General features: G+C 66.5%; 49 protein-coding genes, 2 tRNA genes and 1 other RNA gene (1 of these 52 running past the window's edge). 26 read left to right on the top strand and 26 right to left on the bottom strand.

Annotated features, from left to right (window positions below; all coding sequences use genetic code 11):
- The 5 genes from dxs to dut all read right to left on the bottom strand — a co-directional run.
- Positions 1-1609: the 5' portion of a 1-deoxy-D-xylulose-5-phosphate synthase gene (gene dxs, locus PQI23_RS12245; protein ID WP_339974926.1), read on the bottom strand. 332 nt of this gene lie to the left of the window's left edge; only the first 1609 of its 1941 coding nucleotides appear in the window; the start codon lies at positions 1607-1609; the stop codon falls past the left edge of the window.
- Between the two features lie 169 nt (positions 1610-1778).
- Entirely contained in the window at positions 1779-4466 is a 2688-nt protein-coding gene (acnA, locus tag PQI23_RS12240; protein ID WP_339974924.1) for an aconitate hydratase AcnA, read from the bottom strand.
- A gap of 63 nt (positions 4467-4529) precedes the next feature.
- A complete protein-coding gene (locus PQI23_RS12235) occupies positions 4530-5372 on the bottom strand; it encodes a DUF3159 domain-containing protein (RefSeq protein WP_339974922.1) in 843 nt (280 codons plus the stop codon).
- Positions 5369-6043 (bottom strand): DUF3710 domain-containing protein, encoded by a 675-nt coding sequence (locus tag PQI23_RS12230; protein ID WP_339974920.1) that lies wholly within the window; start codon positions 6041-6043, stop codon positions 5369-5371. Before PQI23_RS12230 ends, PQI23_RS12235 begins: the two co-directional genes overlap by 4 nt.
- A gap of 69 nt (positions 6044-6112) precedes the next feature.
- Entirely contained in the window at positions 6113-6550 is a 438-nt protein-coding gene (gene dut / locus PQI23_RS12225; protein ID WP_339974918.1) for a dUTP diphosphatase, read from the bottom strand.
- An 88-nt stretch (positions 6551-6638) separates the two neighbouring features.
- Here dut and PQI23_RS12220 point away from each other — a divergent pair, with 88 nt between their 5' ends.
- Positions 6639-7112 (top strand): DUF3093 domain-containing protein, encoded by a 474-nt coding sequence (locus tag PQI23_RS12220; protein ID WP_339974916.1) that lies wholly within the window; start codon positions 6639-6641, stop codon positions 7110-7112.
- A 229-nt stretch (positions 7113-7341) separates the two neighbouring features.
- Here PQI23_RS12220 and PQI23_RS12215 read toward each other — a convergent pair whose 3' ends face one another.
- Entirely contained in the window at positions 7342-7632 is a 291-nt protein-coding gene (locus PQI23_RS12215; protein WP_339974914.1) for a DUF4193 domain-containing protein, read from the bottom strand.
- A gap of 213 nt (positions 7633-7845) precedes the next feature.
- On the opposite strand from PQI23_RS12215, the gene sepH reads away from it, so the two are divergent.
- Positions 7846-9081, top strand: coding sequence for a septation protein SepH (gene sepH / locus PQI23_RS12210; protein WP_339974912.1), 1236 nt, complete (start codon positions 7846-7848; stop codon positions 9079-9081).
- Between the two features lie 48 nt (positions 9082-9129).
- On the opposite strand, the gene PQI23_RS12205 is transcribed toward sepH, so the two are convergent.
- Positions 9130-10320 carry an alkaline phosphatase family protein gene (locus tag PQI23_RS12205; RefSeq protein WP_339974910.1) on the bottom strand — a complete coding sequence of 397 codons (1191 nt, stop codon included), beginning with the start codon at positions 10318-10320 and terminating at the stop codon, positions 9130-9132.
- 10 nt (positions 10321-10330) lie between these two features.
- On the opposite strand from PQI23_RS12205, the gene PQI23_RS12200 reads away from it, so the two are divergent.
- Positions 10331-12802, top strand: a complete 2472-nt coding sequence (locus PQI23_RS12200; protein WP_339974908.1) for a DNA gyrase/topoisomerase IV subunit A — start codon at positions 10331-10333, stop codon at positions 12800-12802.
- A 59-nt stretch (positions 12803-12861) separates the two neighbouring features.
- Here PQI23_RS12200 and PQI23_RS12195 read toward each other — a convergent pair whose 3' ends face one another.
- Complete coding sequence (locus PQI23_RS12195) at positions 12862-14955, bottom strand: DNA gyrase/topoisomerase IV subunit B (RefSeq protein WP_339974906.1); 2094 nt, start codon at positions 14953-14955, stop codon at positions 12862-12864.
- A 195-nt stretch (positions 14956-15150) separates the two neighbouring features.
- Between PQI23_RS12195 and PQI23_RS12190 the strand changes: the two genes are divergently transcribed.
- The gene (locus tag PQI23_RS12190; protein ID WP_339974904.1) at positions 15151-15372 is read left to right on the top strand and encodes a DUF7455 domain-containing protein; all 222 of its coding nucleotides are present in this window, start codon (positions 15151-15153) and stop codon (positions 15370-15372) included.
- A 67-nt stretch (positions 15373-15439) separates the two neighbouring features.
- Here the strand turns inward: PQI23_RS12190 and PQI23_RS12185 are convergent, their stop codons facing one another.
- Both PQI23_RS12185 and PQI23_RS12180 read right to left on the bottom strand, forming a co-directional pair.
- Positions 15440-16726, bottom strand: coding sequence for an RNA polymerase sigma factor (locus PQI23_RS12185; RefSeq protein ID WP_339974902.1), 1287 nt, complete (start codon positions 16724-16726; stop codon positions 15440-15442).
- A gap of 210 nt (positions 16727-16936) precedes the next feature.
- Positions 16937-17869: a proteasome assembly chaperone family protein gene (locus PQI23_RS12180; RefSeq protein ID WP_339974900.1), complete on the bottom strand. Its 933-nt coding sequence runs from the start codon at positions 17867-17869 to the stop codon at positions 16937-16939.
- Between the two features lie 163 nt (positions 17870-18032).
- Between PQI23_RS12180 and lpdA the strand changes: the two genes are divergently transcribed.
- The 5 genes from lpdA to glnA (PQI23_RS12155) all read left to right on the top strand — a co-directional run bounded on the left by lpdA (position 18033) and on the right by glnA (PQI23_RS12155) (position 24707).
- On the top strand, positions 18033-19406 hold the full coding sequence (gene lpdA, locus PQI23_RS12175; protein ID WP_339974898.1) for a dihydrolipoyl dehydrogenase: 1374 nt from the start codon (positions 18033-18035) through the stop codon (positions 19404-19406).
- A gap of 40 nt (positions 19407-19446) precedes the next feature.
- Positions 19447-21306, top strand: a complete 1860-nt coding sequence (sucB, locus tag PQI23_RS12170; protein WP_339974896.1) for a 2-oxoglutarate dehydrogenase, E2 component, dihydrolipoamide succinyltransferase — start codon at positions 19447-19449, stop codon at positions 21304-21306.
- Positions 21307-22005: 699 nt separating this feature from the next.
- Positions 22006-22695, top strand: a complete 690-nt coding sequence (locus PQI23_RS12165; protein WP_339974894.1) for a DUF4191 domain-containing protein — start codon at positions 22006-22008, stop codon at positions 22693-22695.
- A 3-nt stretch (positions 22696-22698) separates the two neighbouring features.
- Positions 22699-23127 (top strand): RDD family protein, encoded by a 429-nt coding sequence (locus PQI23_RS12160; protein ID WP_339974892.1) that lies wholly within the window; start codon positions 22699-22701, stop codon positions 23125-23127.
- 155 nt (positions 23128-23282) lie between these two features.
- Positions 23283-24707 carry a type I glutamate--ammonia ligase gene (gene glnA / locus PQI23_RS12155; protein ID WP_339974890.1) on the top strand — a complete coding sequence of 475 codons (1425 nt, stop codon included), beginning with the start codon at positions 23283-23285 and terminating at the stop codon, positions 24705-24707.
- Between the two features lie 1708 nt (positions 24708-26415).
- On the opposite strand, the gene PQI23_RS12150 is transcribed toward glnA (PQI23_RS12155), so the two are convergent.
- From PQI23_RS12150 to PQI23_RS12140, 3 genes are all read right to left on the bottom strand, one after another.
- Positions 26416-29481: a bifunctional [glutamine synthetase] adenylyltransferase/[glutamine synthetase]-adenylyl-L-tyrosine phosphorylase gene (locus PQI23_RS12150; protein WP_339974888.1), complete on the bottom strand. Its 3066-nt coding sequence runs from the start codon at positions 29479-29481 to the stop codon at positions 26416-26418.
- 18 nt (positions 29482-29499) lie between these two features.
- Positions 29500-30837, bottom strand: coding sequence for a type I glutamate--ammonia ligase (glnA, locus tag PQI23_RS12145; RefSeq protein WP_339974886.1), 1338 nt, complete (start codon positions 30835-30837; stop codon positions 29500-29502).
- A gap of 114 nt (positions 30838-30951) precedes the next feature.
- Positions 30952-31155: a methionine aminopeptidase gene (locus PQI23_RS12140; protein ID WP_339974884.1), complete on the bottom strand. Its 204-nt coding sequence runs from the start codon at positions 31153-31155 to the stop codon at positions 30952-30954.
- A gap of 79 nt (positions 31156-31234) precedes the next feature.
- Here PQI23_RS12140 and map point away from each other — a divergent pair, with 79 nt between their 5' ends.
- Positions 31235-32110: a type I methionyl aminopeptidase gene (gene map / locus PQI23_RS12135; RefSeq protein WP_339974882.1), complete on the top strand. Its 876-nt coding sequence runs from the start codon at positions 31235-31237 to the stop codon at positions 32108-32110.
- A 69-nt stretch (positions 32111-32179) separates the two neighbouring features.
- On the opposite strand, the gene rnpB is transcribed toward map, so the two are convergent.
- The 6 genes from rnpB to PQI23_RS12105 form a co-directional block, all read right to left on the bottom strand.
- An RNA gene (gene rnpB, locus PQI23_RS12130) (RNase P RNA component class A) lies at positions 32180-32563 on the bottom strand.
- A 28-nt stretch (positions 32564-32591) separates the two neighbouring features.
- Positions 32592-33320, bottom strand: coding sequence for a zinc ribbon domain-containing protein (locus PQI23_RS12125; protein WP_339974880.1), 729 nt, complete (start codon positions 33318-33320; stop codon positions 32592-32594).
- 35 nt (positions 33321-33355) lie between these two features.
- A complete protein-coding gene (locus tag PQI23_RS12120) occupies positions 33356-34201 on the bottom strand; it encodes a Nif3-like dinuclear metal center hexameric protein (RefSeq protein ID WP_339974878.1) in 846 nt (281 codons plus the stop codon).
- A gap of 3 nt (positions 34202-34204) precedes the next feature.
- Positions 34205-34870, bottom strand: a complete 666-nt coding sequence (locus PQI23_RS12115; protein ID WP_339974876.1) for a methionine ABC transporter permease — start codon at positions 34868-34870, stop codon at positions 34205-34207.
- Positions 34870-35898: a methionine ABC transporter ATP-binding protein gene (locus tag PQI23_RS12110; protein WP_339974874.1), complete on the bottom strand. Its 1029-nt coding sequence runs from the start codon at positions 35896-35898 to the stop codon at positions 34870-34872. Before PQI23_RS12110 ends, PQI23_RS12115 begins: the two co-directional genes overlap by 1 nt.
- An 81-nt stretch (positions 35899-35979) precedes the next feature.
- Positions 35980-36897, bottom strand: coding sequence for a MetQ/NlpA family ABC transporter substrate-binding protein (locus PQI23_RS12105; protein ID WP_339974872.1), 918 nt, complete (start codon positions 36895-36897; stop codon positions 35980-35982).
- Between the two features lie 226 nt (positions 36898-37123).
- On the opposite strand from PQI23_RS12105, the gene PQI23_RS12100 reads away from it, so the two are divergent.
- From PQI23_RS12100 to PQI23_RS12085, 4 genes are read left to right on the top strand one after another with little or no spacing between them, the layout of a single operon-like run.
- Positions 37124-38563, top strand: a complete 1440-nt coding sequence (locus PQI23_RS12100; protein ID WP_339974870.1) for a glyceraldehyde-3-phosphate dehydrogenase — start codon at positions 37124-37126, stop codon at positions 38561-38563.
- A 51-nt stretch (positions 38564-38614) separates the two neighbouring features.
- The gene (locus PQI23_RS12095) at positions 38615-39460 is read left to right on the top strand and encodes a universal stress protein (protein ID WP_339974868.1); all 846 of its coding nucleotides are present in this window, start codon (positions 38615-38617) and stop codon (positions 39458-39460) included.
- 28 nt (positions 39461-39488) lie between these two features.
- Entirely contained in the window at positions 39489-40136 is a 648-nt protein-coding gene (locus tag PQI23_RS12090; protein WP_339974866.1) for an MBL fold metallo-hydrolase, read from the top strand.
- Positions 40133-41371, top strand: coding sequence for an MFS transporter (locus PQI23_RS12085; RefSeq protein ID WP_339974864.1), 1239 nt, complete (start codon positions 40133-40135; stop codon positions 41369-41371). The genes PQI23_RS12090 and PQI23_RS12085 overlap by 4 nt, the downstream gene beginning before the upstream one ends.
- On the opposite strand, the gene PQI23_RS12080 is transcribed toward PQI23_RS12085, so the two are convergent.
- Both PQI23_RS12080 and PQI23_RS12075 read right to left on the bottom strand, forming a co-directional pair.
- On the bottom strand, positions 41368-42432 hold the full coding sequence (locus PQI23_RS12080; protein ID WP_339974862.1) for a glutathione S-transferase family protein: 1065 nt from the start codon (positions 42430-42432) through the stop codon (positions 41368-41370). The genes PQI23_RS12085 and PQI23_RS12080 overlap by 4 nt on opposite strands.
- A gap of 60 nt (positions 42433-42492) precedes the next feature.
- Positions 42493-43029 (bottom strand): flavin reductase family protein, encoded by a 537-nt coding sequence (locus tag PQI23_RS12075; protein ID WP_339974861.1) that lies wholly within the window; start codon positions 43027-43029, stop codon positions 42493-42495.
- A gap of 110 nt (positions 43030-43139) precedes the next feature.
- On the opposite strand from PQI23_RS12075, the gene PQI23_RS12070 reads away from it, so the two are divergent.
- The gene (locus PQI23_RS12070; protein ID WP_339974859.1) at positions 43140-43625 is read left to right on the top strand and encodes a glutathione peroxidase; all 486 of its coding nucleotides are present in this window, start codon (positions 43140-43142) and stop codon (positions 43623-43625) included.
- A gap of 10 nt (positions 43626-43635) precedes the next feature.
- Here PQI23_RS12070 and PQI23_RS12065 read toward each other — a convergent pair.
- A tRNA-Val gene (locus PQI23_RS12065) sits at positions 43636-43709 on the bottom strand.
- 63 nt (positions 43710-43772) lie between these two features.
- Entirely contained in the window at positions 43773-44240 is a 468-nt protein-coding gene (locus tag PQI23_RS12060) for a peroxiredoxin (protein WP_339974858.1), read from the bottom strand.
- A gap of 246 nt (positions 44241-44486) precedes the next feature.
- Between PQI23_RS12060 and aceE the strand changes: the two genes are divergently transcribed.
- The 7 genes from aceE to PQI23_RS12025 all read left to right on the top strand — a co-directional run bounded on the left by aceE (position 44487) and on the right by PQI23_RS12025 (position 53100).
- Entirely contained in the window at positions 44487-47213 is a 2727-nt protein-coding gene (gene aceE, locus PQI23_RS12055) for a pyruvate dehydrogenase (acetyl-transferring), homodimeric type (RefSeq protein WP_339974856.1), read from the top strand.
- A 32-nt stretch (positions 47214-47245) separates the two neighbouring features.
- Entirely contained in the window at positions 47246-48457 is a 1212-nt protein-coding gene (locus PQI23_RS12050) for a PucR family transcriptional regulator (protein ID WP_339974942.1), read from the top strand.
- Between the two features lie 115 nt (positions 48458-48572).
- Positions 48573-49493 (top strand): ACP S-malonyltransferase, encoded by a 921-nt coding sequence (locus PQI23_RS12045; RefSeq protein WP_339974854.1) that lies wholly within the window; start codon positions 48573-48575, stop codon positions 49491-49493.
- Between the two features lie 19 nt (positions 49494-49512).
- A complete protein-coding gene (locus PQI23_RS12040; protein ID WP_339974852.1) occupies positions 49513-50517 on the top strand; it encodes a beta-ketoacyl-ACP synthase III in 1005 nt (334 codons plus the stop codon).
- 94 nt (positions 50518-50611) lie between these two features.
- Positions 50612-50860: an acyl carrier protein gene (locus PQI23_RS12035; RefSeq protein ID WP_010157098.1), complete on the top strand. Its 249-nt coding sequence runs from the start codon at positions 50612-50614 to the stop codon at positions 50858-50860.
- A 127-nt stretch (positions 50861-50987) separates the two neighbouring features.
- Positions 50988-52226, top strand: a complete 1239-nt coding sequence (locus tag PQI23_RS12030) for a beta-ketoacyl-[acyl-carrier-protein] synthase family protein (protein ID WP_339974843.1) — start codon at positions 50988-50990, stop codon at positions 52224-52226.
- 85 nt (positions 52227-52311) lie between these two features.
- A complete protein-coding gene (locus PQI23_RS12025) occupies positions 52312-53100 on the top strand; it encodes a glutamine amidotransferase (protein WP_339974841.1) in 789 nt (262 codons plus the stop codon).
- 73 nt (positions 53101-53173) lie between these two features.
- Here PQI23_RS12025 and PQI23_RS12020 read toward each other — a convergent pair whose 3' ends face one another.
- Together PQI23_RS12020 and hemQ are read right to left on the bottom strand one after the other, a co-directional pair.
- Entirely contained in the window at positions 53174-53662 is a 489-nt protein-coding gene (locus PQI23_RS12020; RefSeq protein WP_339974839.1) for a Dps family protein, read from the bottom strand.
- 120 nt (positions 53663-53782) lie between these two features.
- Complete coding sequence (gene hemQ / locus PQI23_RS12015) at positions 53783-54532, bottom strand: hydrogen peroxide-dependent heme synthase (protein ID WP_339974837.1); 750 nt, start codon at positions 54530-54532, stop codon at positions 53783-53785.
- Between the two features lie 238 nt (positions 54533-54770).
- On the opposite strand from hemQ, the gene PQI23_RS12010 reads away from it, so the two are divergent.
- The gene (locus PQI23_RS12010) at positions 54771-55613 is read left to right on the top strand and encodes a FadR/GntR family transcriptional regulator (RefSeq protein ID WP_339974835.1); all 843 of its coding nucleotides are present in this window, start codon (positions 54771-54773) and stop codon (positions 55611-55613) included.
- 18 nt (positions 55614-55631) lie between these two features.
- A tRNA-Ile gene (locus tag PQI23_RS12005) sits at positions 55632-55705 on the top strand.
- On the opposite strand, the gene PQI23_RS13985 is transcribed toward PQI23_RS12005, so the two are convergent.
- Positions 55665-55970, bottom strand: coding sequence for a helix-turn-helix domain-containing protein (locus PQI23_RS13985; protein WP_445238432.1), 306 nt, complete (start codon positions 55968-55970; stop codon positions 55665-55667). The genes PQI23_RS12005 and PQI23_RS13985 overlap by 41 nt on opposite strands.
- A 136-nt stretch (positions 55971-56106) precedes the next feature.
- Between PQI23_RS13985 and PQI23_RS12000 the strand changes: the two genes are divergently transcribed.
- On the top strand, positions 56107-56319 hold the full coding sequence (locus tag PQI23_RS12000; RefSeq protein WP_339974833.1) for a helix-turn-helix domain-containing protein: 213 nt from the start codon (positions 56107-56109) through the stop codon (positions 56317-56319).
- A 503-nt stretch (positions 56320-56822) separates the two neighbouring features.
- Positions 56823-57182 carry a hypothetical protein gene (locus PQI23_RS11995; RefSeq protein WP_339974831.1) on the top strand — a complete coding sequence of 120 codons (360 nt, stop codon included), beginning with the start codon at positions 56823-56825 and terminating at the stop codon, positions 57180-57182.
- Positions 57183-57236: the final 54 nt, after the last annotated feature.

The raw sequence follows: 57236 nt of genomic DNA, 5'->3' as shown, positions 1-57236 counted from the left end.
CGGACTCGAGCTGCCGCGCGGCTTCGAGTGCGACCACGGCCATCGGTCCCACTGCGACGAAGAGCACATCGCGCTGTCCCTGTCCGTCGTCCTCTGATTCCCGGAGCACGTCGACTCCATCGTCGAGACGTCGCAACGCCGGAACGTCATCGCCGACTGCGCCCTTCGGGTAGCGCAGCACCGTGGGTCCGTCGTCGATCGCGACTGCTTCGGCGAGGGCCTCCGATAGAGTCTGAGCGTCCCTCGGCGCGGAGATACGGATTCCGGGGACCACCTGCAGTGTCGCGAGATCCCACACGCCATTATGACTCGCGCCGTCCGGCCCGGTGATCCCGGCTCGATCGAGCACGAAGGTGACACCCGCGCGATGCAGCGCGACATCCATGAGCAGCTGATCGAACGCCCGGTTCATGAACGTCGCGTACACGGCGACGATGGGGTGGAGTCCGCCGTATGCGAGGCCCGCAGCGCTGGTCACCGCATGCTGCTCGGCGATCCCCACGTCGATGACCCGGCCGGGGTGCCGAGCCGCGAGGGCGTCGAGACCGGTCGGTACGAGCATCGCGGCCGTGATGCCGATGATGCGTTCGTCCGCGTCGGCCAATTCCACGATCCGGTCCCGGAACACCGATGTCCAGCTCCGCCCATCGACGGTCTCGACGGGTTCGCCGCTCCCCGGGTCGATCTGCCCGATCGCGTGGAACTGATCGGCAATATCGTTCTCGGCCGGAGCGTAGCCGCGGCCCTTCTCGGTGATGACGTGCACCAGCGTCGGGCGCCCGTACCCCTTCGCTTGCCGCAGGACCTCCTCGACGGCGAGGAGATCGTGACCGTCGACGGGCCCGAGATACTTGATGTCGAGGTTCGAGTAGAGATCCTGATTATCCGACGCTCGACTCGCCAGACCGCGCATGGCGCCGCGTGCCGCGCGATAGACCGTGCGGCCGGGCGTGCCGAGGCGAGAGAACAGCTTCTCGCTGCCCTCCTGCAGATCCCGGTAGGCGTCCTTCGAACGCACCGAGTTCAAGAAGCGGGCCATTCCGCCGATCGTAGGAGCGTACGATCGGCCGTTATCATTGACGACCAAGACGAGGTTGCGATCGTTGTCGTCGGTGATGTTGTTGAGCGCCTCCCACGTCATGCCGCCCGTGAGAGCGCCGTCACCGACGACGGCGACGACGTGCCGGTGCTGCTGGGACGGGTCGCTCTGAGCCCGTCGGGCGAACGCTCGCGAGATGCCGTCCGCCCAGCTCAGGGAGCTCGAGGCGTGAGAGCTCTCGACGATGTCGTGCTCCGATTCCGAGCGTTGCGGGTACCCGGCGAGTCCGCCCCGACTGCGCAGTGCGGAGAAGTCACGACGACCGGTGAGGAGCTTGTGCACGTAGCTCTGGTGGCCGGTGTCGAACACGATCGGATCCCGCGGTGACTGGAACACCCGGTGCAGGGCGATCGTCAGCTCCACCACACCGAGGTTCGGGCCGAGGTGCCCGCCGGTGCGGGACACGGCCGCGATCAAGAACTCGCGGATCTCGGCCGCAAGCTGCTCGCACTGTTCGATCGTGAGCGAATCGAGATCACGTGGTTCTCGGATTCGATCCAGGATCCCCATCCGCGACCTCCGTTCCGCCCGACCGGGAGGGTACGAGCATCCCCACAGTCTAGTGGGCGGCGCCGATCCGACCTCCCGACGGAAGGTGCGTCTGCCGCGAGATTCGGTGCCGAACATAATGCTGGGTCCAAGCGCTTTGCGCGCTCAGACCCAGCAATACACCTCAGAATTACACGAGCGAACGCAGCACGTACTGCAGAATGCCGCCGTTGCGGTAGTAGTCCGCCTCACCCGGGGTGTCGATGCGCACGACCGCGTCGAACTCGACCGTGGAGCCGTCGCTGCGGGTCGCCGTCACCGACACCGTGCGCGGGGTCACGCCGTCGTTGAGCGCCGTGATGCCCGAGATGTCGAAGGTCTCCGTGCCGTCCAGCCCCAGGCTCTCAGCATTCTCGCCCTCGGGGAACTGCAGCGGCAGTACGCCCATGCCGATGAGGTTCGAGCGGTGGATGCGCTCGAAGCTCTCGGTGATGACCGCCTTCACGCCCAGCAGGCTCGTGCCCTTCGCCGCCCAGTCGCGCGAGGATCCCGATCCGTACTCCTTGCCGCCCAGCACGACGAGCGGAATGCCCGCTGCCTGGTAGTTCTGCGAGGCATCGTAGATGTAGGACTTCGGGGCGCCCTCCTGCGTGAAGTCGCGGGTGAATCCGCCCTCCACGCCGGCTCCGTTGTTCTCGTTCGCGAGCAGCTGGTTGCGGAGTCGGATGTTCGCGAACGTGCCGCGAATCATCACCTCGTGGTTGCCGCGACGCGATCCGTACGTATTGAAGTCCTTCGGCGAGATGCCGTTCTCGACGAGGTACTGGCCCGCCGGCGTCTCGGCGCGGAAGCTGCCCGCAGGGCTGATGTGGTCGGTGGTGACCGAGTCGCCGAGCTTCGCGAGCACGCGCGCGCCCGAGATGTCGGTGACCGGAGTGGGCTCGAGCTGCATGCCGTCGAAGTAGGGCGCCTTGCGCACGTACGTCGACTTGTCGTCCCAGGCGAACGTGTCGCCGTCCGGAGTCGGCAGCGAGGTCCAGTGCTCATCGCCGTCGAACACCGTCGCGTACTTCTGGGTGAACATGCCCGAATCGATCGACGCGTCGGCGATCTTCTGCACCTCGACCGGATCGGGCCAGATGTCGCGCAGGTACACGTCGTTGCCCGACTCGTCCTGACCGAGTGCGTCGGTGTCGAAGTCGAAGTCCATCGTGCCGGCGAGCGAGTAGGCGATGACGAGCGGCGGGCTCGCGAGGTAGTTCATCTTGATATCGGGGTTGATGCGACCCTCGAAGTTGCGGTTGCCCGAGAGCACCGCCGTCACAGCGAGATCGTGATCATTCACGGCGTCCGAGATCTCCTGGTTGAGAGGACCCGAGTTGCCGATGCAGGTTACGCAACCGTAGCCGACGGTGTAGAAGCCGAGCTTCTCGAGATCACGGTTCAGGCCCGACTTCTCGTAGTAGTCGGTGACGACCTTCGAGCCCGGGGCCAGAGTGGTCTTCACCCAGGGCTTCGCCCGCAGACCTCGTGCGGCTGCGTTCCGGGCGAGAACTCCCGCCGCGAGCATCACCGAGGGGTTCGAGGTGTTGGTGCACGAGGTGATCGACGCGAGCGTGACGGCTCCGTGATCGATCTCGAACTCGCGGCCCTGCTCGTCCTTGACCTTCGCGGGGTTGGACGCCTGAGCGTAGTTCTTCAGGTCGGTCTCGAACTGCGACTTCGAGTTCGACAGCTCGATGCGGTCCTGCGGCCGCTTGGGCCCGGCGATCGACGACACCACCGTGCCGAGGTCGAGTTCGAGGTACTCGCTGAACTCGGGCTCGCGCGAGGGATCGTGCCACATGCCCTGCGCCTGGGTGTACGCCTTGACGAGTTCGATCTGCTCGTCCGACCGCCCCGTGAGACGCATGTAGTCGAGAGTGACATCGTCGACCGGGAACATCGCCGCTGTCGAGCCGAACTCAGGGCTCATGTTGCCGATTGTCGCCCGGTTCGCGAGCGGGACCGAGCCGACGCCCTCACCGTAGAACTCGACGAACTTGCCGACGACGCCGTGCTTGCGCAGCATCTGCGTGATCGTGAGCACGACGTCGGTCGCCGTCACGCCGGCGGGGATCTCACCCGAGAGCTTGAAACCGACGACGCGCGGGATGAGCATCGAGATGGGCTGCCCGAGCATCGCCGCCTCGGCCTCGATGCCGCCGACGCCCCAGCCGAGCACACCGAGACCGTTCTCCATCGTGGTGTGCGAGTCGGTGCCGACGCAGGTGTCGGGGTACGCGAACATCTCGCCGTCGATCTCACGAGTGAAGGTGACGCGTGCGAGGTACTCGATGTTGACCTGGTGCACGATGCCGGTGCCCGGCGGCACGACCTTGAATTCGTCGAATGCGCCCTGGCCCCAGCGCAGGAACTGGTACCGCTCGCCGTTGCGCTGGTACTCGATCTCGACGTTGCGCGCCGCTGCATCCGCAGAGCCGTATACATCGGAGATCACCGAGTGGTCGATGACCATCTCAGCGGGAGCGAGCGGGTTGATCTTGTCGGGCGTGCCGCCGAGCTCGACCACGGCCTCGCGCATCGTGGCGAGGTCGACGACGCAGGGCACTCCCGTGAAGTCCTGCATGATGACGCGCGCCGGCGAGAACTGGATCTCGGTATCGGGCTGAGCGGAGGGATCCCAGTTGCCGAGCGCCTCGATGTGCGCGCGGGTCACATTCGCCCCGTCCTCGGTGCGGAGGAGGTTCTCCAGCAGTACCTTCAGGCTGTACGGCAGCCGCTCGTGTCCGGGAACCCGATCGATTCGGTAGATTCCGTATTCCTTCTCGCCGACGGCGAGGGTGCTCTTCGCTTCGAAGCTGTTGACGGCTCCCATTGAGCTCCTCCAATGTCTCTCGATGTCGAGATAATTCTACACCCGAGGACGCCGCGCCGAATGTCAGGCCTGTGAGGTGTTTTGCCCAGTGTTCGCAACGGATTCACCCTCGGAATCATCAGATGATCGGGGAAGTCTGCTGAGCACCATCCACGTGAAGACGACCACGAGCGCGAACAGCGGAACCCCCATCACGAGGCGCGCGATTCCGAGAGCGTCCGTCGCCGCGACTCCGTCGGGTTCCCGAGCTGCGAAGTAGAGCGGAACCTGCACGGCGAGGCGTGCGATGAAGAGGCCGCTCCAGAGGAGGGTGAGCCACATGGCGACGCGCTTCAGGGTTCGATCACGCCGCCACCCCGTCAGATCGCCGCGCAGCGCGCCCAGCGCGATGCCGATGAGTGGCCAGCCGACGGCCGCGGAGATGAGCAGTCCCGCGGACCAGAGGATGTTCGTGATGAAGCCGGGCACGTAGTAGTCGGCTCCGCGGCCGGTGAAGAGCGTCGCCACGACGGCGATTGCAACTCCCGCAGCGCCCGAGAACACCGAGACGAGCGGTTCGCGGCGCACCAGGCGCACGATGACCGCGACCACTGTGATCGCCGCCGGAGCGATGGCCGAAGTGCGCGCATCGCGCGTGAAGGTGAAGATGATGAGGAACAGGAGTCCGGGCACGAGCGTCTCCGCGACACCGCGCCACCCGCCGAGGGCATCCAGCACGCCACGCCCGGTGAGCGTCTCCCCCGACATCCCTGCTCGCACGGTACGACCGAGCGAGCCGCCGAGCGGCCCCGCCGCCTTCGCCTCGTCCGCATCCGGCCCCGGTGTCGGAGCCGGAGGAGTGAGCGGCGTGCGGTGCTGGGGAGCTTCGCCTCGCCGACCGTCGGCCGCGTCGTCGTTCACGCTCACACCGGAAGGGTTCCGGCGGGCGGCGTCTGGCGCTGCCCCTGCACACCGGCCGGAACCTTCAACTGCAGGAGCTCGCTCGGCGGCATCGGCTGGTCGCCGCGCACGACGACGAGTTCGCGGAACAGTCCGATGACGCGTTCGCGCGCCTCCGGATCCCGAGCCGCCTTCCCCATGATCACGCCGCGCAGCATCCAGCGGGGCCCGTCGACGGCGATGAACCGAGCGACACGAGTGCCTCCCTGATCGCCGGGCGCCGGCGTCTCGACGTAGAGCTCGGGCCCGAGTACGCCCTGCTCCTCGGCGACCGTGCCGCCCTGGGACGTCATCTGCTGGGTCAGCTCGGCGCGAACGGGGCCCCAAAGACCCGTCGACTTCGGCGCTGCGAACGCCTGCACCTGCAGCAGGGACTCGGCGTACTCGAGCGAAACCGCGATCACACGGTTCGCCCGCTCGTCCACCTCGAGCCGCAGCTGCAGACCTTCCCGGGGCGCGACTTTGATGCCGCCCAGGTCGACGTACGGACGCATCGAGGGAACCTCAGCGGCGTCGAACGGGCCCGCAGTCGCACGATCCTCCGGAGCGGACTTGGCGTCGTCGACGACGTTCGGCGATCCTTCGCTCAGTTCGATCTCATCGGCCGTACCCTGCTCCGGCTTCGTCTCTTCGCTCATCTGCGATACTCCTTCATCTGGACCCTGCGGGTCGAACTCGTTCGGCTGCCCTCAGCGGGGCGCACTCGGTCAGTTGCTCACGCCGGTTGAACCGAACCCGCTCGCGCCGCGATCGCTCTCCGGCAGGTGCGAGACCGGTACGAAGACGGCGCGCGTCACCGGCATCACGATCAATTGGGCGATCCGATCACCCTCGGCGACGGCGAAGCTCTCCGTTCGGTCCGTGTTCAACAGCGTCACCTTGATTTCGCCGCGATACCCCGCATCGACGGTGCCCGGGGAGTTCACCACCGTGATGCCGTGCTTCGCGGCCAAGCCGCTCCGCGGGACGACGAACGCGGCGTAGCCGTCCGGGAGCGCGATCGAGACGCCCGTGCCGATCAGCGCCCGTTCCCCCGGACCGAGCTCGACCGGCGTCGATGCGCGGAGATCGGCTCCCGCATCGCCCGCATGGGCGTAATGCGGAGGGAGGTCAGCCACGATCGGGATCTCAACCACATCAGTCACCAGCACAGGCTAGCGGATTCACCCGGGCGCGCGCACAGAACAAGCGCCGCGCGGAGGCCTCCGAGCAGGCCGCGGGATAATGGCAGGTATGACCCGAAACGCCAGTTCAGCCCCCGCAGTCACGACCTACCGGGAGCGGCTCCTTCCGGGCGTCAGCCTCTTCATCTCGATGCTGCTGGTCATTCCGGCGGTCGCACTCGTTCTGACGCCGATCAATGCCCAGTGGGCGATCCCGACCGGCGTCATCGTCTACGCGATTCTCGCAGCGACGTTTCTTCTGCTCAGCCCGTCCATCGTCGTGGCCGACGGCCGACTGAGTGCGGGCCGAGCGGAGATTCCCGTGTCGCTGCTCGGCGAGGTCGAGCTTCTCGGTTCCGAAGCCCTCAGGTCCGCGATCGGCCCGGGTTCCGACGCGAGGAACTATCTGCTGCTGCGGGGCTGGATTCATCGCGGTGTCAGGATCGCGAACATCGATCCCGCCGATCCCGCCCCGCACTGGATCCTGACGAGCCGGCACCCGCAGAAGCTGGCCGAAGCGGTAGCGGCGGCGCGCACGGAGTAGATGAGCACGATCTGCGCGCCCGCGCTGCAGAAGCATGCGCGTTCACGCGCGAAACGGCCGCCCCCGGGAATCGGGGGCGGCCGTTTCGGTCAGGTCACAACAGCGCGCGATTCAGTTCGAGCATTCTGACGCGGTGGCGTCAGCCGTGAATGCCTGAATCGCTGCGCGATTCAGTTCGAGCATTCTGACGCGGTGGCGTCAGCCGTGAATGCCTGAATCGCTGCGCGATTCAGTTCGAGCATTCACGGCACACCGGCCCGAGATCCGACTCGTGGTCGACCTGCGAGCGGTGGCGGACCAGGAAGCAGCTCACGCATGTGAACTCGTCGTCCTGCTGCGGAAGCACGATGACGTCGAGTTCGACATCGGAGAGATCGTTGCCGCCGAGATCGAAACTCGGGTTGTCGGCGTCGTCGGAGTCGAGGCCCGACGCGCCCTTTGCCGGCCCGCGCTCCTTCAACGCCTCGATCGACTCGGCGTCTTCTTCAGTTTTGCGCGGGGCGTCGTAATCCGTGGCCATTCTCTCCTGCGTTCCCGGGCCGGTCTGCCGGCACCTTATCCTTCGAGCGGCCATAGTCTGCCGCACGATGCGCTTCGTGCGCAAACCCTTGCTCCGAAAGTTCTCTGAGCGCGAAGTTCGCACGTTCTCCGTTTCGCCACGCGCCGCTTCAATCACGGCCCCCTGCCGGAGCGTGTGACACTCTGGGTCGCGACTCACGAAGGGATTGCGCCGATGGACGAACTGCGCTTTGTGCGCCGAGATGACCGGTCGCTGATCGTCGCGAACGACGCCGGCGACGAGTTCCGCTTCGTCGTGGACGAGGCTGCGCTCAGCGAGCTCCGACACCTCGCGAGGCGCGAGCGCGAACCCGGGAAGGCGGGCCCGCGAGAGATCCAGGCGTTGATCCGCGCGGGCAAGTCGCGTGCAGAGGTCGCCTCGGAGACGGGTCTCGATGACGCGGATATCGAGCGGTACGAGGAGCCCGTGCTCGCTGAGCGCCGATACATCTTGGAGCGCGCCCACGCAGTGCCCGTTCGCACGGAGGCGCACGACGACAGCGATCAGCGGTTCGGCGCGGTCATCGCGGAACGCCTGGCCGCACTCGGCTCCGAGACGAGCGAGTGGGCGGCGTGGCGCGACGAGGAACGCGGCTGGATGGTCAGCCTCGAGTTCACGTCCCATGACGTCGGGCATCGTGCCGTCTGGACGTTCGAGCATCGGAAGGGCATGCTTTCGCCCATCAATCCCGATGCGGTGAATCTCTCGAAGCAGGGCGACGTCGGCGAACGTCTGATTCCGAAGCTCCGCGCGGTCGATTCCTCCGACCGCTCCGGCCGATTCGACTCCGGAGCGTTCGACACCGACGCCCTTCCGCTCAATGCGGTCGACGAGGGTCAGGCCAGCCCGGAAGCGACTCGAGACGAGGAGAGCGCCGAGGCTGAACAGCATCCCCTCACGGACCCGAATGCCGAGTTCGCGCGTCGCCGCGAGATCGACCAGCGAGCGATCTCCTCGGATGCGGATGCGCCTGCCGATCTGAGTCAGACGGCGGACCTCCTGGATGCCCTGCGCAAGCGGCGCGGCGAACGCGACCAGGGCAAGCGCCAGGGTGGAGCGAGCGCGTCTCTGGAACCCCAGGAGCTCGACCTGGCTGCGCTGTCCGCCGCCGACGACGACACTGGCTCAGGATCGCGCAGCGCCGAAGACGCCTCACCGCATGAAAGCCCCCGCCCCGCGCTCCCGACCGAAGCACCGGCCGAGCGCCCGGCAGCCCCTCGAAGCATCTGGAGCAGCGCGGGCGTGACGGGAACCCCGGCGCCCGCGCCGTCTGCGGTTCCCGAGCGTTCGGAGCCCGCTCCTGAGGCGTCCGATTCGGTCGAGCGCACGCCGAAGAAGGGCCGCGCCTCGATTCCGAGCTGGGACGACATCCTGTTCGGCACGCGAAGTGACGAGGATCCCGCCAACTGAGGTGCGCCGAGTGCGTGCGCAGGCAGCGCACCTCGCCGTCGGGCGACGCTAGTTGCGGCGGGCCGCGGCCTGCACCGCGGCGGCGAACGAGGAGCCGGCGAGAGTGCCGCCGAGCGCGAGAGGCACTCCCCGCTCCTCGTCGGTGAGTGACCCGTGTTGGCCGACCATGGCGAGCACCCGGGAATCCTCCGCGCTCGTATAGTAGGCGACCTGCTTGCGCGCAGCGATGAGCACGTCGCCGAGGCGCTCTACGACTTCCGCTCGAACTGCGCCGAAGATCCCGCCGGCGATCGCCGCGTCCCGCGTGCCGACCCACGCCCGGCTCCCCTCAGCCTCCTGCCATGCCTCGGCGACCGAGACCGCATTCGCGCCCCCGCGAAGGTATAAGGACCGAAGGCGCGGCTCCCCGCCGATGAGTTCGACGTCCTCGAGCAGCTCGGCGCGATCCTCGAGCATGATCTGCTGATGCGGCGCCACATCGACCATGCCGTGATCAGCGGTGATCGCGACGCCGACATTGCCCGGCAGCGAGCGGAGGAAGCCGTCGAGTGCCGCGTCGAACTGCTCGAGCCGTCGCACCCACTGCTCGCTCTGCCAGCCGTGCTCGTGGCCCGCCTTGTCGAGCTCATCGATGTAGAGGTACACGATCGCGGGGGTCGGTTCGCGCACCACGCGCGATGCGATGGCGAATCGATCGTCGATCCGCTGACCGCCGAGATACTCGGCGCCGGTGAGGATCGCTTCGGTCAACCCGCCGACGGCATGCGCGGGGCGCCCGATGGCGACGGCGCGCGCTCCGATCGATGTGGCGTGCGTGAACAGGGGCGCGGCGCGCTGCCAGGAGCGCCGATCCTCGATGCCGTCCCAGTCGCGGAGTGTCGTGACCAGCCCGAGTTCGGGATGCCGGATGCGGTACCCGATGAGCCCGTGCTCGCCGGGAAGACGACCGGTGAGCAGCGTCGTGAGCGCGGCGCCCGTCGTCGACGGGGCGACCGTGTCGATGCGTTTGCGCGGGAGTCGCGCGAGTGACGGAGCGTGGCCGGCACGTGCCGAGAGGTTCGCGCTTCCGAGCCCGTCGACCACGATCATGACGAAGGATCGAAGGGCCGGAAGCGGCTCGGTATCCGCATAGCGGAGCGCTTCGGGGAGCTCGGTCGAGGTCCCCCGCGCGACCGCCGCGATGCCGCTCGGCAGAATCGCGGCAAGCCTCGCGCCGTTGTCGGCGGTCGTCGGTAGCATGAAATCCATTATGACCGACCCCCGCAGTACGTCCGCAGGTACACCGGACGCGTCCCACGAACTCGCCGGCGAACGCATCGAAGACATCGACATCCTGCAAGAGATGGAGGGCTCGTTCCTCGAGTACGCGTACTCCGTCATCTACTCCCGGGCGCTTCCCGACGCGCGCGATGGCCTCAAGCCCGTGCAACGGCGCATTCTCTACATGATGCAGGACATGGGACTGCGGCCCGAGAAGGGTCACGTCAAGTCGGCGCGCGTCGTCGGCGAGGTGATGGGCAAGCTGCATCCCCATGGAGACTCGTCGATCTACGATGCGCTCGTACGACTCGCGCAGGGGTTCGCCATGCGCCTGCCGCTCGTCGATGGCCATGGCAACTTCGGATCGCTCGACGACGGCCCGGCGGCCTCGCGCTACACGGAAGCGCGGCTCGCGGGAGCCGCACTCGCCATGACCGAGTCGCTCGACGAGAACGTGGTCGACTTCGTTCCGAACTACGACAGTCAGTTGCTGCAGCCCGAGGTGCTTCCCTCCGCGGTGCCCAATCTGCTCGTCAACGGTGCGAGCGGCATCGCGGTCGGAATGGCCACCAACCTTGCGCCGCACAATCTCATCGAGGTCGTCGATGGCGCGAAGCACCTGCTGCGGAACCCCGACGCGACCGTCGATGAGCTCATGGAGTACATTCCCGGGCCCGATCTCCCGGGCGGCGGCACGATCGTGGGCCTCGACGGGGTGAAGGACGCGTATCGCACGGGTCGAGGGGCCTTCCGCACGCGCGCAAAAGTGGCGGTCGAGCAGCTCGGCCCGCGGCGAACCGGCCTCGTGGTCACGGAACTGCCCTATCTCGTGGGGCCTGAGCGGGTCATCGAGAAGATCAAGCAGGGCGTCGAAGCCAAGAAGCTCTCCGGCATCTCGGACGTCGCAGATCTCACGGACCGCAAGAACGGCCTTCGGCTCGTCATCACCTTGAAGACGGGCTTCTCGCCTGAAGCGGTGCTCGAACAGCTGTTCAGATACACGCCGCTCGAAGACTCGTTCAGCATCAACTCGGTCGCGCTCGTGAAGGGCCAGCCGCAGACGCTGGGACTCCGCGAGATGCTTCGTGTCTTCCTGGACCACCGCATCTCCGTCGTCACCCGTCGTTCCGAGTACCGGCTCGCCAAGCGGCGAGAGCGTCTGCACCTCGTCGAGGGCATGCTCATCGCGATTCTCGACATCGATGAAGTGATTCAGCTCATCCGCACCAGTGACGATGCCGAATCGGCGCGGAGTCGGTTGATGCAGGTGTTCGAGCTCTCGGAGCCGCAGGCCGAGTACATCCTCGAGCTGCGGTTGCGCCGTTTGACGAAGTTCTCCCGGGTGGAGCTCGAAGCAGAACGCGACGAGTTGCGCGCCGAGATCGACCGCCTGCTCGCCATTCTGAGCGACGAGCATCGCCTGCGCGAGGTCGTGGCTCACGAGATGGATGAGGCGGCCGAGGCCTTCGGTACACCGCGTCGTACGGTGCTGACCGGTGCGGTCGCGCGCCCGACGCGCTCCGCTGCGGCTGCGGCATCGCTCGAGGTCGCCGACTCCCCGTGCACCGTGCTGCTGTCGGTCACCGGCCGAGCGCTTCGTATCGACCGGGATCCCGACGCTCCGGTCAGCACCCGCCCCGCACCGCGCGCCACGAAGCACGGCGCCGTGCTGACCACGATCGATGGCACCGTGCGCGGGGAGATGGGAGCGATCCTCTCCGACGGCTCGCTGCATCGGTTCACTCCCGTCGATCTCCCGCTCGTTCCCGCAGCGAGCATCGCATTCTCAGCGGGCGCGAAGCTGCTGGAGTACATCGGGATTACCGACAAGCAGCTGCGTGTCGTGGGGGTACTCCCCCTCGACACCGGCATTCCCGTCGCGCTCTTCACCCAGCAGGGTGTCGTGAAGCGAGTGCTGCTCACGGATCTGCCGGCGAAGCCATCGTTCGAGGTGATCGGCTTGAAGTCGGGTGATGTGCTCGTCGCCGCCTTCGCCGCACCCGATGGCGCCGAGATCGCAGCCGTCTCGAGTGACGCGCAGCTGCTGCGCTTCCCCGCGACCGCGGTTCGCCCTCAGGGCCGACCGGCTGCCGGCATGGCGGGAATGCGCCTCTCACCGGACGCACGTGTGGTCTTCGCCGGTGCAGTGCCCGCGGGAGCGGATGCTCGCGTGGTCACGGTCGCCGACAGCTCCATCACCCTTCCGGGCACCGACGTCGCCACCGCGAAGGTCTCCGCCTGGAGCGAGTTCCCCGCGAAGGGCCGCGCCACGGGAGGGGTCAGGGCGCAGCGCTTCCTCAAGTGGGAGGATCAGATCGCCTGCGCTTGGGTCGGCGTCGGCGAACCGCGCGCGCTCGCGTCTGACGGGTCGGCGAGAAAGCTTCCGACCGAGCTCGGCAAGCGGGACGGGTCGGGTCAGCCCATCGACGGTTCAGCGGCGTACGTGGGAGCCGCTCCGTAGGATGCACCGTGCGGGCTCCGCTGGCTCTCCACGGGCTCCGCGCGGAGCACGCACCCCCGCTATGCGTCGATGCGCTCCCGGTCGAGGTCGTCGGCGTTCTCGATGATGAACTCCTTGCGCGGGGCGACCTCGTTGCCCATGAGTAGCTCGAAGATCTGCGAGGCGGCATGCGCATCCTCGACGCGCACTCGACGCAGCGTACGCTGTTCGCGATCCATAGTCGTCTCGGCGAGCTGGTCGGCGTCCATCTCTCCGAGACCCTTATACCGCTGAATCGGCTCAAGATGCTTCTTCCCGCGTCTCCTCAGATCGGCGAGCAGCGCGTTCAGTTCCCGCTCACTGTAGGTGTACACGACATCGTTCGGCTTGCGCCCGGCATTCTGAACGATGACACGATGCAGCGGCGGAACCGCCGCGTAGACGCGGCCCGCTTCGAGCATCGGGCGCATGTACCGGAAGAACAGCGTCAGCAGCAGCGTGCGAATGTGAGCACCGTCGACGTCCGCGTCGCTCATCAGGATCACCTTGCCGTAGCGAGCCGAATCGAGCTCGAAATCACGACCCGAGCCCGCTCCGATGACTTTGATGATCGCGCCGCACTCCGTGTTATTGAGCATCTCGGCAACCGAAGCCTTCTGCACATTCAGAATTTTGCCGCGAATCGGAAGCAGCGCTTGGAACTCGCTATCGCGCGCCGGACGCGCGGTCCCGAGAGCACTGTCGCCCTCCACGATGAAGAGCTCCGTCTCGGCGACCGTCTTCGAGCGGCAATCGATGAGCTTCGCAGGGAGCGACGAGCTCTCGAGCGAACTCTTCCGGCGCGCCGTGTCTCGCTGGGCCCGGAGCGCGATGCGCGCCTTCATCTCCGAGACCATCTTCTCGAGCAGCGCGCCGGTCTGCATTTTGTCGGGTTTCTTCGTCGATTCGTAGCGGGCGGTCATTCCTTGGACGATCGCCTTCGACACGATGGATCGCACGGCCGCTGTTCCGAGCACTTCCTTCGTCTGCCCCTCGAACTGGGGTTCCGGCACGCGAACGGTCACGACAGCGGTCAGTCCAGTGAGGATGTCGTCCTTGTCGGGCTTGTCGCTCCCGGCCTTGAGCTTGCGCGCGTTGACCTCGATCTGCTTGCGGAAGAAACGCGTCAGCCCCTGTTCGAAACCGGTGAGGTGGGTGCCGCCCTTCGGCGTCGCGATGATGTTCACGAAGCTCTGGATCTCGGTCTCGTACCCGGTTCCCCAGCGCAGTGCGACATCGACCTCGCACTCCCGTTCCACCTCCCTCGACACGAGGTGTCCGCTCTTCTCATCCATGACGGGAACGGTCTCCGTGAAGGTGCCGGTGTCGGTGACTCGCCAGGTGTCGGTCAGCGGGGGGTCCACCGCCAAGAAATCGACGAACTCGGAGATGCCGCCTTCGTACTCGAAACGGTGCACCGGAGCAGCGCCGTCTTCGCCTGCGGAGTCCGCGCGCTCGTCGGTGATCTCGATGGCGAGGCCGGGCACGAGGAAGGCGGTCTGTCGAGCGCGGGCCACCAGGGCGTCCGGCTCGAAACGAGCGGAGGAGAGGAAGATCTGCGGGTCCGCCCAGTACCGCACCCGTGTGCCGGTGACGCCTCGCTTCACCTTGCCGACGACGCGCAGTTCCGATGACTCCTCGAAAGCGGAGAACGGGCTCCCCGGTCCGTCACCGGCGAACACGCCGGGCTCACCGTGTCGGAAGGACATCGCCCAGGTCTTCCCGTCGCGGTCGACTTCCACATCGAGTCGCGCGGAGAGGGCGTTGACCACCGAAGCGCCGACGCCGTGCAGACCACCGGACGACGCGTATCCGCCGCCGCCGAATTTGCCGCCCGCGTGGAGCTTCGTGTAGACGAGCTCGACACCGCTCAGGCCGCTCTTCGGCTCGATGTCGACCGGCACACCGCGCCCGTTGTCGGTGACCGTCACGCTCCCGTCATCGTGAAGCGTAATGCCGATGTGCGAACCGTGCCCTGCGAGGGCCTCGTCGACGGAGTTGTCGATGATCTCCCAGAGGCAGTGCATGAGCCCGCGCGAATCGGTGGTTCCGATATACATACCGGGACGCTTGCGGACGGCCTCGAGCCCCTCGAGCACGGTGAGGTGTCGCGCGGAATAACTGGAATCTGCCACTGCTCAGATCTCCTCAGGTTGTTGACGGGTCTACCCTAGGGCACACCGCCGACACTCACTCGGAGCGGCCTCGGCGAGTGCGCTGGTGCGCACCATCGATACGCGGTCAGCGAACCGGCGAGCCCCAATGATGGCATTCGGAGGAGGGCGTGCTTGGATGGTGACGAAGTGAATGAAGATGAAGAGGAGGTTGCCATGACGACACTCGAGCAGGAACGAACCGAAGAGGTCGAGTCCGCGGATCGTCCCCTGAGTGCGCTGGATCGCTGCGACAGCTGCGGTGCGCAGGCATACGTCCGAGTGCTGCTGGGCGGAAGCGAGCTGCTGTTCTGCGCGCATCACGCGAACAAGCACGAGTCGAAGCTCCGCCCGATGGCGGAGGCCTGGCACGACGAGACCCACAAGCTCAACGCGTAATCCGCGTCACGAAGAACGGGCCCCCGGCGATGAACATCATCGCCGGGGGCCCGTTCGCTTCGCTTGATCAGTCGAGGTAGTCCCGCAGCTGCTGGCTTCGCGACGGATGGCGGAGCTTCGCCATCGTCTTCGATTCGATCTGGCGGATGCGCTCGCGCGTGACTCCGAAGGTATCGCCGATCTGGTCCAACGTCTTCGGCATGCCGTCGCCGAGACCGAAGCGCATGCGGATGACGCCTGCCTCGCGCTCCGAAAGCGAATCGAGGAGCTGCTCGAGCTGCTGCTGCAGCATGGTGAAGCCGACCGCATCGGCGGGGACCACCGCTTCCGTATCCTCGATCAGGTCGCCGAACTCGCTGTCGCCGTCCTCGCCGAGCGGCGTGTGCAGGGAGATCGGCTCGCGCCCGTACTTCTGCACCTCGACGACCTTCTCCGGCGTCATGTCGAGTTCGCGGCTCAGCTCCTCTGGCGTGGGTTCGCGCCCGAGATCCTGCAGCATCTGGCGCTGCACGCGAGCGAGCTTGTTGATGACCTCGACCATGTGCACGGGAATGCGAATCGTTCGCGCCTGATCCGCCATGGCTCGCGTGATGGCCTGACGGATCCACCAGGTCGCGTAGGTCGAGAACTTGAAGCCCTTCGTGTAGTCGAACTTCTCGACTGCGCGAATCAGGCCCAGGTTGCCCTCCTGAATGAGGTCGAGGAACTGCATGCCTCGACCGGTGTAGCGCTTCGCGAGCGAGACGACGAGTCGAAGATTCGCGCCGAGCAGATGACTCTTCGCACGCTGCCCATCCCTCGCAACCCACTTGAGTTCGCGTTCGAGCTTCTTCGGGAGGCCCTTCTCCGTGGAGAGCTTCTCCTCGGCGAAGAGGCCCGCCTCGATGCGCATGGCGAGCTCGACTTCTTCGGCCGCGTTCAGCAGCGCGACCTTGCCGATCTGCTTGAGGTAGTCCTTCACCGGGTCCGCGGTCGCGCCGGGGATCGCCGTGGTGATCGTCGGAACGTCTTCCTCGTCACGGGCCTTCAGAACAATGGCACCGGTGGGGAGCGGCTCGATCACCGCCGGAGCGGGCTTCTCCTCCTCAGCGGTCTCGACCTCTTCGTCGACCTCGGAAGCGTCGAGATCGATCTCGTCCTCCGCGCTCTTCTTCGCCGCGCGCTTGGTCTTCGTCGCAGCAGCCTTCTTCGTCGCGGCCGGCTTCTTCGCAGCGGCTGCCGTCTTCTTGGTTCCTGCCTTCTTTCGCGGAGCCGCCGCGGTCTCGGTCATATCACCGGCCTCCTCGGTCTCGACAGCCTTCTTCTTGGCATCAGCAGTGGATGCGGGAGTTGTGGTCGTGGTTGCAGTTGCCACGCAGCCGCCTCTCTCGTTTCAGATTTCGGCCTGTGCCGCCGACGAAACCGTCGACGAGTGCTCACAGCATGAAAACCCATGTCAAGCCCGGCGTATTCCCGCGGAACGAGAAGCGTGACCGGATTGCATGGGCAGCACCTCAATTATTGCACGTCTGCGCGGAAGATCTTGTCAGCCTCAGGTCGAGGTGATATTTTTCCGGGTCCGCCGTCACTTCGAACTCGATTCGTCGCCCCCTCCGCGCCGCCGATGCTCGGCGAGATACCGCTCGAGCTCACTCGCCAGCTGATCGGCAGTGGGTATTGATCCGTCCTCGGAGACCAGAGGTGAACGCGGGCTCTGATCCTCCATATACGCGTCGTACCGCTGTTCGAGCGTGCGAACCATCTCCGCGGACTCCTCGTTCTCCGCGATCTGAGTGTCTACCTGCGCGTTGAACTGACGGGCGAGTCGCCGTACGTCATCGGTCGGGAGAATGAGCCCGGTCGCCGCCATGATGCCGTCGAGGGCTGCGAACAGGGCGTCGGGGTACTCGGTGTTGGCGAGGTAATGGGGAATCAGCAGAGCGAAACCCGCCACCTCCTCCCCCAGGCTGTGCAGCCGGTACTCGAGCACGTGAGAAGAAGAGGCGGAGAGCTTGGTCGTGGGCTTCCACACCGATCTCGCCTCGATGAGATCATCGCGGGTGCCGCTCACCGTGGTCGAGATCGGCCTCGTGTGCGGCACGGGCATCGGGATGGCATGCGACCACACCGTGATGGACACCTCGAACTCATGCACCAGCAGGAGTACGGTGTCGATGAACTGCTCCCAGCGGAAGTCGGGCTCGTAGCCGCTGAGCAGCAGGAATGGCGCTCCCAGCTCGTCGTGCAGCAGGGAGAGCGTCAGCTCTTCCGGAGAGTAGTCGACGAAATGATCCTCATCGAAGGTGATCACCGGGCGCCGAGCCCGGTAGTCGAGCAGCAGGTCCGCGTTGAAACGCACCAGTTCCTCGGGTTCGCAATGCTGCCACAGATACTCCTCGAGCTGGGCGATCGCTCCTCCGGCATCCGATAGTCCCTGCATCGCGACGACGAGCGGGAGCCCACGAGGCACCCGAGCGCGGCGTTCGGCGTAGTCTGCGGAGAAGATCGAATCGGTCACTCCTCCATCCTACGAACGCCGCGCGGCGCTTCAGCCGTTTCCGTCACGCCCACAGCGAAACGCGCCACGGTGATCCGCGCAGTCGCAGGTGTAGTCTGGACGAAGCGCGCCCGCCATCTCATGGCTGCGCTTCACATTGCGAGCTTTCCGAGGGAGACCCCACTTGGCCGATCAGCAGTTTGACATCGTAGTTCTCGGCGGCGGCAGCGCCGGTTACGCCGCAGCGATCCGCGCAACGCAGTTGGGATACAGCGCCGCGGTCATCGAGAAGGACAAGCTCGGCGGCACCTGCCTGCACCGCGGTTGCGTGCCGACGAAGGCACTGCTCCACTCCGCGGAGATCGCGGACGTCGCGCGCGAAGGCGAAGCGTACGGGGTGAGCTCGAGCGTCTCGGGCATCGACATCGCCGGAGTCACCCGATTCCGCGAGAAGCTCGTCGCGAGCAAGTACAAGGGGCTGCAGGGCCTCCTCAAGGCGAACAAGATCACGGTCATCGAGGGCGAAGGAAAGCTGGTCGCCTCCGATGCGGTGCAGGTGGGCTCGGAGCGCATCGTCGGCAAGCACATCGTGCTCGCCACGGGTTCGTTCTCACGTTCGCTTCCCGGCCTCGACATCGAGGGCCGGGTCATCACGAGCGAGCAGGCGCTCGAGCTCCAGGAGATTCCGAAGCGCGTGGTCATCCTCGGCGGCGGTGTGATCGGAGTCGAGTTCGCGAGTGTCTGGAAGTCCTTCGGGGCGGAGGTGACCATCATCGAGGGTCTCCCCCACCTGGTCCCGAATGAGGAGGAGTCGATCTCGAAGCAGCTCGAGCGCGCCTTCCGCAAGCGCGGCATCGACTTCAAGCTCGGCGTTCGCTTCAAGTCGGTCTCGCAGACTTCGGAGAGCGTCACGGTGACGCTCGAAGACGGCGCGACGGTCGACGCCGACTATCTGCTCGTCGCCGTGGGGCGCGGTCCTGTCACACAGGGGCTCGGGTTCGAAGAGGTCGGGATCGAGATGGATCGCGGATTCGTGCTCGCGAACGAGCATCTCGAGACGAATGTCTCGGGGGTCTACGCCATTGGAGACATCGTCCCCGGTCTGCAGCTCGCGCATCGCAGCTACCAGCAGGGCATCTTCGTTGCAGAGCAGATCGCGGGCCTCAATCCCGTCACGGTGCAGGACGCCAATATCCCGAAGATCACCTACTGCGATCCCGAGGTCGCCTCGGTCGGACTCACCGAGGCGAAGGCGAAGGAGCAGTACGGAGAGGATCAGGTGACGTCGTACGAGTACAACCTGGCGGGCAATGCGAAGAGCTCGATCCTCGGCACTGCCGGCACCGTGAAAGCAGTGCGTGTCAACGACGGTCCAGTCGTGGGAGTGCACATGATCGGCGCGCGCGTCGGCGAGCTCGTCGGCGAAGCGCAGCTCATCGTCAACTGGGAGGCGTACCCGGAGGACGTGGCACCGTTCGTCCACGCGCACCCCACGCAGAACGAGACCATCGGTGAGACCATGCTGAAGCTCGCCGGCAAGCCGCTGCACGCGATCTGAACGCGGCACAGAGATTGAACAACGAACGGAGAAATGCACGATGAGTGAATCGGTGGTCCTCCCCGCGCTGGGCGAGAGTGTGACCGAAGGGACGGTGACTCGTTGGCTGAAGAACGTCGGCGACTCCGTCGAGGTCGATGAGCCCTTGCTCGAGGTGTCGACGGACAAGGTCGACACCGAGATTCCGTCGCCCGTCGCCGGGGTTGTCGAGGAGATCCTCGTGCAGGAGGATGAGACCGCCGAGGTCGGTGCCGTCCTGGCCAAGGTCGGAGATGGCAACGGATCCGGAGACTCCGAGCCTGCAGGCGATTCCGCAGCACCCGCAGCCGAAGCGGCGCCGGAGCAGGAGCAGGCCCAGCCGAGCCAGCACCAGCAGCAGAGCGAGCCGGAGCCTCAGTCGCAGGCGGCGTCCACGTCTGGCGGCGATGGTGCCAGCTCGTCGGGAGACTCGCAGAGCGTCGTGCTCCCGTCGTTGGGAGAGAGCATCACCGAGGGAACGGTGACGCGCTGGTTGAAGAGCGTGGGCGATTCCGTGGAGGTGGACGAGCCCCTGCTGGAGGTGTCCACCGACAAGGTCGATACCGAGGTGCCCTCCCCGATCGCGGGCGTGGTGCAGGAGATCCTCGTTCAGGAGGATGACACGGTCGAGGTCGGCGGCGAGCTCGCACGGATCGGCAGCGGCGCTCCCGCATCGAGTTCGGACTCGGCGCCCTCTGCCGAGGACACGAACTCGGCAGGGGAGGCGCAGCCGAAGGCCGACGCCCAGCAGGAGGCGGCGCCTCAGCAGCAGGAAGCACCTCAGCAGGAAGCACCTCAGCAGGAAGCACCTCAGCAGGAGGCTCCTTCCGCCCCTGCTTCGGCCGGCGCCGCGGGGTACGAGAAGCCCGCTCCCTCCGACGAGCAGGCTGACTCCGCGCCGAAGGCCCCTGCAGCCTCCTCGCCCGCAGCGGAGGCGCCGGTCGCGAGCTCGGCAGAGCCTTCGGATTCGAACGCCGGATACGTCACTCCCATCGTGCGCAAGCTCGCACACGAGCACAATGTCGATCTGTCGTCGGTGACCGGTTCCGGCGTGGGCGGACGCATCCGCAAGGAGGACGTACTGGCCGCGGCGGAACGTGCTTCGTCCGCTCAGACCGCTCCTTCGGCCGCACCGGCCCAGGCCGCCGCCGCGCCGGAGGTCTCGGAGCTCCGCGGTACCTCGCAGAAGATGAGCCGTCTGCGCAAGGTCATCGCCGAGCGCGCCGTCGCCTCGCTGCAGAGCACCGCACAGCTGACGACGGTCGTCGAGGTCGACGTGACCCGCATCGCGCAGCTGCGCCAGGCGAAGAAGGACGAGTTCCTCCAGAAGTCGGGGTCGAAGCTCTCCTTCCTCCCGTTCTTCGCACTCGCCGCGGCTGAAGCGCTTCGCACCTACCCGATCATCAACGCCACTGTCGACGGGGACTCGATCACCTACCCCTCGACGGAGAACATCAGCATCGCCGTGGATACCGAGCGCGGTTTGCTGACGCCGGTGCTTCGCGATGCGGGATCGAAGAACCTGAGTGAGATCTCGGGCGAGATCGCCGACCTCGCAGCGCGTACGCGCGACAACAAGTTGACGCCGGACGAGCTCAGCGGAGGAACGTTCACGCTGACCAACACCGGTTCCCGCGGCGCGCTCTTCGACACACCGCTCGTCTTCCTCCCGCAGGTCGCCATCCTGGGTACCGGCGCCGTGGTGAAGAAGCCGGTCGTCATCTCGGGCCCAGAGGGCGACTCCATCGCGGTTCGCTCGACGGTCTACCTCGCGCTGTCCTACGATCATCGCATCGTCGACGGCGCGGATGCTGCTCGTTTTCTCACGCAGGTGCGCGAGCGCCTGGAGGGCGGCCAGTTCGAGGCGAATCTCGGTATCTAACCGTGCTGTGGCCGAGGAGCCGCGGACATCACTCGTGATGGCCGCGGCTCCTCGCTGTTCGAGTCGAACGTCGCATGCGACATCGGCGACCGAACGCGTGAGGACCGAGCCGGAGCCGGCGTGATCCTCCGTTCGATCGCCGCGACGACCGCGTCTCGCGCCGTATCGACTCGCCAGGCGGCACCCCGGCGCTCCAGCTCCGCGATCGCCTGGTCGACTGCATCGCCGATGAGGCTTGCAGCGCCCGACGTATCTGCCTTCTCGATCATGCGCGTGAGCTCGTGACGCGGGACACCGAGCGCCGCGCAGCCGGCGTCGTGGCCTCCGGAGCGATGCCGGCGCTCCGCACCCGGAGGAACACCGCATCGTCCGTGCGCGCGACGATCGAAGCCGTCGTCCACCCACTCGAGTACGCATCGGGCGAGCTGCGCCGCACCGCCCGCTCGACGACCGGACGAAGTTCTCGACCTCGGGCGCATCGCATTCTCCTCATCTCGTGACGGTTTCGCTGCACCGGAGCAACGCTTCACGGCTGCACTACTGAGTCTGCATTGCATCGCGATTGACGAGGTGCCTGTGCGTCGAATTTGTGGACAGCGACGCGCGACGTTGCTCGAACAGGGAGTTGTGAGCGAAGACGCTCGGGACCACCGCACTGGAGCGTCATTCTTCAGACGCGGGCCACGGTATCCTGGATGCATGGCAGCAGAGAAGGCGAAGCGCAACGGACGTATTCGGCAGATGTTCGAGATCTATCGCACCACGAAGGTGCACGATACGAACCTGCCGTGGATCCTGCTTCTCTGCTTCGTAGCGCCGATCGTTGTCGCGGTGCTGCTCGCCTGGCTGCTCCCCGGAAGCTGGTTGTCGTGGGTCCTGTGGCCCGTGACCGGCGTGCTCGTCGGAATTCTGCTCGTCATGATCGTGCTCGGACGTCGGGCAGAGCGCACTGCATACAATCAGATCGAGGGTCGCCCCGGAGCCGTCGGTGCGGTGGTGCAGAGCGCGCTGCGCCGATCATGGCGCGGTTCGGAGACGCCCATCGCCATCAACCGCAACCAGGACGCGGTCTACCGCGTCGTCGGCCGCGGCGGAGTCGTGCTCATCTCGGAAGGGTCGCGGCAGCGCACCCAGCGAATGGCGGCAGATGAGGAGCGCAAGGTCAAGCGCGCACTGCGCAACGTCGAGGTCGTGCATCTCTACGTCGGCCCCGACGGCGATGGCGTTCCCCTCGCAAAGCTCTCCCGCACGCTCGTCAAGCTGAAGCCCGTGATGAGCCGTGCGGAGGTCGGAGCGGTCTATACGCGCCTGTCCTCGCTGCAGAACTCTCCGGTCGGCATCCCGAAGGGCATGGACCCGAACCGCGTACGCTCGCAGCGACCGCGCTGACCCATGCCTTCGTCAACGCCGCAGCGCTTCGGCGAGCTCAAGCCGAGCGAGTGGCCCGGGGAGCGTCTCGGACTCCCGGACGAGGGACCGCGCTCGGTGGCGCGGGTCGGTCGACGGGTCGTGGCGATCCTCATCGACTGGGGCCTCGCCGCCCTCCCCGCGTACTTCCTCATCGGCGGGAGGCATCCCGAACTGTGGAATGTGCTGATCTTCGCACTGCTGCAGATCGTGTTCATTCCGACGATCGGCGGCTCGCTCGGTCACCGCGTCATGGGACTCAGGGTCGTACCGATCACGGGCGGCTGGGTGGGGGTCTGGCGACCGGTGGTGCGCACGGCGCTCCTCTGCCTCGTGATTCCTGTGCTCGTCTGGGATTCGGATCAGCGCGCATTCCACGACAAGATCGCGGGCACCGTGCTGATTCGCGCGTGACGTTCACCCACCGAGAACGACGTCGAGTGAACGCCGTGTAACATCCGCGAAACACACGACTCATGGTTTTGAAATCATGCTCGCGTAAGGTGGAATCACACGATCGGCGCGGTGAAGATCCGATATCCGCGGCCGAAATGAACCCGAGGAGCAGAATGTTCACCACCCCGCAGGAAGTCATCGACTTCATCAAGGAAACCGATGTGAAGTTCGTCGACATCCGCTTCACCGATCTCCCCGGGGTGCAGCAGCACTTCAACATCCCCGCAGCGACGGTCGATGCCGATTTCTTCGAGGTCGGGCAGATGTTCGACGGATCGTCCATCCGTGGGTTCGCGGGTATCGCGGAGTCCGACATGCAGCTGATCCCAGACGTGTCCACGGCGTACCTGGATCAGTTCCGCGCAGAGCGCACCCTCATCGTCATCTGCGACATCTTTAACCCCCGCACGGGCGAGATCTACTCGAAGGATCCCCGTCAGGTGGCGAAGAAGGCCGAGCAGTATCTCGCCTCGACCGGAGTTGCAGACACCGCGTTCTTCGCTCCCGAAGCCGAGTTCTACATCCTCGATTCGGTCCGCTACGAGACGACGCCCCGCCGCACGATGTACGAGATCGACTCGGAGGAGGCGAGCTGGAACTCGGCGCGCGAGATCGAGGGCGGAAACCTCGGCAACACGACGCGCGAGAAGGGCGGCTACTTCCCCGTCTCCCCCGTCGACAAGCAGGCGGATCTGCGCGACGACATCTCGCTGCGACTCATCGAGGCAGGGTTGCAGCTCGAGCGCTCCCACCACGAGGTCGGCGCTCCGGGCCAGGCCGAGATCAACTATCGGTTCGACACGCTCGTGAAGGCAGCAGACGATGTGCTCAAGTTCAAGTACGTCGTGAAGAACACGGCCGAGCTCTGGGGCAAGACGGCGACCTTCATGCCGAAGCCCGTCTTCGGTGACAACGGGTCGGGAATGCACACGCACATGTCGCTGTGGAAGGGCGGCGAGCCCCTCTTCTACGACGAGAACGGCTACGCGCAGCTCTCCGACATCGCACGCTGGTACATCGGCGGCATCCTCCACCACGCACCGGCGCTGCTCGCCTTCACCAACCCGACGATCAACAGCTACCGTCGCCTGGTGAAGGGGTACGAGGCCCCGGTCAATCTCGCGTACTCGGCGGGCAACCGCTCCGCCGCCGTCCGCATCCCGCTCACGGGGTCGAACCCGAAGGCGAAGCGCATCGAGTTCCGCGCACCCGATGCTTCGGGCAACCCGTACCTGGCGTTCGCTGCGCAGATGATGGCGGGCCTCGACGGAATTCGGAACCGCATCGAGCCGATGGACCCGATCGACAAGGATCTCTACGAGCTGCCCCCCGAGGAGGCCAAGAACATTCCTCAGGTACCCGGTTCGCTCGAGGAGGCTCTGGACGCGCTCGAAGCCGACCACCAGTTCCTGCTCGAGGGCGACGTCTTCACGGAAGAGCTCGTCGAGACCTGGATCGCCTACAAGCGCGAGGCCGAGATCGCTCCGATGGCGCTGCGCCCGCACCCCTTCGAGTTCGAGCTCTACTACGGCGTGTAAGTCACCCGACTTCGGGAAGGCGTTCACTACGCCGAAACGACCGGCACTGCGTTTGAAGCGCCCCTCGCGACGATCTGTCGCGAGGGGCGCTTCGCTGCGCTCTGACAAAGCAGATGAAACGAGCTCTCCAGATGCGTACTGCCCGCATGCTCCGGCGTGACGACTGGGTGCAGCTCAGTGCGCGTCATCGAAGTGCAGCGCCGCTCTCGACCGGAATCGAAGCGTTTCAGATGGACACGACGCGAGAGGTGAATGCCAGGCTTGACGAGAAGCTGTGCGTCCGATGCCCGTCGTCGCTTCCGGGAAGAACAGCATGCTGCCGATGACGAAGAGACGCTACTCTCCACCCTGGGACAATGTCGACACGTCAACTCGAGCGCGGGCAAGAATCAGCGGTTCCTTCCGTCAAGCTCAGTACGTTCGATAGCAGCTCCCCTGCCGCCGAACTCCGGCGAAGAATCTACGCTCATTGTGAGTTGCATTGCACCGCTGACCATCGGGCGCGGGTCCGACACCTGCGGCTGATTGCGTGGCGAGTCCAAGCTGCGCCGAGCTTGGATGCTCGCCGAAACAGAGTCGGCATTCAAACTTCGGTGTGGCGCCGTACAGACGGAGAATCCGTACATAGCGCGGAGCACATCCGGACTCGTCGCGTGTTTCGTTCCAGCGATGCTGAACGTCCACCAATATCATGCTGGCTCGGGCTCAGGAGACTTACTTTTGTAGCGCACCAAGGTTGTGCCGAGTAACAAAGGAGTTGTGAGAATGCGTCACAGAACAAAGAGGTTCACTGTCTGCGTCGCTGCTGCCAGTTTGTTGGCGACAGCGAGTATCGCTGGAACCGCGCCGGCCTTTGCGGAAACAGGGCTTGTCGAGCTCCCCCAGGTGGTTCAGGGGGATGCGCCGCCTGACCCGGTTTTGGCGCACCTGGAAGAGATTGCTCGGACGCAGACGGATGCCGAAATTGACCAGATAGTCAATTCCGGCATGCCTGCCGAGCTCTTGGTCGATACAAGTGGTGACGATTGGGAGATCACTGCCGCTGTGGTGAAGCGAGCGGCGACTGGTCGAGCTCTCAGCCAATCGGGGCCGGGGTGTTCGGGAACGAGCATGTGCTTGAAGAACACGAAACCCTACGGGTTCGTCGGTTCCGGAACGTTGAAGCGACAGTTCGCAAACGTGAACTACATTGCGGCCGGTGACAGGAAAGGTAATTCTCTGACCCGATCAGGTAAAGGAGTTGTCCTCAACTAGGGCATCGCTATGAACCTCTCCCCCAAGGTGGAGTTCGTGCAGATCTCTCGATAATCCGTCTGACGGTCAAAACAGACTTCTTCTCACGAGGCAGCCAGCTCCCAGCGGCTCCGCGGAGCGCCCACGTACTCACCTGCGTGGGCGCTTTCACATGTCCGGCCAGCCCTTGGGGCCGATTTTGCGCCAACCTCGGTCGCCTGGCGACACACCTGGCTCACCGTGAGGAAGCGACTCACCCTAAAGGGGGATCGCTGGGCGCGCGCAGGTACAGTGCGACGGCGTCGTCGCTCTGCGTCGAAGGGACTAGGACTCGAGTTCGTCCTCGAACTCGGCGCCGTCTTCGGTGAGCAGCGCCTCGAGGAACCTTTGCAAATACTGCATAACAATCAGATTACGCTTCCTGAGCGGTTTCTGCGAGCGTTTTCGGTGAACAGCGTCCGAACGGCGGATTGCCTCAGGTCAACGGGAACCGTGCGTCGTCCTCGTATCCGAAGAACTCGCGCTCGAACACTGCCCGCGCTCGTCGCGAGACCGCGAACCACCGCTCCTCGAGCTCCGACGTGTGCGATCGTGACACGCCGAGCACCCCGGCGATTCCCGCGAGATCGTTCCACCCGGTGGGGAGGGAATCCGAAGACCGTCCGGTCCAGAGCTTCAGGGCCGTCCGGGCGCGACTCGCGAACCGCCAGGAGTCGAGCAACTGCTCCCCCTCCTTGACCGGAAGGAGGCCTTCAGCACTCGCTGCCCGAAGGGCCGCGACGGTCGACACCGTCCGCAGGGCCGGATGCGCAGCGCCGTGTCTCAATTGCAGAAGCTGCACGAGCCATTCGACGTCGCTGATGCCACCGGGCCCGAGTTTCAGATGCCGCTTCGGGTCGGCGCCGCGCGGCAGTCGCTCGGATTCGACCCGCGCTTTGATCCGCCGCACCTCCCGCACCTGCGCGTCCCCGAACTGCTCGGGATACCGAATCTCATCGGCGAGCGCGACGAAGTCGGCGCCGAGTTGCGCATCCCCGGCGACGGGGCGTGCACGGAGCAGCGCTTGCGCCTCCCAGGCGACAGACCATCGGTCGTAGTATGCGCGGTACGCATCGAGGCTCCGCACGAGCGGGCCGTTCTTGCCCTCCGGGCGAAGATCGAAGTCGAGGTCAACCGGGAACCGAGGGTCGGCGACCGCGCGCCGGAGCTCCGAGATGAGTCGGGTCGCTTCTCGGGCGGCGCGATCGCTTGCGACATCCGCCGGCGCTCGGAACACCGCGATGAGATCGATGTCGGATGCGAACCCGAGCTCGCGCCCGCCGTAGCGGCCCATACCGATCAGGGCCAGCTCGATGGGCACGGGCGACCCGGCAGCGTCACCCGACGGGATCGTATTCGCACCGTAGGGAGCGGTCCCCCCGCGCAGGGCGAGCAGCAGCGCGTCGAGCAGTGCGGTGTGCGCGGCGTCCAACCCCTCGGCGACCGCGACGTCGTCGATGACCCCGACCAGCCGCCCCATCGCGAGGCGCAGCACTTCTCTCCGGTGCACTGCCCGGAGCGCGACCGCGGACGAGTCGATGCCGGTCCTGCGCGACGCAATGGCCCGCATCTCGTCGAACAGCACCTGCAGCTTCATCGGCTGCAACGACGCATCCCGCTCCAACCAGGCGACAGCCTCGGGAATGGACTCGAGCAGTTCGGCCGCGTAGCGGGAGTTCGAGAGCACGCGAGTAAGGCGCTCCGCGGCTTCGGTTCCGTCACGGAGCAGGCGCAGGTACCAGGGCGTCTCCCGATTCGCCTCGCTCACGCGTCGGAACGCGAGCAGTCCGAAGTCGGGATCGGTGCCGTCGGAGAGCCATTGCAGCAGCACCGGCATGAGATTGCGCTGGATCATGGAGCGTCGCGACGTGCCGCGCGTGAGCGCAGCCATGTGGCGCATGGCGCCGTCAGGATCCCGGAAGCCGATGCTCGCAAGTCGTGCTCTCGCGGCGTTGCTCCCGAGCACCAGCTCCTCGTCGGGGAGCGAGGCGACCGCGCTCAGCAGTGGGGCGTAGAAGATCTTGAGGTGCAGCTGACGCACCTCCCGCTTCCTCGCGTTCCAGCGCGAGTACAGTTCCTCAGCCGACGGTGCGAGGCCGGTCGCGCGGGCGAGCACGCGGAGGGCCTGCTCATCGGTCGGCATCAGCGCGGTGCGACGCAAATCGCGCAGCTGCAGTCGGTGCTCGAGTACGCGCAGGAAGCGGTAGTCCGCGGCGAGGCGGTCGCCGTCGACGCGCGCGATGTATCCCCCGTCGACGAGGGCTCGCAGTGCGGGGAGCGTGCCGGCCCGATGCAGGCTCTCGTCGTACTGCCCGTGCACGAGCTGCAGCAATTGCACGCTGAACTCGATGTCGCGGAGGCCGCCCGGCCCCAGCTTCAGCTGCACCTCGAGATCGTCATCGGCGATGTGCTCGGTGACGCGTTCTCGCATCCGCTGCACGGAGCCGACGAAGTCCTCGCGCGACGACGACGCCCACACCAGCTCGCGCGTCGCGGCGACGAATTGCGAGGCCAGCTCCAGGTCGCCGGCGAGCGGTCGCGCCTTGAGCAGCGCCTGGAACTCCCAGGCCTTCGCCCACCGGTCGTAGTAGCTGCGCATGGAACCGAGCGTGCGCACGAGCGGGCCGTGGCGCCCTTCGGGTCGGAGGTTCGCGTCGAGCTGCCACAGCGGAGGCTCCAGCGCCGGGTCGTGAATGCCGCGCATCACCTCGCTCGCGAGACGAGTTCCGACGCGGATTAGCAGGTCGTCGTCCAGGGCATCGGCATCTGCGCTCTCCACGACGAAGATCACGTCGACATCGGACACCACATTGAGTTCTTCTGCGCCGCACTTGCCCATGGCGACGATCCCCAGTCGGAGAGCGTTCAACCGCTCCTTCGCGACCGGAGGCCCGGAGGTTCCGGCGGCCAGGGTGGCTCTCGCGACGCTGAGCGACGCATCGATCGCGGCGGCGGCGAGCCCGGAGAGCGACTTTGCGACTTCCTCGAACACGCCCTCCGCGTTGCCCGAACGGCCCGCGTACAGGTCGAAGAGCATGAGCTGCGCGAGCAACTCCCGGTAGCGCGTGCGCAGCGCGATCCAGCCCGCGTCAGCAGCCAGCGTCTCCCCGGTCTCGTCATCGACCACCGCTGCCAGCAACTGCGCACGCGCGTCCGACGCGGACACCACCGCTCCCCCTCGGCGCAGAGTATTGGCGAGGCGGGTGGGATGCCTGTCGAAGAAGTCGCCGAGCGCGGGAGACGCACCGACGAGTACGCACAGGCGCTCGAAATCATCGAAATCGATCGCTGCGAGCACGTCGCGGTGATGCTCCGAGAGCTGGCGCACGCGGTGCAGTGCGGCATCCGGATCAGCGGCCGCCGCGAAACCGTCGAGCAACGGATCGATCGGCTGCTTCAGCCGCTCGGCGAGCTCCGTCAGCGCGTCACGGGCTTCGGCGAGGTCTTGGAACCCGGCACGCGCGATCGCTGAGAGTGAGACCGTGGATTGCTCGCGCGCCATTCGTCCAGCGTACTGGGGTCAGATCGTGTCGAGCATCGACGAGAGCTCGTACGGCGTCACCTGGCTGTGGTACTCGGCGACCTCCCGGCGCTTGTCGCGGATGAAGTAGGCGAAGACCTGCTCACCCAGCGTCTCCGCGACCAATTCCGAGCGCTCCATCACGGCGAGCGCGTGATCGAGGCTCGCGGGCAACGGGTCGAAGCCCATCGCGCGGCGCTCGCCGTCGCTCAGCGCCCAGACGTTGTTCTCGGCCTCGGGCGGGAGCTCGTACTCCTCGCGGATTCCCTTCAGACCGGCTGCGAGGAGCATCGAGAACCCGAGGTACGGGTTCACCGCGCTGTCCATGCCGCGATACTCGACTCGCGCCGCATCCCCCTTGCCCGGCTTGTACATCGGCACGCGCACCAGGGCGGAACGGTTGTTGTGACCCCAGCTCACGAACGACGGAGCCTCGTCGCCGCCCCAGAGCCGCTTGTACGAGTTGATGTACTGGTTCGTCACCGCGGTGATCTCAGGCGCGTGCCGCAGAAGGCCCGCAATGAAGCGACGACCGGTCTGCGAGATCTGGTAGCGGGCTCCCGGATCGTAGAACGCGTTCGTATCGCCCTCGAGCAGCGACAGGTGGGTGTGCATGCCCGAACCCGGCTGCCCCGCGAGCGGCTTCGGCATGAAGGTGGCGTGCACTCCTTGCGCGATCGCGACCTCCTTCACCACGGTGCGGAAGGTCATGATGTTATCGGCCGTCGTCAGCGCGTCCGCGTACCGGAGGTCGATCTCGTTCTGCCCGGGTCCGGCCTCGTGATGACTGAACTCCACGGAGATGCCGAGCTCCTCGAGCATGTTGACGCTCTCGCGTCGGAAGTCATGGGCCGTTCCGCCGGGAACGTTGTCGAAGTACCCCGCGCGGTCCACCGGCACCGGCCCGCCGTTGTCGAACTCCTTCGACTTCAGCAGATAGAACTCGATCTCGGGGTGGGTGTAGAAGGTGAACCCCTGCTCGGCGGCGGTGGCGAGCGTGCGCTTCAGCACGTTCCGCGGATCGGCGACAGCCGGCTCCCCGTTCGGCGTATTGATGTCGCAGAACATCCGCGCCGTCGGCGAGGTCTGACTGCGCCACGGCAGCAGCTGGAACGTCGACGGATCGGGAACGGCCAGCAGGTCCGACTCGTATGCTCGCGTCAAGCCCTCGATCGCCGAGCCGTCGAACCCGATTCCCTCGCTGAACGCGCCTTCGACCTCGGCGGGCGCGAGCGCGACCGACTTCAGCGTGCCGGAGACATCGCTGAACCAGAGTCGAACGAACCTGACACCGCGCTCCTCGATGGTGCGCAGAACAAAATCGCGCTGCTTGCTCACGCCTACTCCGTTCGTCGTTGCTGCGTCCCGGCGCGGTGCGCGCCATGAGTGCGCACCGCCTCCGCCGATGGGCTCAGACTATCTCCTGACCGTGACAATCGTGTTACGAGGGAGTCAGTCTTCCGCCGCTTCCTCTTCACGCCACTTGCGGGCGCGCTCGGCCACGATGTCGTCGGCTCGTGCGGCTTCCTCACGCGTCGCGAACGGGCCGATGCGGTCGACCGAAAGCGACTGCGGGCCCTCCTCGACCTGCCCGGTGCGAGAGTTGAACCAGTACGTGTCGGCAGGATCCTCGATGCCCCACTCCTGCTTGCTCATTTCGGCCTCCACTCAGCGCTCGCGCGCTCTCGATGACGTCTGCGCCCGGCTCTCCGATGCGCACTTCTAGACTAGAGCCATGCCCTTCGACGCACACGGACGCCTGGTTCCCGGTACCCGGCCCGCTCCTCGCACGGTTCCGAGTGCGATCGCCCGGCCGCCCTACGTGGGGCTGATGACGCCGCCCGCGTACACCGGCGACAACACGTACTCGCCCGATGAAGTCGCGCGCATCCGCGCCGCCGGGCGCATCGCCTCTGGCGCGCTCGACGCGGTGGGTGACGCGGTCCGTCCCGGCGTGACGACAGCTGAGCTGGATCGCGTCGCGCACGAGTTCGTCGTTGCGCACGGCGCCTACCCGTCGACGCTCGGGTATCGCGGCTTCCCCGCTTCGTCGTGCACCTCGGTGAACGAGGTCATCTGCCACGGCATCCCCGACGACACCGCGCTGCGCGACGGAGACCTGGTGAACGTCGACGTCACCGCCTATCTCGACGGCTTCCACGGCGACACCAATCGGACCTATCGGGTGGGCCGGGTCGCCGAGGAGGTCGACCTGCTCGTCGAGCGCACGCACGAAGCGATGATGCGCGGCATCCGCGCCGCGAAGCCCGGTCGAGCGGTGAACGTGATCGGTCGCGTCATCGAGACGTACGCGAAGCGCTTCGGCTACGGGGTCGTGCGCGATTTCACCGGGCACGGAGTGGGCTCGTCCTTCCACACCGGGCTGATCATCCCTCACTACGACTCGGCCCCCGCCTACGACGACGTCATCAAGCCAGGCATGGTCTTCACGGTCGAGCCGATGCTCACGCTCGGCACGCACGAGTGGGAGCAGTGGGACGACGACTGGACGGTGGTCACGCGCGACCGCAGCATCACCGCGCAGTTCGAGCACACCGTGCTGATCCGTGAAGACGGCTTCGAACTGCTCACCATGTCCGACTCTGCATAACCTCCCACAGGGCGGCTGACCGGAGGGCGGTCGCGGAGCCCTCCCTGCAGCAGGCCGGGCGACGGGGGTGGAATGGGCCGGATCATACGCCGGGTTCTGTTCCGGCCGGCGAACCGGCCGGCGACGACCATCTCTCTCGGAGTACCGTTGCCGGCACCCTCCAGCGGCCTACCCGAGGACTCGGCGGGGCGCGTCATCATCCTCTGTCTGGCCTTGCTCCGAACGAGGTTTACCTGGCCGCCCGTGTCGCCACGGACGCCGGTGGTCTCTTACACCACCCTTTCAGCCTTACCCGACGCGGCGAGCCGCATCGGGCGGTCTACTCTCTGTTGCACTTTCTCGCGGGTTGCCCCGGGTGGGCGTTACCCACCGTTCTCCCCTGCGGAGCCCGGACGTTCCTCGGCGATCCCGTTGCCGAAGCCGCGGGATCGACGCGATCGTCTCACCGACCCATTCCAGTGATCAGCTTACTCGACGCCGCTCACTCGTCTTCGACGCGCACGAGGATCGCGCCCGTTCCGGGGCAGAACACAATCTCATCGGGCGCCGCAGCCCTGATGCCGCTCAACTCCGCCGGAGCGAGCGCCATGTTGCTCGCCTCGGAGACGTTTCCCCGCAGACGGGCCGCGCCGATCCCCACCCGCTTGCGGATCTCCTCGTAGAGCCCGAGCACGTCCCGCTGCAGCTCCGCGGCGACACCGGCGCGCTCCTCCGCGTTCGATGCGAGATCCCGGTCGATGCGCTGCTCGGCCTCCGTAATGCGAGCCTCGATGTCGACCCGTCGAGCGTCGACACCCGCGAACAGCTCCTCGGCCGACGAGAATGCTCGCTGAGCACGCTCCTGCGCCTCCATGAGCTCGAGCTCGCGGTCCTCGAGCTCCGACTGACGTCGGGTGAGCGCCTCGAGCTCGGATTGCAGCGCCTGGGCTTCCTTGCTCGACGTGCTCGCCGACAGCAGTTGCTCGTCGCGGTCTCGTCGCTGCTGCACGAGTACGACATCGGCCTCGATGCGCTCGAGATCCGCGTTCTGCGTGTCCAGCTCACGCTGCGCCGCCATGAACTTCGCTCTCGCCTCGGCGGCGTCACCGCTCAGCCCGGTGAGCTCTTCGCGCTCGGGCAGCGTCGCGCGTCTGCGTCGAAGCCGCGCGATCGTGTTGTCGAGGTCTTGGAGATCGAGCAGGAGTCGCTGCTGCCGCGGGCTGGCCTTCATGGACGCCAGCCTACCGCCACCGCCCGTTCCGGGTCTCACGCAGAACGAGCGCCGACCGAGAACGACCACGGGTCGGTGCGAATGCCGCTGACTCTGAATTCGACCCCCGGGAGGCGCTCGGACAGGCGCGCTGCGGCGCCCTCGAGCCACAGCGATTCACTCGCCCAGTGCGCGACGTCGACGAGCGCGGGCCCGTCTGCGACTGCGGCGGTCTCCACGGCTTCCTGCGCGGGGTGATGCCGCAGGTCCGACGTGAGGTAGACGTCGGCGGCGCGCACGAGCGGGTGGTCCAGCAGGCTGTCGCCGGCGCCTCCGAGGAGCGCAACGCGCTGCACCATGCGATCCGGATCGCCGGAGACCCGCACGCCGGAGACCGTCGACGGCATCTTCGCCGCGACCCGGGTGGCGAAGTCGCGCAGCGTCTCCGGGGCAGGAAGCGTGCCGACGCGGCCGATGCCGACCTTCGGGTCGGAAGCGTGCGGCACGATCGGCGCGCTCTCACCGAGTCCGAGGCGTTCGGCGATCACGTCGGAGACGCCGCCGACCGGTTGATCGGCGTTCGTGTGCTCAGCGAGGAGGGCGCATCCGCCTCGGATCAGCCGGGCGAGCAGCGCCCCCTTCGCCGTGTCCTCGGCGAGGGTGTGCACGCCGCGGAGCAGCAGCGGATGATGGGTCAGCAGCGCATCCGCACCCCAGTCGAGCGCCTCGGTCACCGTCGCATCCACCGCGTCGACCGCGAGGAGGACGCGCCTCAGCGGCGCCGCATCGGCACCCGAGACGAGCCCGACGCGGTCCCACGACTCGGCGAGTGCGGCCGGCCACAGCTCTTCGGCGACCGACCTCAGATCGGCGAGTGCGAGCGATCCCGGGTCTTCTGACACGGCCTACCTCCTCAGCAGCTTGCGGGCGATGATGTTGCCGAGCAGCTGCACCAGCTGCACGATCACGATGATGAGCAGTACGGCGGCCCAGGTCACCCACGGGTTGAACTGCCGGTACCCGTACTGGAGCGCGAGGTTGCCGAGTCCGCCTCCGCCGATGACCCCGGCCATCGCGGTCATGTCGACGACGGCGATGAAGGCGAACGTGTAGCCCAGCACGACCGGGCCGAGCCCTTCCGGGATCAGGACGGTGAGGATGGTCCGAAGCGGCCCGGCGCCCATCGCTCGCGAGGCCTCGATGACGCCGGGCGGAACGGTGAGCAGATTCTGCTCGACCAGACGGGCGATGCCGAAGGTGGCTGCGAAGGTGAGCACGAAGATCAGTGCCCGATCGCCGATGCCCGTTCCGACGACCACGCGGGCCAGCGGCTGAATCGCGGCGATCAGGATGACGAACGGGATCGGGCGGAAGAAGTTCACCAGGAAGTTGAGCACGACGTACACGCCGCGGTTCTGCAGCACGCCGCCCTGACGCGTCACGGTGAGCAGCACGCCCAGCACGAGCCCGAGAGCTCCGCCGAGCCCCATCGCGATGACGACGTACGTGAGCGTCTGCACCGTCGCCTCGAGGAACTTGCCGTTCGAGAGCAGTTCGATGAGATTGTCCATCAGACGAGCACCTCCAGTTCCGTCTCCTGCGCGAGCGCTGCGATGGCGTGCTCGACCTTGAGGTCGTCGCCGATGAGCTCCAGCGTGAGCTTGCCGAAGCTTCGGCCGCCGACGTCGGTGATGCCGCCGTGCACGATGCTCACGCCGACACCGCGCTCGGCGAGGGTGCGGAACACGACGGGCTGATCCACATCGCCGTCTCGGAACGTGAGCGACACGAGCCTGCCGCGATGGCGCTCTCGAAGCTCGTCGAGGCGCTCCGCCCGCGGCTCGGTCGGCAGCGCGGTCGCGACGAATCGCCTCGTGGTCTGCGATTGCGGATCGGAGAACACGTCGAACACGTCGCCCTGCTCGACCGCACGGCCGGAGTCCATCACGGTCACGCGGTCGGCGATCTCGCGCACGACCTCCATCTCGTGCGTGATCAGGATGATGGTGATGCCGAATTCGGCGTTCACCCGCTTCAGCAGTGCGAGCACCTCGCGCGAGGTCTGCGGGTCGAGCGCGCTCGTGGCCTCATCGGCGAGCAGCACGCCCGGGTTGGTCGCAAGCGCGCGAGCGATGCCGACGCGCTGCTTCTGGCCGCCGGAGAGCTGGTCGGTGTAGGCGCCGCTCTTCTCGGCCAGTCCGACGAAATCGAGCAGTTCGGCCACGCGGCGCTTGCGCTCGGCCGCGGGCACACCGGCCACCACCAGCGGATACTCGACGTTCTTCGCGACCTTCTTCGCATGGAAGAGATTGAACTGCTGGAAGATCATGCCGATCCGGCCGCGCACCGAGCGGAGCTTCGATTCGGGAAGCGCGGTGATCTCGTCGTCGCCGACGAGGATCCGACCGTCGGTGGCCTGCTCGAGCCCGTTGACGAGCCGCAGCAGCGTGCTCTTGCCCGCACCGGAGTAGCCGATGATGGCGTGGATCTCGCCGGACCCGACGTCGATCGTCACATCGTCGACGGCGACGACGGGCGCGGCGTTCGCCCCTCGGCCCGGGTAGCGCTTGGACACGCCGATCATCTGGACGCGGGTCATCGCGTCTCCTTTCGGGTCTCACAGCAACGGGGCGCTCGGAAAACCGAACGCCCCGATCCTATGCGGAATCAGCGAGTCTAATCAGCCCTTGCTCTCGGCGATCTGCGCCTCGGCGTCTTCCTGAATCTCCTGCAGCTCCGTCACGGGGGTGTCGAGCAGGATCGCGGAATCGCCGGAGTTCTCGGCGACGCCCGCCTGCACCTCATCGTTGGTCTGGTAGATCTCGACCAGCTTCGCGAAGGTCTCGTTGTCGGCGTCGTCGGCCCGTGCAGCGAAGATGTTGATGAAGTACTTCGCACCCTCATCGCTCGGATCGTCCTGGTAGAGAGCCTCGGAGAACTCGAGCCCGGCATCGGTCACGAAGTCGTTGTTGACGACGGCGGCATCGACATCGGCCAGCGAGGTCGCGGTGAACGACGCGTCCATCTCGGTGACCTCGACCTTCGACTTCGCCGCGTCGACGTCGTCGGGGGTCGAGAACAGGGTGCCGCCGTCGGAGAGCTCGATGAGCTCCGCCGCGTGCAGCACGTTCAGCGCACGGGCGCGGTTGCTCGGATCCGACGGGATCGCGACGGTGCCGCCCTCGGGAATGTCTTCGAGCGCGTCGTGCTTCGTCGAGAAGACGCCGAGCGGGTAGATGGCGGTCGCGCCCACCGACACCAGGTCGTCGTCGTTCGAGACGTTGTAGTCGGCGAGGTACTGGATGTGCTGGAACTGGTTCAGATCGAGCTCGCCCTCGGCGAGAGCCGGGTTCGGCTGGTTGTAATCGGTGAAGTCGACCAGTTCGACGGTGATGCCCTCGTCGGCGGCCGCATCGGTGAACGTCTGCCAGTACGGGTCGCTCGCGCCGACGACGCCGATGCGCACCGTCTCGGAGCCTTCGCCGGAGCCCTCCGCACTGTCGGAAGCTCCGGTGGAGCAGCCCGCGAGCACGGTGGCGGCGGCGAGTGCGCAGGCGGTGAGAGAGGCGGCGAGGGTGCCGCGCTTCGTGAACGTCATAGTGGTCCTCAATGTCGGGATTGGGGATGCGGGTCGGTCGCCCGCGGGGTCGCACTCCAGCATGTGCGACGGGCGGTGCCGCCCGAAATCCGTCTGTCACACGGCGTCATGCGCGCGGCGGGCGCATCCGCAATGCGCCCGTGGGATACTGGTGGTGAGACGTCGAACGTCTCCGGCGGGCAGGCCGATCCCTCGTGTACACCTCAGGAAGGAACCCTCCGTTCACATGAACCAGCGTGCTGACGATCACCTCGAAGCGTGGAAGTCGAAGCAGGAGCTCGCGGAGCGCATGATCCCGCTCATCGGCCAGCTCTACCGCGACCACGACGTCGTCATGTCGGTGCACGGGCGCAGCCTCGTCGGCCGCTCCCCCATCGACATCATCCGCGCCCACAGCTTCGCGCGGAAGATCGACGACGTCGAGTTGCCGCTCGGCGAGACATCGGCGATCGTCTCCGCGCTTGCGCGCATTCAGCCCGGTCCCGCGTCGGTCGACCTCGCTCTGCTCGCCAAGGCGTTCCGCGACTCCAGCAGCGATGATCTCGACGCATACCTGCGTGAGGCGCTTCCGGCTGCGGACGCGGCGACGCCCGGGCGCGGCACCGATGTCGTGCTCTACGGCTTCGGTCGTATCGGCCGCCTGCTGGCGCGCATCATCATCGAGCACACGGGCAGCGGCAACGGTCTGAACCTCCGCGCGATCGTGGTGCGACGCGGGGCGGACAACGACCTCGAGAAGCGCGCGAACCTGCTGAAGCGCGATTCGGTGCACGGTCCGTTCAACGGCACCATCAAGGTGCTCGAGGACGAGAACGTGATCCTCGCGAACGGCGTGCGCATCCAGGTGATCTACTCCGACGATCCCGCGAACGTCGACTACGGCCGGTACGGCATCGAGAACGCGATCCTCGCCGACAACACCGGCCGGTGGCGCGACGCCGAGGGGCTTGCGCAGCACCTGCAGAACCCGGGCATCTCCCGCGTGCTACTCACCGCTCCCGGCAAGGGCGAGCTCCTGAACGTGGTCTACGGAGTGAATCACGATGCCATCACCGACGACCAGCAGATTCTCAGCGCCGCTTCGTGCACGACGAACGCCATCACGCCGGTGCTGAAGGTGCTCAACGATCGATTCGGCGTCACGCGCGGGCACGTCGAGACGGTGCACTCGTACACCAACGACCAGAACCTGACCGACAACTTCCACAAGGGCGCCCGCCGCGGCCGCTCGGCTGCGCTCAACATGGTTCTCGCGGAGACCGGCGCTGCCAAGGCGGTCGCCAAGGCGCTCCCCGAGTTCGCCGGAAAGCTCACGGGCAACGCGATTCGCGTGCCCACGCCCGACGTCTCGATGGCCGTGCTCAACCTGCAGCTCGATCGCGAGACCACGCGCGAAGAGATCAACGCGACGCTCGAGGAGGTGTCGCTGACCGGCGCCCTGCGCACGCAGATCGACTACGTCGAATCGGATGAGATCGTCTCCACCGACTTCGTCGGCTCGAACCGCGCCGGAATCGTCGACGGACTCGCGACCATCGCTACCGGAGACAGCGCGGTCGTCTACGTCTGGTACGACAACGAGTACGGCTACAGCTGCCAGGTCGTGCGCATCATCGAGCACCTCGCCGGCGGGCACCCCGCCCATCTTCCGGCGCTCGCGGGCTGAGGCGCCGGCGGCTCTGCTCACTCGAGCATCAACGGAGAGAAAGGACAGATCATGTCTGAGAAGTACCTCATTGGAGTAGATGGGTCCGAGCAGAGCAGGGTCGCCCTCGCCTGGGGCCTCGCCCGAGCCACGGAGCGCGGTGCCTCCGTCGAGCTCATCCACGTGGCCGACGACTCGTTCCTCTCGGAGAGCGTCGCCTTCCTCTCCGAAGCGCAGCAGGCCTCGGAGCAGATGCTGCAGGCAGAGATGGCGTACGCTCGCGAGCTCGGGTTCGCCGGGGGTATCACCGGGTCGGCCGTCGTCGGGCATCCGATCGCCGAGATCGAGTCCGCCTCGAAGCGCGCCGACCTGGTGGTGCTCGGCGCGCACCAGGGCGGCCGCTTCTCGGGATCGTTCTTCGGCACTCGTGCGGTGAAGGTCGCAGCGACGTCGCACTGCCCCGTCGCCGTGATTCCGCAGGTCGAAGCACGACCGAACGCGCCTGTGGTCGTCGGCGTCGACGGCTCCGACGCTTCGAAGCGGGCGATCGCCTTCGCCGCCGAGCAGGCGTCGCTGCGCGAGGTACCCCTCGTAGCGGTCTACGCTTGGATGCCGCCGCTCACACCGGGGCTCGAGTACCTGTGGAGCGAGGAGCTCGTGGAGTCGCAGCGGGCCGCCGCGGAGGAGGCGATCGCGATCGGCGTCGCCGGTATCGCACACCGCTACCCCGACCTCGAAGTACGTCGAGAGATCGTGCAGTCCTCCCCGGTCGCCGCACTCGTGCAGGCCGCCGAGCACGCGGAACTGCTCGTCGTGGGCAGTCGCGGTCGCGGAGGGATCTCGCGCCTGCTCCTCGGCTCCGTGAGCCACGGAGTTCTACAGGCGCTTCCCTGCCCCGTCGTCGTCACACGCGGATGATCCTTCCAACCCGAACAGGAGCTCTCGTATGAGCGAACCCCGAATCGAACGAGTCATTACGCGGGGCACCATTCTCGTCGATCGGGGCGGCGCCGAGCCCGAGGCGGTTCCGATCGAGAACAACGTCTGGATCGTGGGCGACGACGAGCAGGTCGTCGTGATCGACGCGAGTCACGACGCCTCGGCGATCGCGGCCGCGGTCGGCGATCGCGACACCCTCGGCATTCTTCTCACGCACGGTCACAACGATCACGTGAACGCCGCCGTCGAGCTCGCCAGCCGACTCGACGCGCTGATCCACCTGCACCCCGACGATCTGTTCATCTGGCGCGACACCTACGACGAGAATCTGCCCGACATCGAACTCGCGCACGGCGGCTCCTTCATGGTCGCGGGGGTCGAGCTGGCGACGCTGCACACCCCTGGCCACACGCCCGGATCGGTGTGCTTCGCAGCGCCGTCGCTCGGCACGGTCTTCACCGGAGACACCCTGTTCCAGGGCGGTCCCGGTGCGACGCGCTGGGACTACTCGAGCTTCCCGCAGATCATCGAGTCGATCCGCACGCGGCTGTTCCCGCTGTCGGGAGAGACCGACGCGCTTCCCGGTCACGGCGCGAACACGACCATCGCCGCGGAGCTCCCCGCTCTCGACAGCTGGATCGCGCGCGGCTGGTGAAGGTCTCCCTCACTCCCCTGCAACGCGGCTTCGCGCTCTTCGCACTCGCGCTCGGCGGCTTCGGCATCGGCGTGACGGAGTTCGCCACGATGGGCTTTCTGCCGGAGATCGCGCGCGACCTGCTCCCCGGCTTCGCCGCGTCTCCGGACACCGTGATCGCCCAGGCCGGCTGGCTCATCACTGCCTACGCGCTCGGCGTCGTGGTGGGTGCTCCGACCTTCGCAGTGCTCGCGGCTCGCATGTCGCAGACGAAGCTCGCCTTCCTGCTGCTCGGCCTGTTCATCCTCGGCACGATCGCGTCGGTGTTCATGCCCACATTCGGTGCACTGGCCGTAGCGCGTTTCATCGCGGCACTGCCCCACGGCGCGTACTTCGGCGTCGCGTCGCTTCTCGCCGCGCGCATCATGGGCCCGGGAATGCAGGGACGCGGCATCGCGCTCGCGCTCTCAGGTCTCACGGTCGCGAACGTCGTGGGTGTGCCGATCGCGACGTGGATCGGCCAGGTCGCCGGATGGCGCTGGTCGTACGTGCTCGTCGCCGTCATCTTCACGGCGACGCTGCTGCTCTGCCTCGCCTTCCTCCCGCGCTTCCCCGGCAACCCTGCCCGCAGCGCCCTGCTCGAACTCTCGGCGCTCCGCAATTATCGACTCTGGATCATGATCGGCGTCGGCGCGATCGGTTTCGGCGGCTTCTTCGCCGTCTACTCGTACATCGCCGAAGTGACCACGCGCTCCGCCGGGCTCCCGGAATCCACGGTGCCGTGGGTGCTCGCCGGGCTGGGGCTCGGCATGACCATCGGCAATTTGGCCGGCGGGTGGGCCAGCGACAAGGATCTCACCCGCACCATCGTCTTCGGCTTCAGCTCGTTCATCGCCGTGCTCATCGCCTACGCCCTGCTCGCCTGGACACCGGTCGGGCTCATCGCCACCACGTTCCTGCTCGGCGTGACATCGTCGATCCTCATGCCGTCCATCCAGTCCCGCCTGATTCGCGTATCGGGCGAGGCGGCGCTCTTCGGAGCCGCGATCAATCATGCCGCGTTCAACGTCGGCAACAGCCTGGGCGCGTGGCTCGGCGGGCTCGCCATTGCGGGCGGCTTCGGCTACCTGGCGCCCGGGTGGGTCGGCGTCGCACTCGGAGTCATCGGCATGGCCCTCGCGCTCAGCGGCATCGCCGTCGAGCGTCGTGACAAAGCGCGCAACCTCGATACCGTGGGCATCGCGGTTCCCCGCTAGCGCGTCGGTTCCGGCGGCGTTCCGTTCCCGAACGGCTCTCCGCCGAGTCGCTCGCGCCCGTGCGGCGTCCGCCAGTTCGCGAGGTCCGGCCCGAGGGGCACGATCCGCGTCGGATTGATGTCGGCGTGCGTCGCGTAGTAGTGCTGCTTGATCTGGATGAAGTCGATCGTGTCGCCGAAGCCGGGCGTCTGATAAAGATCTCGGGCGTACCCCCACAGATGCTCCATCTCACTCAGCTTGTTCCGGTTCGCCTTGAAATGGCCGTGGTACACGGGATCGAAGCGGGCGAGCGTCGTGAAGAGGCGCACATCGGCTTCGGTGATCGCGTCGCCCATCAGGAACCTCCGCGTCGCGAGACGCTCCTCGAGCCAGTCCATCGCGGCCCAGAGCCGCTCGTACGCGGCCTCGTACGCCTCCTGGCTTCCGGCGAACCCGCACCGGTACACACCGTTGTTCACCTCGGTGAAGATGCGTTCGATCACCGGCCACATCTCGTCGAGCTGATCGCTCGGCAGCAGATCGGGAGCGCCGGCGCGATGGAACTCGCGCCACTCCGTCGAGAAGTCGAGCGTGATCTGCGGGTAGTCGTTCGTCACGACACCACCTGACGGCACGTCGACGATCGCGGGCACGGTGATCCCACGCGGATACCCCGGGAACCGGGTGAAGTAGTTCTCCTGCAACCGCTCGGTGCCGAGCACCGGGTCGCGGCCGTCGGGGTCGAGATCGAAGGTCCAGGATCGCGCGTCGTGCACCGGGCCCGGCTGCCCCAGCGAGATGACGTCCTCGAGACCGAGCAGCCGCCGAACGATGAGCGTGCGATTCGCCCACGGGCAGGCGGCCGCCGCGATGAGCCGGTAGCGTCCCGGCTCCACCGGCCAGGCCTCCGCTCCTTCGGAGAGCCCGAAGCCGAGCGACCCGACCTTCGACTCCGGCGGCGCGGGCAGCGCTCGAACTGCAGCGGGGTCGGCGACGATGCGATCCTCGATGTACTGGGTATCGCGCTCGAACGCGCCGCCGGTCACATAGCTGCCCATGGATGTTTCAGACGTTTCGGTCATCGGTTCTCCTCTGATCGGTCGGATCTCCGCTCGCGGAGATCGCGTCTCGTGATGTCGATGCTACGCGTGATCGGCGGCGGGCAGCGTGTGGAATCGACGATCCACGTACACCATGGGATCGGCGGCTTCGCCGAAGACGGCTCCCAGTACCTCGGCGACGACGACCACCGACGACCCCACGCCCAGCGTGTGCAGCGGCCGGCACCGCAATGCCACCCGGGAGGCCGGCAGGTAGGGCTCCCCCGTCTCGAGGAAGGCCCAGCCCTGCTCAGCGGTGAAGCGCTCGGCGCCGGAGACCGCGAATGCCTGAGCCACGTCCGCGTGACGGGAGTCGAGCAGGTGCACGAGGTGCGTGTCGGCGCCCAGCACGCCACCCGCGCTCCCGGTCGCGCGCGTGACGGAGAAGGCGAGCGCCGGCGGATCGATGCCGACCGAGGCGACGCTGGACGCGGTCAGCCCGACCGGCCCGTCATCAGTCATCGCCGTGATGAGCGCGACCCCGGCAGGGTGCTCCCTGAACGCCTGTTTCAGAGCGTCTGCGCCGGTCACCCCGCTCGCGTCGAACCCCACCGCTGCATTCTCCGGAGCCGAACTCATGCGCACCGTGCCTTTCCTGAACTCAACGGGACGCAGACACGCCCCGACATCGAATCCAACGTATCGTGCTGTCCGTTCATTCCGTCATGCGCCTGGCATAGGCTGTCGGCATGCAGCTTCGCGACATCCCTTTCACCACGATCGACGGAGAGCCGGCCTCGCTCGCCGATTACGCCGACCGCGTCGTACTCGTCGTCAACGTCGCCTCCAAGTGCGGGCTCACCCCGCAGTACGAGAAGCTCGAAGCGCTGCAGCGGCAGTACGAGGAGCGCGGATTCACGGTGCTCGGCTTCCCGTGCAACCAGTTCATGGGTCAGGAGCCCGGCGACGGCGAGGAGATCAAGACCTTCTGCTCGACTTCGTACGGCGTGACATTCCCGCTCATGGAGAAGGTCAAGGTGAACGGGCGGCGCAAGCACCCGCTGTACGAGCAGCTCCGCGAGGTGCCCGATGCGGACGGGAAGTCGGGTCGGGTGAAGTGGAACTTCGAGAAGTTCCTCGTCGCGCCCGACGGATCAGTGGCTCGGTTTCGTCCGACGGTCGAGCCCGACGACCCGGCCATCGTCGACGCGATCGAAGCGGCGCTGCCACGGTAGGTGCTGAGAGTGGGCCCGGAGGGACTCGAACCCCCGACCCTCTCGGTGTAAACGAGATGCTCTAACCAACTGAGCTACAGGCCCCTCGCCGCGATGCGGCATCCATAGCTTAGAGGAAACGAAGACGGTCCGAGAAATCGGCGCGAGTCACTGCACCGCCAGCGCGCTGAGCGCCTCCCGATAGGCTTCGAGTGAACGGGCCTCGCCGGGATCCGACACGAAGGACGCGGCGATCCGTCCGTCCTGCGCGATGACGACGGTGGCGCGTGCAGCAGCACCGGTGCGCTCGATGAACGCGTCGTATGCCCGGGCGACGTCGCCGTGCGGCCAGAAATCGGAGAGGATCGGAAAGTCGAAGCGATCCTGATCCGACCATGCGCGCAACGTCCATTCCGAATCGACCGTGACGCCCAGCAGGCGCACCGAGCACTCCTCGAAGAGGCTCAGGTGCCCGGAGAGTTCGCCGAACTCCATCGTGCAGATTCGCGAGAAGGCGAAGGGCACGAAGACGAGCACTACCGGGCCGTCCTGCAGCAGTTCGCTGAGCACGATCTCGGCGCCGTACTGATCCGACAGGGTGAAATCGGGAGCTGCGTGCCCCGCAGCGAGCACCATGCGGCCTCCTCATCCGGGGCGCATCGCCCGCTCGTACAGCACTGCGAACCACCCTAGCGGCGCTCGGCATCACCTGCGGTTTGTACTGAAATGACACAGGACGCGCGGCGGCTGGGTGATCCTTCGTACAAATTCGATAGTGTGGAGTCACACCCGCGAATCCAGCGGGCGCCTTTCGTGCAGCGCGCCGACGCACCAACCAGCGGTTCTGGCTCCTGCACGCCTCATGGTGAATGGAGCACAATCTTGGCTGTCAACACGCAGGATCCCTACGCACGCGGAAATGAAGATCAGGATCCGCAGGAGACCGCCGAATGGCGCGAGTCCCTCGACGCGGTCGTAGAAGAGCGCGGCGCCGGGCGCGGCCGCGAGATCATGACGAGCCTGCTCGATCGCTCCCGCCAGCTGCACCTGAATGTGCCGCAGGTGCCGACCACGGATTACGTCAACACGATCGCCTCGAACGACGAACCCGACTTCCCGGGCAACGAGGAGCTCGAGCGCAAGTACCGTTCCTGGATCCGTTGGAACGCGGCGATGACGGTGCACCGCGCGCAGGCTCCGGGTATCGGCGTCGGCGGGCACATCTCGTCGTACGCGTCCGCAGCCTCGCTCTACGAGGTTGGCTTCAACCACTTCTTCCGCGGGCAGGATCACCCGGGCGGCGGCGACCAGATCTTCGCGCAGGGCCACGCCTCCCCCGGCATGTATGCGCGCGCCTTCCTCGAGGGGCGTCTCACGGCGGATCAGCTCGACGGATTCCGCCAGGAGAAGTCGCACGCCGGCGGCGGCCTCCCGAGCTACCCGCATCCTCGCCTCGCCCCGGACTTCTGGCAGTTCCCCACCGTTTCGATGGGTCTCGGCCCGATCAACGCGATCTACCAGGCGCAGCTCAACAAGTACCTCACCAACCGCGGCATCAAGGACGCCTCCGATCAGCACGTATGGGCGTTCCTCGGCGACGGCGAGATGGACGAGGTCGAGAGCCGCGGGCAGCTGCAGGTCGCCGCGAACGAGGGCCTCGACAACCTCACCTTCGTGATCAACTGCAACCTGCAGCGCCTCGACGGCCCGGTCCGCGGCAACGGCAAGATCATCCAGGAGCTCGAGAGCTTCTTCCGCGGCGCAGGCTGGAACGTCATCAAGGTCATCTGGGGTCGCGAGTGGGACGACCTGCTCGAGCGCGATGTCGACGGCGCACTGCTCAACATCATGAACACGACGCCCGACGGCGACTACCAGACGTACAAGGCCGAGAACGGCGCGTACATCCGCAACCACTTCTTCGGCAAGGACGAGCGCGCCATGCACCTCGTCGACGACTACAGCGATGACCAGATCTGGCAGCTGCGCCGAGGCGGTCACGACTACCGCAAGGTCTACGCGGCGTACGCCGCTGCTCTGGCGCACAAGGGGCGCCCCACCGTCATCCTCGCGAAGACCGTCAAGGGGTACGGCCTCGGCCCGCACTTCGAGGGCCGCAACGCGACGCACCAGATGAAGAAGATGACGCTGGACGACATCAAGACGTTCCGCGACACGATGCGCATTCCGATCTCCGACGCGCAGCTCGAAGCCGACCCGTACCGCCCGCCGTACTACTTCCCGGGCAACGACGACGAGGCGATCCAGTACATCCACGAGCGCCGCCGCGCGCTGGGCGGCTATCTGCCCGAGCGCCGCACGAAGCACACGGAGCTCGCACTGCCCGAGAAGAAGACCTACGCCATCGCGGCGAAGGGATCGGGCACGCAGGAAGCGGCGACGACCATGGTCTTCGTGCGCCTGCTCAAGGACCTCATGCGCGACAAGACCTTCGGTCCGCGCATCGTGCCGATCATCCCCGACGAGGCTCGCACCTTCGGCATGGACTCGTACTTCCCGACCTCGAAGATCTACAACCCGAACGGGCAGAACTACGTCTCCGTCGACCGCGAGCTGCTGCTCGCCTACAAGGAGAGCCCGCAGGGCGTGCTGCTGCACGTCGGCATCAACGAGGCCGGCGCTGCCGCGGCCTTCACCGCCGTCGGCACCTCGTACTCCACTCAGGGCGAACCTCTCATCCCCGTCTACATCTTCTACTCGATGTTCGGGTTCCAGCGCACGGGCGATGCGTTCTGGGCCGCCGGCGACCAGATGGCGCGAGGGTTCGTGATCGGCGCCACCGCCGGCCGCACGACGCTGACGGGCGAGGGCCTGCAGCACGCCGACGGCCACTCCATCGCCCTTGCAGCGACCAACCCCGCGGTCGTCTCGTACGACGCGGCGTACGGCTACGAGCTCGGGCACATCGTGCGCTCCGGCATCGAGCGGATGTACGGCGGAGAGCACCCGGATCCGAACGTCATGTACTACCTGACCGTCTACAACGAGCCCATCGTGCACCCGGCGGAGCCTGAGAACGTCGACGTCGAGGGCATCGTCCGAGGCATTCACAAGGTGCGGCCCGCCGAGGGCGGCACTCACCACGCGCAGATCCTCGCCTCGGGCGTGGCGGTGCCGTGGGCGCTCCAGGCGCAGAAGCTCCTCGAGCGCGACTGGGATGTCGCGGCCGACGTGTGGAGCGTCACGAGCTGGACGGAGCTCGGCCGCGATGGCGTCGCAGCGGAGGATCACAACTTCCGCAACTTCGGCGAGGAGCCGCGCGTGCCGTACCTCACCGAGAAGCTGCAGGGGTCGGAGGGCCCCGTGGTCGCGGTGAGCGACTGGGCGACCCAGGTGCCGGAGCAGATCCGCGCGTTCGTGCCGGGAGACTACTCGGTGCTCGGCGCCGACGGCTTCGGGTTCTCCGACACGCGTGCAGCGGCGCGTCGCTACTTCGGCATCGACCGCGAGTCGGTCGTCGTGAAGGTGCTGCAGCGTCTGGCGCTGCAGGGCAAGATCGACGCCGATGTACCGCGCCGCGCCGCCGAGCAGTACCGACTCGGAGACGTGAACGCCGGTTCGACGGGCGGCGCGGGCGGGGAGTCCTGAGCGGAGGCCGGATGCAGGCGGAACCCACGTCCATGGATCGCACGAAATCGCAGGAGCTCGCGTGGCTCCGGACGATCACCGGGGAGCTGTCGACTCGAACCATCACGCGGCTCGACGACACGCTCCCCTGGTACGGGAACATGCCGCCGAGCCGTCGCTCGGCGATCGGCCTCGTCGCGCAGACCGGCATCAGCTCGTTCATCCAGTGGTACGAGGATCCCTCTTCGACGCCCTGGATCGCGTCTGACGTCTTCAGCGCTGCGCCCCGCGAACTCCTGCGCTCCATCAGCCTTCAGGAGACGCTGCAGCTGATTCGCGTGGTTGTGTCGGTCGTGGAGGATCGCGTGGCGCCGAAGAGCGAAGCGCTTCGAGAAGCCGTGCTCCACTACTCGCGCGACGTGGCGTTCGCCGCTGCAGACGTCTACGCTCGGGCTGCGGAAGCGCGCGGCCTCTGGGATGCGCGACTGGAGGCTCTCGTCGTCGACTCGATTCTGACCGGCGAGAGCGACGACGAGCTGCCGAGCAGGATCGCGGCACTCGGATGGCACGGCGACGGCGAGGCCGCGGTACTCGTCGGCACGGCGGAACGCTACGTCGACGTCGATCAGCTCCGGCGATCGGCGCGCCACGCGGGCGCCGACGTGCTGATCGGGCTGCAGGGCACGCGCCTCGTGCTGGTACTCGGGCGCCTCGAGACCCCGTCTGCAGAGCACGGCGCGGGCGGCGCGTCCGAGCCCCTGAGCTTCCTCGAGATCGCTCAGCGACTCGCAGACGGGTTCTCCGACGGTCCGCTCGTGCTCGGCCCGACCGTCGAGAACCTGGTGGATGCCTCGCGGAGCGCGCGAGCCGCTCTCGCCGGCGTGGCCGTGGCGCGCTCGTGGCGACATGCCCCCAGACCGGTACCCGCCGATGATCTGCTGCCCGAACGCGCGCTGGCGGGTGACGGACTCGCACGACGTACGCTGATCGAGCAGATCTATGAGCCGCTCTCGGCGCACTCGGGCGAACTGCTCGAGACGCTCTGGTGCTATCTCGACAACGGACGGTCGCTCGAGGCGACCGCGCGTGAGCTCTTCGTGCATCCGAACACCGTGCGGTACCGCCTGAAGAAGGTATCCGACGTCATCGGATGGAATGCCACGGGGGCGAGAGAAGCCCTGATCCTGCAATCCGCGCTCATCGCGGGGTCGATCGCGCAGCACGGAAGGCGCTCGACGCCCCCGAAGCGCGAGGGCGCACGCTGAAGGTCCGCCAATCGGGCGAGGCTCGTGCTCCACTGACGGGGTTCCACAAAGAATCCCGCAAAGTGTGGTCGAAAATATGCAGGCCCTTCGCCCTCGATCTGAGAAACTGGAACACGTGATTGTCATCGCCTGCCCTGGACAGGGCTCCCAGACCCCTGGTTTCCTCGCCCCCTGGCTCGAGCTGCCCGGCGCCCGCGACTTCCTCGGCGAAGCTTCGGAGCACGCGGGAATCGATCTCGTCATGCACGGAACGCAGAGCGACGCCGACACCATTCGCGATACCGCGATCGCTCAACCGCTCATCGTGGCCGCGAGTCTGCTCGCGTGGCGCGAGCTGTCGGCCCGCGTCTCCATCGCGGACGCCGGAATCGCCGGCCACTCGGTGGGAGAGTTCGCAGCCGCGGCGGCGGCGGGTGTGCTGACCGAGGCCGAAGCGCTTCGTCTCGTCGCCGTGCGCGGTCGGGCGATGGCCGAAGCCGCGGCTCGAGCCGATACGGGCATGGCAGCGGTCGTGGGAGGCGTCGAGGGCGACGTGCTCGCGAAGATCGACCAGCACGGTCTCACCCCCGCCAACCGCAACGGCGGCGGGCAGATCGTCGCGGCTGGAAGTCGCGAGGCACTGGACGCGCTGACTGCCGACGCCCCGCGCGGGGCCCGCGTCATCGCGCTCCAGGTCGCGGGCGCGTTCCACACCGACGCGATGTCCTCCGCCATCCCCGTGCTGCGCGAAGCCGCGGAAGGCGTGACGCCTACCGATCCTCGTCATCCGCTCTGGACGAACTCCGACGGCTCGCTGGTCACCGACGGCGGGCGCTTCGTCGACCTCCTCGTGTCCCAGATCGCGAACCCCGTGCGGTGGGATGCGTGCATGGCCGGGTTCGAGGAGTCCGGCATCAGCGGTCTCGTCGAGCTCGCGCCGGCGGGCGCCCTGACCGGCATCGCGAAGCGCGCGCTCAAGGGCACGCCGGCTGTCGCGATCAAGACCCTAGAAGACCTCGACGCGGCCGTGGCGCTCATCACCGGCCCGGCTGCCTGACCGAAACGGAACCGTGCACATGCCTGCTCTCGTGCAGCCCTCGGGCCCTGCTCACACCCGCATTCTCTCGATCGGCGCCGCGCGCGGCGACCTCGACGTGCCGAACGACGACCTCATCGGACCGATCGATTCCTCCGACGAGTGGATCCGCCAGCGCACGGGTATCGTGCAGCGGCGTCGCGCGAGTCGCTCGATCGGCGCCGTCGACCTAGCGGTCGAGGCCGCCGAGTCGGCGATCCAAAAGTCCGGCCTCGACCGTGCTGACATCGACGGCGTGATCATCGCGACCATCTCGAATGTCGCAGTCACTCCCTCGATGGCGTCGCTCGCCGCCCACCGTCTCGGGCTCACGCCTGCTGCAGCGTTCGACATCTCCGCCGCTTGCGCCGGGTACGTCTACGGCGTGGCCCAGGCCGACGCCCTCGTGCGTTCGGGCGTGTGCCGCAACGTGCTCGTGATCGGCGCGGAGAAGCTCTCCGACATCGTCGATCCGACGGACCGCAGCATCTCGTTCCTTCTGGCGGACGGAGCCGGAGCGGTGGTCGTCGGGCCGAGCGACCACACGGGGATCGGCCCCACCGTCTGGGGCTCCGACGGCGAGAAGTGGGACGCGATCCGAGTGACGTCCACCTTCGAGGAGTACCGCAACAATCCGGGCGAAGTCGCCTGGCCGACCCTTCGCCAGGACGGCCAGACCGTCTTCCGCTGGGCGGTCTGGGAGATGGCGAAGGTGGCCCGCGAGACGCTCGAAGCGTCGGGCATCGAGGCCTCCGACCTCGCCGCCTTCATTCCGCATCAGGCGAACATGCGCATTGTGGACGAATTCGCGAAGCAGCTGAAGCTCCCGGAGTCCGTCGCGATCGCCCGCGACATCGAGATGCAGGGCAACACCTCAGCCGCATCGATCCCGCTGGCGCTCCACGCGCTGCTCGAGGAACGGCCCGAACTGTCGGGCGGCCTGGCGCTGACGATCGGCTTCGGCGCGGGCCTCGTCTACGGCGCTCAGGTCATCGAGATCCCCTGAGTCGACACGCGACACACGCGCGTCGAACTCGCGCGCAGCAGCACGCGACATACACTTTTCACCGACCGAAACCCCGATCAAGGAGAAACACACAATGGCATTCAGCAATGAAGAGGTCCTCGCAGGTCTTGCAGAGCTCGTCAACGACGAGACCGGCATCGCGGCGGACGTCGTGGCGCTCGACAAGTCCTTCACCGACGACCTCGACATCGACTCCATCTCGATGATGACCATCGTCGTCAACGCAGAGGAGAAGTTCGACGTCAAGATCCCCGACGAGGAAGTCAAGAACCTCAAGACCGTCGGCGACGCCGTCGACTTCATCGTGAAGGCACAGGCCTAAGCACGCGGTATCGAGCGAAGCGCGGCGGTCAACGGAAGCTATCACCCCATCCGGGTTCCGCCGCGCTCGCTCCTCCCCCGACTCTCCCTCGACTTCAGCCCCTCTCAGAACGCGGAGCACGAACAACATGACGAAGAAGATTGTCGTTACCGGCATCGGAGCGTCCTCGCCCATCGGCGGCACGGCGCCCGAGAGCTGGCGAGCCCTCCTCGCCGGCGAATCCGGAGTTCGCACGCTCGACAACGACTGGGTCGAGGAGTACGGCCTCGCGGTCGGGTTCGCCGGCACCGCGAAGGTCGATCCCGCCGAGGTGCTCGAGCGCCCCGTCGCGAAGCGACTCGATCCCTCGAGCCGCTTCGCCTTGGTAGCCGCACTCGAAGCCTGGGCCGACGCGGGAACCCCCGACGTGCAGCCCGAGCGTCTCGGCGTCGATTGGGCGACCGGCATCGGCGGACTCTGGACACTGCTCGACGCGTGGGACACCCTTCGCGAGAAGGGCCCGCGACGCGTCATGCCGCTGACGGTGCCCATGCTGATGCCGAACGCACCGGCCGCCGCAGTCTCGATGCACCTCGAAGCGCGCGCATTCGCCCGCACGGTTGCGTCGGCGTGCGCCTCCAGCACGGAATCGATCGCGAATGCCTTCGAGCACCTGCAGCTGGGACTGGCGGACGTCGTGATCGCGGGAGGCGCCGAAGCCGCGATCCACCCCATTACGCTCGCCTCCTTCAACTCGGCTCAGGCGCTGTCGAAGCGCAACGATTCGCCGGAGACCGCCTCCCGCCCGTACAACATCGACCGCGACGGCTTCGTCATGGGCGAGGGAGCGGGCGCTCTCGTACTCGAGACCGAAGAACACGCGCTCGCACGCGGAGCGAAGATCTACGCCGAGATCGCCGGTGGCGGCGTGACGGCGGATTCGTACCACATCACCGCGAACGATCCCAAGGGCAAGGGCGCGAGCCGCGCGGTCGAGCTCGCTCTATCGCAGGCAGGCGCTACGCCCGACGAGGTCACGCACATCAACGCGCACGCGACGTCGACTCCGGTCGGTGACATCGCGGAGTACACTGCCCTGCGCAACGTCTTCGGCGACCGCGTCACCGAGATCCCGGTCTCGGCGACGAAGGCCGCCACTGGTCACCTCCTGGGCGGAACCGGCGCACTCGAGGCGATCTTCACCGTGCTCGCCGTGCAGCACCGCACTGCTCCCCCGACGATCAATCTCGTATCGCAGGATCCCGAGATCCCGCTCACGGTGTCGAGCGAGCAGCAGTCGCTGGGCGACGGACCGCAGCTCGCGATCTCGAACTCGTTCGGGTTCGGCGGACACAACGCCGTGCTGGCGGTTCGCTCGTACGAGTAGGGGCCTCTCCGAGCGCTATCGACGTCTATGACCGGAGATGACAGCCTGCGGCCGCTCGTCGCGGCTCGCGCGGTACGGTAGAAGGATGAAGCCGTTCCTCCTCATCACGACGCGTGGAGAGGATGACGTCGCCGCGCATGAGCATGCGGCCTACTGCAGATTGACGGGTCTGCTGCCCGACGAGTTGGAGTGGATCCGTGCCGATCGTGCACCGATCGGAGGGCTCGACTTCACCCGGTACTCGGGCATCATTCTCGCGGGGAGTCCGTTCACAGTGAGCGAGCCCGAGGAGCGCAAATCTCCCACGGAGCGCCGTGTGGAACGAGAACTCAGCGCCCTATTGGACGAGGTCGTTCGCCGCGATTTCCCGTTTCTCGGGGTGTGCTACGGCGTCGGCACGATCGGGTCGCACCAGGGCGCCCGGGTCGACCGCACCTATGGCGAGCCGTCTCAGGCCGTGCGCATCAGCCTGACCGAGGCCGGGCGGTCGGACCCCCTGCTGCAGGAGCTCCCGGCCGCGTTCGACGCGTTCGTCGGTCACAAAGAGGCCATCAGCGACGTGCCCCCGAGCATCACGGTGCTCGCGAGTTCCCCGACCTGCCCGGTCCAGGCTTTTCGGGTCGGCGAGAACGTGTACGCCACGCAGTTCCATCCGGAGCTCGATACGGCGGCATTCACGGCGCGAGTGCGTTCGTACGCCGGGCACGGCTACTTCGATCCTTCGCAGGTCGATGCGATCATCGCCACGGCCGAGGCGGCGGACGTCCGGGCGTCGCATATGGTGCTCGGGCGTTTCGTCGAGGAGTACCTCGACTCGCACCGCGGCGACCGGGGGCCGGCTCCCGCCTCCGTGCAGCTTCCCCGCGCAAGCTGACGAGATGCAGAACGGGCGCGATCCCGATGGGGATCGCGCCCGTTCTGCAAGCCGCGCCAGCAGCGCCCGCGTCTTACTCGGCGAAGTGCGATGACAGGAACCAGCGGTCCTTGTCGAGCTGCTGCGCAATCGCGATGACGACATCCTGGCTCACGAGGTCGACGTCATCGAGCCCCTTCACTGCGGTGTACACCGTCGCGAGGGTGGCATCGAGCTGCGCGACGACCTCGCGCACCGTCACCTTGGACTGCTGGAAGCCGTCGCTCAGTTCAGGGGTCGTGGTGCGAGCGGCCACGGTCCCGATGCGCGCGTCGATCGGAAGGCCGAGGGCGACGATGCGCTCCGCGACCGTGTCCGCGGCATCCTGCGCATTGGAAACGACGGTGTCGAGGTACTCGTGCACCCCGATGAAGTTCTCACCACGCACGTGCCAGTGAGCCTGCTTGCCGTTCACGGCGAGCGCGACGAGGTCGTGCACGACGGGGGTCAGGTACTGCGCCACACCGGACGGGCGGTGCAGGTCGCCCTGAGCTGCGGGAACAGTGATCTGCTTAGTAGACATCGAGTGAATCCCTTTCGTTCGTGTGACTGAGTACCTTCACACTACGCCGATTTCTACGCCGCGCAAGGAAGGCAAGCCTGGCCAAACGCGAGACGAATTCCCAGATGACGCCCAGGAATATTACCTGGAGATGCGTCCGAGCAATTCCTCGGCGGATCGCCGGGGCCCGGTGAAGAACGGCGTCTCCTCGATGACATGGCGACGCGCCTCGGTGGCGCGCAGCTCCCGCATCAGATCGACGATGCGCACGAGATCATCGGCTTCGAAGGCGAGCAGCCACTCGTAATCACCGAGCGCGAACGATGCGACCGTGTTCGCGAGCACGTCGCCGTAGTCGCGCGCCGCCATGCCGTGCTCCCGCAGCAGCTTGCCGCGCTCCGCGTCGGGGAGCAAGTACCAGTCGCGCCCGCGTACGAACGGGTACACGCAGAGGTACTCCTTCGGCGCATCGCCCGCCAGGAAGGCGGGGACGTGGCCGCGATTGAACTCGGCCGCGCGGTGCACGCCGATGTTCGACCACACCGGAGACAGTCGACCGCCGCTCCATTCCCAGACCTCGCGATAGGCGCGCTGCAGGGCATCGGTGGTGGGCGCGTGCCACCACACGAGCAGGTCCGCGTCGGCGCGGAATCCCGATACGTCGTACCAGCCTCGCGTCTGCAGGCCCTCGATGCCGTCGAGCGCGGCGATGAGCTCGGATACATTCGCCGATGCTTCGCCGTTCGCCGCTCCGAGCCCGTTAGCGAGGCCCGATTCATGGGCTGCGTCGCGACGCTCCTTGAATACCGCGTACATCGTGAAGTTCGTCGCAGCGTTGATCTGCTCGGCGACGTGTCGATGGTTGACCCGCGGCCGCTCTTCCTCGTTCATGCAGCTTCCCTTTCTCGGTCGATCCCCGGAGGGGCGATGATGGTGCGCGTGCGGTGCCGAACTCAGGCCGCCGCAGGGTGCACCAGCACGCTACCATCTGGCGCCCTGTACATCTGATGTGCCGCGAGGTATGCGATCTCGCGATGGGAGGCTCGGGCGGCATGGACGGCATCCTGGTGGCCAGCGGACGTCCGATACCATGGTTTCAACATTCATCTCCTGGTTCTAGAGGTTCCGTATGACCACTCCCCTGCGTGGCTCGCAGAAGGCTCGCGACACCCTCGAATACTTGCGCGAGAAGATCTCTTCGAGCGCCTGGGCCGTCGGCGACTTGATACCGAAAGAGCCCGAACTCATGGAGCTCATCGGCGTCGGCAAGTCCACCGTGCGCGAGGCGGTTCGCTCGCTCGCGGCGTTCGGGATGCTCGAAACCGTTCCCGGGGTCGGAACCTTCGTGCGTTCGCGGACGCCGGTCAGCACACTGCTCACGGAGTTCCTCGCCGACCACGACCTCGAAGAGGTGCTGGTATACCGGCGATCGCTCGAGATCGAGGCAGCGCAGCACGCCGCCGTGCATCGGAGCGATGCTCAGCTCGAAGCGCTCCGGGCCGCAGCGCACCGCGATGAGCATGCGGAGCGCTACGAGGTGATCACCTGCGAGCAGAGCACGACTCCCGGCTCGTTCCATCTGCTCGTGGTCGAAGCGAGCGGCAGCAAGCTCCTTCTCGACCTCTATCTCGGTGTCATCTCGGTACTGCAGCGCGCGCGCACCCAGGGCCGAGTGATTCTGGGCACGACGATCGAGACGATGCATCTGGACCACGGCGCCGTGCTCCGCGCTATCGAAGCGCGCGACGTGCGGAGTGCCGCGCACTCCATGGCCCTGCACGTCGACCGCGACCTCGGTCTTCGCACCGACATGCTCGATTTCAGCCGACACACCGAGCGAGCCGCGTCGCTCATCGGCGCGGGGTACGATCCGGGCGAAGTCGCTGAACCCGCACCGTTGTACCCCGAGGCCGAGCCCGAGCCCGACACTGCGACCCCTGCGGCGCTCGAGGTCGATACTCGCCGCCGCTAGGATGGAACGGTTGCCCAGGGGGCGTTAGCTCAGTCGGTTAGAGCACTGGACTCATAATCCATCGGTCGCGGGTTCAAGTCCCGCACGCCCTACTCCTTCGGCTCCCACCGCACTCGCGGTGGGAGCCTTTCGCGCACTCTCGAGATGAGCCGGACGACGATCGTCATCGGTTTCGCCCATCAGAAAGCCGACACTCGTGTTGAGGATCCCCGCAGCGTCGGCAAGTTCGTCGACGTACCAGCGTGCCTGGCCGTGCATCTTCCGGCTGACCTGAGCTCGATCCTTACCGAGACGAACCGCAAAGCTAGAGATTGTAAGGCTGTTCCTCCACAAAAGAGCGGCGATGCGCTCCCCCATGATGTCCGAGGAGTGTGTTTTTGCGGCTGCAGCTGTCATATGTCCATTCTCCGCGCTATCGTGCTTCATTTCCATATATGCGACACATCCAGCCTGAAGTGTGACTATTACGCACATTTCGTGTTAGTGTCGTCGCATGCCCAACTCGAATGATGAAGCTGCTCGCGAACTGGAGCGGCTACGTGTCGACCGTGATCTGTCGCGGGCATGGATCGCTCGCCGGATTGGACGCAACGAAATGTGGGTGTCACGAAAGTTGACCGGCAAAGTGCCTCTCACTGTCGACGACTACAACTTGCTGCTCGCGGCTATCGAATCCGTAGCGCCAAAAGAACTGCTTTTCAAATAGACGAACCCCCGGTGCGCCAACACCAGGGGTTCGGTGACATCCCAGAAAGGAACATCGATTCGTGTCTCACCATAATGACACGGTCTCGCGCGCAGTTGAACTACTTAGCGGTCTTTCCCCAGCGCCCGAGATCTCAATTATCTCAGATCGACTCGCATCCGAAGCCGTAACCCTGGCGACTACCGAGAAACTCGATACCCTCGCTCGCAGGGTACTTACTCTCATCGAGTCCGAACACTTTCAATTGTTCTGCGCTATTGGCTTTGCGCACTTGCTCTTGGCATTAGGAATCAGCATCTCTCTGTCGTTATGGGCATTCGACGACGATTTCACGGAATCAGAGATGATGGGAAATTCTCCCGGTCGTGCGCTCAACGATCGAGGGGACGCAGTGCAGGGCATGACCTGCGACGCGAAAGTCCTCCTGTACGTGTTCTTTCCGATCGGTCTCGTCGCGCTCTGCCGATCGCTCTCGAGATCATCTCGTAAGTGACGGGAGTGTCATGAGCAACGTCTCGATCATCCGGCAGCGGATGCGGTTCGAGGATCAGTACGGCACCTACCGGAACTGGTGGGTGCGCGATCCACGAATCACTGGTCTCCCAGTCGCCCTGTTCTTGTACATGCAGTCCCACGCGGAGTACTTCGAGGTCACCCCTGCGACGGCCAAGCGCGATCTCGGGCTCACCGATTACGCCTGGCGGAACGCGAAGAACACGCTCCGTCGTTACGGGTTCTTCCTCGAGGTGCGTGACCGTTGGCCGGCCGGCTCTGCAGCGCCGATGATGCGCGACGGGGCTCCGATTCTCGATCGCAAGGGCCGCCCGCGATACACGGACAGGGTCTGCTGCACGTTTAGGTGACAGATTAGTCAGGCAGCGAGTGCGACCTGCTCGTTCATGATGGCCTCGTACTCG

It is taken from the genome of Leucobacter sp. USCH14 (assembly GCF_037619215.1).
Classification (GTDB): domain Bacteria; phylum Actinomycetota; class Actinomycetes; order Actinomycetales; family Microbacteriaceae; genus Leucobacter.
The sequence above is the reverse complement of the archived record's forward strand: the minus strand, read 5'-3'. Positions and strand labels throughout refer to the sequence as shown.

What these genes read in the sequence shown, in the direction of transcription:
- PQI23_RS12215 (WP_339974914.1), bottom strand. Translation starts at nt 7,632, where the DNA reads ATGGCCACGGATTACGACGCCCCGCGCAAAACTGAAGAAGACGCCGAG.
- PQI23_RS12230 (WP_339974920.1), bottom strand. Translation starts at nt 6,043, where the DNA reads ATGAGCGAAGAGACGAAGCCGGAGCAGGGTACGGCCGATGAGATCGAA.
- PQI23_RS12160 (WP_339974892.1), top strand. Translation starts at nt 22,699, where the DNA reads ATGCCTTCGTCAACGCCGCAGCGCTTCGGCGAGCTCAAGCCGAGCGAG.
- acnA (WP_339974924.1), bottom strand. Translation starts at nt 4,466, where the DNA reads ATGGGAGCCGTCAACAGCTTCGAAGCGAAGAGCACCCTCGCCGTCGGC.
- PQI23_RS12025 (WP_339974841.1), top strand. Translation starts at nt 52,312, where the DNA reads ATGAAGCCGTTCCTCCTCATCACGACGCGTGGAGAGGATGACGTCGCC.
- PQI23_RS12060 (WP_339974858.1), bottom strand. Translation starts at nt 44,240, where the DNA reads ATGGTGCTCGCTGCGGGGCACGCAGCTCCCGATTTCACCCTGTCGGAT.
- PQI23_RS12190 (WP_339974904.1), top strand. Translation starts at nt 15,151, where the DNA reads ATGACGACACTCGAGCAGGAACGAACCGAAGAGGTCGAGTCCGCGGAT.
- PQI23_RS12125 (WP_339974880.1), bottom strand. Translation starts at nt 33,320, where the DNA reads ATGAAGGCCAGCCCGCGGCAGCAGCGACTCCTGCTCGATCTCCAAGAC.
- PQI23_RS12200 (WP_339974908.1), top strand. Translation starts at nt 10,331, where the DNA reads ATGACCGACCCCCGCAGTACGTCCGCAGGTACACCGGACGCGTCCCAC.
- PQI23_RS12050 (WP_339974942.1), top strand. Translation starts at nt 47,246, where the DNA reads ATGGATCGCACGAAATCGCAGGAGCTCGCGTGGCTCCGGACGATCACC.
- sucB (WP_339974896.1), top strand. Translation starts at nt 19,447, where the DNA reads ATGAGTGAATCGGTGGTCCTCCCCGCGCTGGGCGAGAGTGTGACCGAA.
- PQI23_RS11995 (WP_339974831.1), top strand. Translation starts at nt 56,823, where the DNA reads ATGAGCAACGTCTCGATCATCCGGCAGCGGATGCGGTTCGAGGATCAG.
- PQI23_RS12165 (WP_339974894.1), top strand. Translation starts at nt 22,006, where the DNA reads ATGGCAGCAGAGAAGGCGAAGCGCAACGGACGTATTCGGCAGATGTTC.
- PQI23_RS12110 (WP_339974874.1), bottom strand. Translation starts at nt 35,898, where the DNA reads ATGACCCGCGTCCAGATGATCGGCGTGTCCAAGCGCTACCCGGGCCGA.
- PQI23_RS12010 (WP_339974835.1), top strand. Translation starts at nt 54,771, where the DNA reads ATGACCACTCCCCTGCGTGGCTCGCAGAAGGCTCGCGACACCCTCGAA.
- PQI23_RS12140 (WP_339974884.1), bottom strand. Translation starts at nt 31,155, where the DNA reads ATGAGCAAGCAGGAGTGGGGCATCGAGGATCCTGCCGACACGTACTGG.
- PQI23_RS12035 (WP_010157098.1), top strand. Translation starts at nt 50,612, where the DNA reads ATGGCATTCAGCAATGAAGAGGTCCTCGCAGGTCTTGCAGAGCTCGTC.
- PQI23_RS12205 (WP_339974910.1), bottom strand. Translation starts at nt 10,320, where the DNA reads ATGCTACCGACGACCGCCGACAACGGCGCGAGGCTTGCCGCGATTCTG.
- PQI23_RS12030 (WP_339974843.1), top strand. Translation starts at nt 50,988, where the DNA reads ATGACGAAGAAGATTGTCGTTACCGGCATCGGAGCGTCCTCGCCCATC.
- PQI23_RS12040 (WP_339974852.1), top strand. Translation starts at nt 49,513, where the DNA reads ATGCCTGCTCTCGTGCAGCCCTCGGGCCCTGCTCACACCCGCATTCTC.
- PQI23_RS12090 (WP_339974866.1), top strand. Translation starts at nt 39,489, where the DNA reads ATGAGCGAACCCCGAATCGAACGAGTCATTACGCGGGGCACCATTCTC.
- PQI23_RS12080 (WP_339974862.1), bottom strand. Translation starts at nt 42,432, where the DNA reads ATGACCGAAACGTCTGAAACATCCATGGGCAGCTATGTGACCGGCGGC.
- PQI23_RS12070 (WP_339974859.1), top strand. Translation starts at nt 43,140, where the DNA reads ATGCAGCTTCGCGACATCCCTTTCACCACGATCGACGGAGAGCCGGCC.
- PQI23_RS12220 (WP_339974916.1), top strand. Translation starts at nt 6,639, where the DNA reads ATGACCCGAAACGCCAGTTCAGCCCCCGCAGTCACGACCTACCGGGAG.
- PQI23_RS13985 (WP_445238432.1), bottom strand. Translation starts at nt 55,970, where the DNA reads ATGGGGGAGCGCATCGCCGCTCTTTTGTGGAGGAACAGCCTTACAATC.
- hemQ (WP_339974837.1), bottom strand. Translation starts at nt 54,532, where the DNA reads ATGAACGAGGAAGAGCGGCCGCGGGTCAACCATCGACACGTCGCCGAG.
- glnA (WP_339974890.1), top strand. Translation starts at nt 23,283, where the DNA reads ATGTTCACCACCCCGCAGGAAGTCATCGACTTCATCAAGGAAACCGAT.
- PQI23_RS12020 (WP_339974839.1), bottom strand. Translation starts at nt 53,662, where the DNA reads ATGTCTACTAAGCAGATCACTGTTCCCGCAGCTCAGGGCGACCTGCAC.
- PQI23_RS12100 (WP_339974870.1), top strand. Translation starts at nt 37,124, where the DNA reads ATGAACCAGCGTGCTGACGATCACCTCGAAGCGTGGAAGTCGAAGCAG.
- PQI23_RS12000 (WP_339974833.1), top strand. Translation starts at nt 56,107, where the DNA reads ATGCCCAACTCGAATGATGAAGCTGCTCGCGAACTGGAGCGGCTACGT.
- map (WP_339974882.1), top strand. Translation starts at nt 31,235, where the DNA reads ATGCCCTTCGACGCACACGGACGCCTGGTTCCCGGTACCCGGCCCGCT.
- PQI23_RS12150 (WP_339974888.1), bottom strand. Translation starts at nt 29,481, where the DNA reads ATGGCGCGCGAGCAATCCACGGTCTCACTCTCAGCGATCGCGCGTGCC.
- PQI23_RS12075 (WP_339974861.1), bottom strand. Translation starts at nt 43,029, where the DNA reads ATGAGTTCGGCTCCGGAGAATGCAGCGGTGGGGTTCGACGCGAGCGGG.
- sepH (WP_339974912.1), top strand. Translation starts at nt 7,846, where the DNA reads ATGGACGAACTGCGCTTTGTGCGCCGAGATGACCGGTCGCTGATCGTC.
- PQI23_RS12105 (WP_339974872.1), bottom strand. Translation starts at nt 36,897, where the DNA reads ATGACGTTCACGAAGCGCGGCACCCTCGCCGCCTCTCTCACCGCCTGC.
- PQI23_RS12115 (WP_339974876.1), bottom strand. Translation starts at nt 34,870, where the DNA reads ATGGACAATCTCATCGAACTGCTCTCGAACGGCAAGTTCCTCGAGGCG.
- PQI23_RS12095 (WP_339974868.1), top strand. Translation starts at nt 38,615, where the DNA reads ATGTCTGAGAAGTACCTCATTGGAGTAGATGGGTCCGAGCAGAGCAGG.